At 71.0% G+C, this 41,672-nt stretch carries 39 protein-coding genes and 2 pseudogenes; 22 read left to right on the top strand and 19 right to left on the bottom strand.

What is annotated here, in order from left to right; genetic code table 11:
• Positions 1 to 319: alpha/beta hydrolase (locus ABT297_RS34420; protein WP_350556655.1), on the top strand; the 319-nt coding region annotated here is incomplete at its 5' end.
• Between the two features lie 33 nt (positions 320 to 352).
• Here ABT297_RS34420 and ABT297_RS34415 read toward each other — a convergent pair.
• Together ABT297_RS34415 and ABT297_RS34410 are read right to left on the bottom strand one after the other, a co-directional pair.
• Positions 353 to 1,306, bottom strand: a complete 954-nt coding sequence (locus ABT297_RS34415; RefSeq protein WP_350556654.1) for a GGDEF domain-containing protein — start codon at positions 1,304 to 1,306, stop codon at positions 353 to 355.
• A gap of 109 nt (positions 1,307 to 1,415) precedes the next feature.
• The gene (locus tag ABT297_RS34410) at positions 1,416 to 3,275 is read right to left on the bottom strand and encodes a sensor histidine kinase (protein ID WP_350556653.1); all 1,860 of its coding nucleotides are present in this window, start codon (positions 3,273 to 3,275) and stop codon (positions 1,416 to 1,418) included.
• A gap of 219 nt (positions 3,276 to 3,494) precedes the next feature.
• On the opposite strand from ABT297_RS34410, the gene ABT297_RS34405 reads away from it, so the two are divergent.
• The 6 genes and pseudogenes from ABT297_RS34405 (at position 3,495) to ABT297_RS34380 (ending at position 7,073) form a co-directional block, all read left to right on the top strand.
• Positions 3,495 to 3,749 (top strand): hypothetical protein, encoded by a 255-nt coding sequence (locus ABT297_RS34405; RefSeq protein WP_350556652.1) that lies wholly within the window; start codon positions 3,495 to 3,497, stop codon positions 3,747 to 3,749.
• Positions 3,750 to 3,862: 113 nt separating this feature from the next.
• On the top strand, positions 3,863 to 5,044 hold the full coding sequence (locus tag ABT297_RS34400; protein WP_350556651.1) for an ABC transporter substrate-binding protein: 1,182 nt from the start codon (positions 3,863 to 3,865) through the stop codon (positions 5,042 to 5,044).
• Between the two features lie 3 nt (positions 5,045 to 5,047).
• Positions 5,048 to 6,130: an LLM class flavin-dependent oxidoreductase gene (locus ABT297_RS34395; protein ID WP_350556650.1), complete on the top strand. Its 1,083-nt coding sequence runs from the start codon at positions 5,048 to 5,050 to the stop codon at positions 6,128 to 6,130.
• Positions 6,127 to 6,375, top strand: a pseudogene (locus ABT297_RS34390) (ABC transporter permease); the annotation flags it as partial. The gene ABT297_RS34395 and the pseudogene ABT297_RS34390, both read left to right, overlap by 4 nt.
• A gap of 20 nt (positions 6,376 to 6,395) precedes the next feature.
• Positions 6,396 to 6,563: pseudogene (locus tag ABT297_RS34385) on the top strand (hypothetical protein); the annotation flags it as partial.
• Positions 6,564 to 6,656: 93 nt separating this feature from the next.
• Complete coding sequence (locus ABT297_RS34380) at positions 6,657 to 7,073, top strand: oligopeptide/dipeptide ABC transporter ATP-binding protein (protein ID WP_350556649.1); 417 nt, start codon at positions 6,657 to 6,659, stop codon at positions 7,071 to 7,073.
• Here the strand turns inward: ABT297_RS34380 and ABT297_RS34375 are convergent.
• The 4 genes from ABT297_RS34375 to metX are packed head-to-tail and all read right to left on the bottom strand — an operon-like array spanning position 7,057 to position 10,820.
• Entirely contained in the window at positions 7,057 to 7,716 is a 660-nt protein-coding gene (locus tag ABT297_RS34375) for a 4'-phosphopantetheinyl transferase family protein (protein WP_350556648.1), read from the bottom strand. The two genes, ABT297_RS34380 and ABT297_RS34375, sit on opposite strands and share 17 nt — an antisense overlap.
• A gap of 52 nt (positions 7,717 to 7,768) precedes the next feature.
• Positions 7,769 to 8,257 (bottom strand): CoA-binding protein, encoded by a 489-nt coding sequence (locus ABT297_RS34370; protein WP_350556647.1) that lies wholly within the window; start codon positions 8,255 to 8,257, stop codon positions 7,769 to 7,771.
• A gap of 8 nt (positions 8,258 to 8,265) precedes the next feature.
• Positions 8,266 to 9,591 carry an O-acetylhomoserine aminocarboxypropyltransferase/cysteine synthase family protein gene (locus ABT297_RS34365; RefSeq protein ID WP_350556646.1) on the bottom strand — a complete coding sequence of 442 codons (1,326 nt, stop codon included), beginning with the start codon at positions 9,589 to 9,591 and terminating at the stop codon, positions 8,266 to 8,268.
• A gap of 20 nt (positions 9,592 to 9,611) precedes the next feature.
• Positions 9,612 to 10,820 carry a homoserine O-acetyltransferase MetX gene (gene metX, locus ABT297_RS34360; protein WP_350556645.1) on the bottom strand — a complete coding sequence of 403 codons (1,209 nt, stop codon included), beginning with the start codon at positions 10,818 to 10,820 and terminating at the stop codon, positions 9,612 to 9,614.
• Between the two features lie 94 nt (positions 10,821 to 10,914).
• Here metX and ABT297_RS34355 point away from each other — a divergent pair, with 94 nt between their 5' ends.
• On the top strand, positions 10,915 to 11,463 hold the full coding sequence (locus tag ABT297_RS34355; RefSeq protein ID WP_350556644.1) for an OsmC family protein: 549 nt from the start codon (positions 10,915 to 10,917) through the stop codon (positions 11,461 to 11,463).
• A complete protein-coding gene (locus tag ABT297_RS34350; RefSeq protein ID WP_350556656.1) occupies positions 11,460 to 12,725 on the top strand; it encodes an NAD(P)-binding domain-containing protein in 1,266 nt (421 codons plus the stop codon). The genes ABT297_RS34355 and ABT297_RS34350 overlap by 4 nt, the downstream gene beginning before the upstream one ends.
• Before the next feature lie 50 nt (positions 12,726 to 12,775).
• Here ABT297_RS34350 and ABT297_RS34345 read toward each other — a convergent pair whose 3' ends face one another.
• Positions 12,776 to 14,668 carry a sensor histidine kinase gene (locus tag ABT297_RS34345; RefSeq protein WP_350556643.1) on the bottom strand — a complete coding sequence of 631 codons (1,893 nt, stop codon included), beginning with the start codon at positions 14,666 to 14,668 and terminating at the stop codon, positions 12,776 to 12,778.
• 74 nt (positions 14,669 to 14,742) lie between these two features.
• Here ABT297_RS34345 and ABT297_RS34340 point away from each other — a divergent pair, with 74 nt between their 5' ends.
• The 3 genes from ABT297_RS34340 to ABT297_RS34330 all read left to right on the top strand — a co-directional run bounded on the left by ABT297_RS34340 (position 14,743) and on the right by ABT297_RS34330 (position 19,363).
• A complete protein-coding gene (locus ABT297_RS34340; RefSeq protein ID WP_350556642.1) occupies positions 14,743 to 15,984 on the top strand; it encodes a sugar efflux transporter in 1,242 nt (413 codons plus the stop codon).
• A gap of 36 nt (positions 15,985 to 16,020) precedes the next feature.
• Positions 16,021 to 18,873, top strand: a complete 2,853-nt coding sequence (locus ABT297_RS34335; RefSeq protein ID WP_350556641.1) for an FAD-binding and (Fe-S)-binding domain-containing protein — start codon at positions 16,021 to 16,023, stop codon at positions 18,871 to 18,873.
• Between the two features lie 70 nt (positions 18,874 to 18,943).
• On the top strand, positions 18,944 to 19,363 hold the full coding sequence (locus ABT297_RS34330; protein ID WP_350556640.1) for a PPOX class F420-dependent oxidoreductase: 420 nt from the start codon (positions 18,944 to 18,946) through the stop codon (positions 19,361 to 19,363).
• Between the two features lie 15 nt (positions 19,364 to 19,378).
• Here the strand turns inward: ABT297_RS34330 and crcB are convergent, their stop codons facing one another.
• Together crcB and ABT297_RS34320 are read right to left on the bottom strand one after the other, a co-directional pair.
• On the bottom strand, positions 19,379 to 19,738 hold the full coding sequence (gene crcB, locus ABT297_RS34325; RefSeq protein WP_350556639.1) for a fluoride efflux transporter CrcB: 360 nt from the start codon (positions 19,736 to 19,738) through the stop codon (positions 19,379 to 19,381).
• Positions 19,735 to 20,250 carry a FluC/FEX family fluoride channel gene (locus tag ABT297_RS34320; RefSeq protein WP_350556638.1) on the bottom strand — a complete coding sequence of 172 codons (516 nt, stop codon included), beginning with the start codon at positions 20,248 to 20,250 and terminating at the stop codon, positions 19,735 to 19,737. The genes crcB and ABT297_RS34320 overlap by 4 nt, the downstream gene beginning before the upstream one ends.
• Positions 20,251 to 20,481: 231 nt before the next feature.
• Here ABT297_RS34320 and ABT297_RS34315 point away from each other — a divergent pair, with 231 nt between their 5' ends.
• The 6 genes from ABT297_RS34315 (at position 20,482) to ABT297_RS34290 (ending at position 26,186) form a co-directional block, all read left to right on the top strand.
• Positions 20,482 to 20,985, top strand: a complete 504-nt coding sequence (locus ABT297_RS34315) for a hypothetical protein (RefSeq protein WP_350556637.1) — start codon at positions 20,482 to 20,484, stop codon at positions 20,983 to 20,985.
• Between the two features lie 153 nt (positions 20,986 to 21,138).
• Entirely contained in the window at positions 21,139 to 21,903 is a 765-nt protein-coding gene (locus ABT297_RS34310; protein WP_350556636.1) for an ATP-binding protein, read from the top strand.
• 191 nt (positions 21,904 to 22,094) lie between these two features.
• On the top strand, positions 22,095 to 23,345 hold the full coding sequence (locus ABT297_RS34305; RefSeq protein ID WP_350556635.1) for a PKD domain containing protein: 1,251 nt from the start codon (positions 22,095 to 22,097) through the stop codon (positions 23,343 to 23,345).
• A gap of 86 nt (positions 23,346 to 23,431) precedes the next feature.
• On the top strand, positions 23,432 to 23,968 hold the full coding sequence (locus tag ABT297_RS34300) for a PadR family transcriptional regulator (protein ID WP_350556634.1): 537 nt from the start codon (positions 23,432 to 23,434) through the stop codon (positions 23,966 to 23,968).
• Positions 23,965 to 24,669: an ABC transporter ATP-binding protein gene (locus ABT297_RS34295; RefSeq protein ID WP_350556633.1), complete on the top strand. Its 705-nt coding sequence runs from the start codon at positions 23,965 to 23,967 to the stop codon at positions 24,667 to 24,669. Before ABT297_RS34300 ends, ABT297_RS34295 begins: the two co-directional genes overlap by 4 nt.
• Positions 24,666 to 26,186 carry an FtsX-like permease family protein gene (locus ABT297_RS34290; RefSeq protein ID WP_350556632.1) on the top strand — a complete coding sequence of 507 codons (1,521 nt, stop codon included), beginning with the start codon at positions 24,666 to 24,668 and terminating at the stop codon, positions 26,184 to 26,186. Before ABT297_RS34295 ends, ABT297_RS34290 begins: the two co-directional genes overlap by 4 nt.
• Before the next feature lie 37 nt (positions 26,187 to 26,223).
• Here the strand turns inward: ABT297_RS34290 and ABT297_RS34285 are convergent, their stop codons facing one another.
• The 7 genes from ABT297_RS34285 to ABT297_RS34255 all read right to left on the bottom strand — a co-directional run bounded on the left by ABT297_RS34285 (position 26,224) and on the right by ABT297_RS34255 (position 34,391).
• On the bottom strand, positions 26,224 to 27,549 hold the full coding sequence (locus tag ABT297_RS34285; RefSeq protein WP_350556631.1) for an MFS transporter: 1,326 nt from the start codon (positions 27,547 to 27,549) through the stop codon (positions 26,224 to 26,226).
• Positions 27,519 to 28,865 (bottom strand): hypothetical protein, encoded by a 1,347-nt coding sequence (locus tag ABT297_RS34280; RefSeq protein WP_350556630.1) that lies wholly within the window; start codon positions 28,863 to 28,865, stop codon positions 27,519 to 27,521. Before ABT297_RS34280 ends, ABT297_RS34285 begins: the two co-directional genes overlap by 31 nt.
• Positions 28,862 to 29,740 (bottom strand): alpha/beta fold hydrolase, encoded by an 879-nt coding sequence (locus tag ABT297_RS34275; RefSeq protein WP_350556629.1) that lies wholly within the window; start codon positions 29,738 to 29,740, stop codon positions 28,862 to 28,864. Before ABT297_RS34275 ends, ABT297_RS34280 begins: the two co-directional genes overlap by 4 nt.
• Positions 29,741 to 29,778: 38 nt before the next feature.
• Positions 29,779 to 30,987 (bottom strand): cytochrome P450, encoded by a 1,209-nt coding sequence (locus ABT297_RS34270; RefSeq protein WP_350556628.1) that lies wholly within the window; start codon positions 30,985 to 30,987, stop codon positions 29,779 to 29,781.
• 185 nt (positions 30,988 to 31,172) lie between these two features.
• Positions 31,173 to 32,303, bottom strand: a complete 1,131-nt coding sequence (locus tag ABT297_RS34265; RefSeq protein ID WP_350556627.1) for an alpha-hydroxy acid oxidase — start codon at positions 32,301 to 32,303, stop codon at positions 31,173 to 31,175.
• The gene (locus tag ABT297_RS34260; RefSeq protein ID WP_350556626.1) at positions 32,300 to 33,556 is read right to left on the bottom strand and encodes a KamA family radical SAM protein; all 1,257 of its coding nucleotides are present in this window, start codon (positions 33,554 to 33,556) and stop codon (positions 32,300 to 32,302) included. Before ABT297_RS34260 ends, ABT297_RS34265 begins: the two co-directional genes overlap by 4 nt.
• 52 nt (positions 33,557 to 33,608) lie before the next feature.
• Complete coding sequence (locus tag ABT297_RS34255; RefSeq protein WP_350556625.1) at positions 33,609 to 34,391, bottom strand: TauD/TfdA family dioxygenase; 783 nt, start codon at positions 34,389 to 34,391, stop codon at positions 33,609 to 33,611.
• Between the two features lie 393 nt (positions 34,392 to 34,784).
• Between ABT297_RS34255 and ABT297_RS34250 the strand changes: the two genes are divergently transcribed.
• On the top strand, positions 34,785 to 35,354 hold the full coding sequence (locus ABT297_RS34250) for a hypothetical protein (protein WP_350556624.1): 570 nt from the start codon (positions 34,785 to 34,787) through the stop codon (positions 35,352 to 35,354).
• A 249-nt stretch (positions 35,355 to 35,603) separates the two neighbouring features.
• Positions 35,604 to 36,227: an ABC transporter permease gene (locus ABT297_RS34245; protein WP_350556623.1), complete on the top strand. Its 624-nt coding sequence runs from the start codon at positions 35,604 to 35,606 to the stop codon at positions 36,225 to 36,227.
• A 341-nt stretch (positions 36,228 to 36,568) separates the two neighbouring features.
• Here ABT297_RS34245 and ABT297_RS34240 read toward each other — a convergent pair whose 3' ends face one another.
• Positions 36,569 to 36,988, bottom strand: coding sequence for a cellulose binding domain-containing protein (locus ABT297_RS34240; protein ID WP_350556622.1), 420 nt, complete (start codon positions 36,986 to 36,988; stop codon positions 36,569 to 36,571).
• A gap of 588 nt (positions 36,989 to 37,576) precedes the next feature.
• On the opposite strand from ABT297_RS34240, the gene ABT297_RS34235 reads away from it, so the two are divergent.
• Both ABT297_RS34235 and ABT297_RS34230 read left to right on the top strand, forming a co-directional pair.
• Positions 37,577 to 38,596, top strand: a complete 1,020-nt coding sequence (locus ABT297_RS34235) for an ABC transporter substrate-binding protein (RefSeq protein WP_350556621.1) — start codon at positions 37,577 to 37,579, stop codon at positions 38,594 to 38,596.
• A 10-nt stretch (positions 38,597 to 38,606) separates the two neighbouring features.
• Complete coding sequence (locus ABT297_RS34230) at positions 38,607 to 39,317, top strand: isochorismatase family protein (RefSeq protein ID WP_350556620.1); 711 nt, start codon at positions 38,607 to 38,609, stop codon at positions 39,315 to 39,317.
• A gap of 748 nt (positions 39,318 to 40,065) precedes the next feature.
• On the opposite strand, the gene ABT297_RS34225 is transcribed toward ABT297_RS34230, so the two are convergent.
• Both ABT297_RS34225 and ABT297_RS34220 read right to left on the bottom strand, forming a co-directional pair.
• Positions 40,066 to 41,277 (bottom strand): RNA-guided endonuclease InsQ/TnpB family protein, encoded by a 1,212-nt coding sequence (locus ABT297_RS34225; protein WP_350556619.1) that lies wholly within the window; start codon positions 41,275 to 41,277, stop codon positions 40,066 to 40,068.
• On the bottom strand, positions 41,274 to 41,672 hold a 399-nt coding region (locus ABT297_RS34220; protein ID WP_350556618.1), incomplete at its 5' end, for an IS607 family transposase. The genes ABT297_RS34220 and ABT297_RS34225, both read right to left, overlap by 4 nt.

The following is a 41,672-nucleotide window of genomic DNA, read 5'->3' as shown; positions in this document are numbered from 1 at the left end:
TATCCCCGCACAGCAGGCGCACGATCCCGCGCGCCTGCTGAGCACCCGCCGGTACCCCGGCGTGACGCTGTGGTTCGGCGCCGGCGCCGATGACGCCCGCGGCATCGTCGTCGGCCGGCAGCTGGCCGACGACGCCACCCGGGCCGGGATCGTCACCCACCGGTTCGTCGACACGGGCGGGCACAACTGGCAGTTCGCCGGCGTCGGCTTCGCGCGGGTCCTGCCGCAGCTGTGCGACGAGATGGTCACCAGCGGTCCGGCACCCGCCCAGGGCCGCCCCCATCGGTCAGGTGATGCGGTGCACGGCGCCACCGGGTGACCGTGGCCGGATCGGAGTGCCGGTCCACGCTGGCTACCGCGTTCCAAGAGCCGGGCAGCCGGCGTCCGCGCGGCGCGGCGCGCTCGGCGGGCCCGCCCGCATCGCCGTCGCGGTCTCCGCCCGCACCATGCCCTTGCCGCCGAGCTTGACCAGGTACATCAGCCGGTCCGGCAGCTCCAGCACCTCGGTGCTCGACGGCGGCGGGTCGGTGAACGTCACCGCGCCGATGCTGAACGCCACGGCCGGGGTGAAGTCCCGGGTGGCGGCGTGCAGCTCGCGATGCAGCGCGCCGAGCCGGTCGAGCGCCTCCTCCCGATCGGCGCCGGGCAGCAGTACGGCGAACTCGTCGCCGCCGACGCGGGCGACCGTGTCCTGTGCGCGGACCGCCGCGGCCAGTGTCCGGCCGACCGCGGCGAGCAGCTCGTCGCCGCGGGCGTGCCCGTGCGTGTCGTTGACCGCCTTGAAGTTGTCCACGTCGATGAAGGCGGCGGTGAGCGCCGAGCGCGACCGGCGCATGCGGGCCAGCTCGCGCCCGGTCTGTTCGTGCAGCGCCCGGGCGTTCGGCAGGCCGGTGAGGAAGTCGTTGCGGGACAGGTGCCGTTCCGCCACGAACCTGGTCGCCAGCGCCGAGACCAGGGAGGCGACGAGCCAGAGCACGAGGAACCGGGCGAGCAGGTTCCACGCCAGGACTCCGGCCGGGTAGGGCTCGGTTCGCAGCAGCGCCTGCATGGTGGTGCACACCCCGGAGGACAGTGCGGCGGTCAGGACGCTCAAGCGCCGCGACGCGGCCGCGGTCACGAAGACCGGCAGCTGGTACGCCACGGTCAGCGAGATGGCCGGGCCGGTCGTGAAGTCCGCGAACGCGATCACCGCGAACAGGCCGACCGCCAGCCCCACCACGTACACCGGGCGGAGCGTGCTGAGCCAATGAATGACGGTGACCAGCGCGGGTGTGCGCTCGTCGTCGTGCCGGGCATAGCTGGCCACGTTCCACACCCCTTCTGTCCGGCAGCACTCCCCGGCGTCGTCGGCATCCCGGCGGCCACCTTGAGCGTTTCGCCCGCACGACGTCGCGCCCGGCCCGCCCTCGTGCCGTTCAGCCATCGACCGGGTGGCAGTCCATCGCCGAGATGTCGTGGATCGGGATGCTGACGAGCAGCGCCGTGCCGCGGCCGGCGGGGCTGCTGATGTCCAGGTGGCCGCCGAGCGTTTCGACGCGGTCCTGCAGGCCGATCAGCCCGGAGCCCTTGCCGACGTCGGCCCCTCCGATGCCGTTGTCCCGGATGGAGAGTTCGAGGGTCGTGTCGTCCGCCTTGACGTCGATGCGGACGAGGGTCGCCTGGGCGTGCTTGGCGGTGTTCGTGATCGCTTCCGACACGATGTAGTACGCGCCGACCGCGATCCGTTCGGGCAGCTGCCGATCGATGCTCAGCGTGAGGTCGACCGGGACGGGACTGCGCCGGGCGAGGGTCTTGATCGCCGGGCCGAGTCCGCCCTTGGACAGGATCGCGGGGTGGATGCCCCGTGAAATCTCCCGCAGGTCCTGGAAGGCGGAGTTCAAACCGTTTGCCACCTGTGAGAGCTGGCTCCTGAAGGCGCCGAGTCCGGCCGGCACCGAGGTCTCCATCATGCGGAGCTGGAGGCCGAGTGCGATGAGCCGCTGCTGTGCGCCGTCGTGGAGGTCCTGCTCGATGCGGCGGCGGGCGTTGTCGCCGGCGGCGACGATGCGGGCGCGGGAGGCGGTGAGCTGTGCATGGCTGTCGGCGTTGGCGATCGCGGTCGCGACGAGTTCGGTGAAGTCGGCCATGCGTGTCTCGGCCTCGGCCGGCAGGGGCTCGGGGTCCTTGGACAAAACGACGGTCACGCCCCAGACGCGGCCCTCAACGATGATCGGCGCGCCGACTCCCGAGTGGAAGCCCAGCTCCCGCGCGGCCTCGGCGTTGGGGCCCACGGCCTTGTCGTAGTCGTGTATCCGGGCGGCGCGGCGGGTGTGGAGGACCTGGACCATCAGGCTGTCGCCCTCGAGCCGGAACGATCGCCGTTCGCTGAGCATGTTGCGGCCGGCGAGTCTGGTGGCCGTGCCGTTCGGCTCGTAGCGCAGCAGCGCCGTGGCGCACTGGTCGAGGACCAGGCCCAGTTCCTCGATCACCGCGTCGAACACCTCGGCCGGTGCCGCGCCGTGCGCGACCAGCGTCGCCACTCGCCGCAATGCGGCCTGTTGCACGGCGAGCGTGCTGGCCTCCTGGCGGCTCGCCTTCAGCGAGTTGGTGATCGCCTCCCGGTCGTACGCCGCCCGCAGCAGCGGTTCCAGGGACGGAACCATCCGCTGCCGGAGGCGTTCCAGCGTGCGTTCGGGCAGGTCCGCCGGGACCAGCAGGGTGCCCAGGATCGTCGTGCCGTCGCGCAGCGGGAACGCCACGTGGCGCTCGTCCCCGGCTGTGGCTTCGAGTTCGATCGATGCGTCTGACAGGTCGAGCGAGTGCGCGATCCGCCGGGCGGTCAGGTCCAGCGCCGAGCGCAGATCGCCGGCCTTGAGTATGAGGCGGGCCAGTTCGGCGGCGAGGTCGGCCTCCCGGCGGCGTTCGCTCGTCTCCAGCGCGAACCCTCGGGCCAGGTCGGCAAGGCCGCTGACCAGCAGCGCGGTGACGACGAACAGCGCCAGGTCCTCCAGGTCCGCACGGGGGGAGAGGCTCAGCACCCCGTATGGCAGGACGTGGAAGTAGTTGAAGGCGATGGCGCTGGCCAGCGATGTCGCCACGCCGAGCGCGGCGCCCCACACGATCGAGACCGCCAGGACACCGAGGATGTAGACCGCGCCTCTGGAGTCCTGCGCGGCGGCCTGGAACGGGAACAACGCCACGGTCTCCACGCAGATGAGCGCCACCGCGACCGCGATCCCGAGCGCGAGTGGCGGCGTTTTCGCACGCAGCAGCAGCGACAGCAGCCGTGCCCTCATGGGCGGCCGCCCCTTCCCGCGTCGTGTCACCAGGGATGGAAGTCGCGCACTGCCGATTGGCCGTTGTCCTCGCTGTCACGACGCTACTTATGCCATCCGGTTCGATTTTACTGAGACTTCGCCGGGATGCCGTGCCGTCGAACGGCCCGCGGTGCTTGCCGCCGCAAACTGGCTGAGCAAGAGTTGGACACGGGCCCGGATGTCGGCGGGGTGATCGCTGTGGAGTTCACCGCCTTCTTGATCGCGCTGGTGGCAGTGGCGGCACTGTCGTCCGTCGGCGCGTGGATAGCCAGGTGCCGGAGCGCGGACACGGCGATCGGCGGGGTCGCGCCGCGCGGCGAGCGTGACGAGGCCGTGCTCGCCGAGTGGCTGCTCGCCGGTTATCTGTCGGCCGACCAGTACCGCCGGGACATGGCCGTCCTCGCCGCACGGGACGCGCGCCGCCATCCACTGGTCACCCCGCCCGATCGGTGACCGCGTGACCGTCAGTCGCGCCGGAACGACGAGTTCCGGCGCGAGCCGGTTTCGCACTGCGGCGGGGCTCACGTCTCCAGCGAGCGCAGGTGTGCCAGGATCTTCTCGCTCGCGTGGGTGAACGCCTCAAGCTCTTGCGGCGTCAGTGCATCCACGATGGCCTCGCGGATGTGGCCAACCTCGCCGAACCCTTCCTCGGCATCGTCTCTCCCACGGCCGTTGCGAAGGCGGGCGACCAGTTCGCCCAGCACCCCGTCGGCTCGGGGCCCTATGCGGTGGTCCAATGGGACGCGAACTCGCAGATCGTCCTCAAGCGCAACAACGACTACGCCTGGGCCCAGCCGGCGGCTCGCAACCAGGCGGCCGGCTACCTCGACCAGGTGATCTTCAAGATCGTGCCCGAGGACGCGACGCGGATCGGCGGTGTTCAGGACGGGGAGCTGCTCGCCGCCGAGAAGGTGCCCGCCCAACTCGTCGCGACCGTGCAGAAGAACAAGAACGTGCGACTGTTCAAGGAGCGGGTGACCGGGCTGCCCTACTCGCTGATCTTCAACCAGAAGCAGCAGCCCTGGGACGACGTCCGCCTGCGGCGGGCGGTACGCGCGGCGCTCGACGTCGACACCATCGTGAAGACCCTGTACCTCGGGACCTATGAGCAGGCATGGTCGGCCGTTACCCCCGGCATCCTCGGCTATGACGCGTCGTTGGAGAACGGCTACCGGCCGGACGTCGCCGAGGCGAATCGCCTGCTCGATGAGGCCGGATGGAACACCGGGCCGAACGGGGTCCGGGTCAAGGACGGCAAGGAGCTGGTCCTGCGCTATGTCGGCGGCTACCCGAACAACGACAAGAGCTACGACATCGCCCAACTCGTGCAGCAGCAGCTGAAGAAGGTGGGCATCAAGGCCGACCTGGACGTCGCCGACGACGTCACCGAGCGGCTGACGAAGACGGGAGCGTTCGACGTGTACCCGACCGGCACCTCGTCCATCGACCCCGACGCGCTGAGCGGCTTCTACTCCTCCAAGGTCCTGGCGCTGGTCAACGGTACCCAGGACCTGGCCGGCATCGCAGACCCCGACATCGACCGCTGGCTCGACCAGGGAGCCGCGACCATCGATCGGGACGAGCGAGCCGCCCTGTACGCGAAGGTCCAGCGCAAGCTGATCGAGCAGGTCGCGTTGATCCCGATCTACGTTTCCACCTACACGGTGGCCGCCTCGACGAGGGTGCGGGGGCTGACATTCGACCCACTCAACGAGCCGATCCTCAACGGCGTCTACCTGGCGGGCTGAGCGGTGAAGTTTCTCCTCTTCTCGGCCATCAACGGAGTCGACGAGCCGAACCGGGCAACGGGCGAGACCCTGACCCAGCAGGAGCGGTTCCGCCGGATCGTCAAGGAGGCCGTTCTCGCCGACAGACTGGGCTACGACGCCTACGGGGTCGGCGAGCGGCACGCGGCGGGGGTGATCAACTCCTCGCCCCCGGTCCTGCTGAGTCACATCGCCGCGCTGACCACGCGCATTCGGCTGATCACGACCGTCACCGTGCTCAGCCTCCTCGATCCGGTTCGCGTGGCGGAGGACTACGCGACCCTGGACCATCTCGCCGGCGGAAGGCTTGACCTGATGATCGGCAAGGGCGGTGACGCCGAGCAGTTCCCGATCTTCGGGCTGAACGTCACGCAGGCCCGCGAGAGCCTGGCCGAGCGCCACGACCTCCTGCACCGGCTGTGGACAGAGGACAAGGTGACCTGGCAGGGGCGGTTCCGGCCGCCGCTGCGCGAGGTCACCGTCCAGCCTCGCCCCTACCAGCGGCGCATCCGCGTCTGGCACGCGGGATCGAACCGCCTGTCGACCGCCGACACGGCCGCGAGGTACGGCGACGCGCTCTTCTCGACGGCGGGCGGGCCGAACAGAGCCCAGTACCGCGAATACTTCCAGCACTACCGGCAGCGGTGGGAATTCTACGGACGCGACCCCCGTGACGCGGCCACCGGCATCAGCGGCGGCTTCCTGTATCTGGCGGACACGACGGACGAGGCGATCAAGAGGTTCGAGCCGCACTTCTCGAACTACCTCAACACGTCGGTCGGCCTGAAGAACGGCCCCTCGCCCTACCGTGGCCTACGCGAGTACGTGGCCAGTACCCCCAATCTGATCGGCAGCCCGGCCGACGTCGTCGACCGCATACTCGGCTATCACGCCGATTACGGAAACGAGGCCATCAACCTGCTGGTCGACACGCTGGCGGAGTCGGAGCAGGGCGAGCAACTCGAACGATTCGCCACCGAGGTGGCGCCGATCGTCAAGGCGGCGGTCCCCAACCGGCTGTGGGAGGAGCAGTCGCCGTCGAGCGCGTCGACGGCGAGCCGGCAATGATCAGGACCATCGCAAGCAGGTTGACGAGCGCGTTCGTCGTCGTGCTGGGATCACTGGTGCTCGTGTTCACCATCATGTACGTCCTGCCCGGTGACCTGGTGGCGTCCATGGTCGACGTGACGCGAACACCACCGGCCGAGGTCGCGCGGCTGCGCCACCAGCTCGGTCTTGACCGGCCCTTCCTGGTCCAGCTCGCCGACTACGTCGGCGGCGTGCTCCGTGGGGACTTCGGCACGTCGCTGGCCAGCGGCCGGCCGGTCCTCCCATTGATTCTGCACAGCCTGCCGCCCACGCTCGCGTTGACGGCGGCGAGCTCACTCGTCGCCGTGACCTTCGGGGTCGCGCTCGGTGTCGCGTCGGCCATCCACCGCAACAGGATTGTCGACCTCCTGGTCCGCAGCTCTCGGGCGGCCAGCGGCAGCGGGTCGGCCTCGCTCGAGCGATCGCGCTCGAACCCACCTTCATCGTCGCCGACGAGGCCGTTTCGGCCCTTGACGTCTCCGTCCAGGCGCAGATCGTCAACCTCATGCAGGACCTGCAACGCCGGCTGGGTCTCACCTACCTGTTCATCGCCCACGGCCTGCACGCCGTGCGGCACATCTCCGACCGCGTCGCCGTCATGCACTTCGGCCGTATCGTCGAGATCGCGGCCGCCGAGGACCTGTTCGCGCATCCCGCACACCACTACACCCGGCAGCTGATCGCGGCGACCGCCTGGCCTGATCCCGAACGTCGCAGGACCGCGAGCCCGGCCGCGGCCCCGACCGCCCCGCCGGCACCGGCGGACACCGCCCACGGCGGCTGCCGCTTCTCCGCCCAGGGCCCTGCGGCCTCGGCCCGATGCACGACGCAACGACCCGACCTCGCCCCGATGGCCGACGGGCGCCTCGTCGCGTGCCATCACCCGCTCGGCCGCGTCGAGGTCTTCAGCGAGCGATCGTGATGGCCGTGACGACCAAACTGGACTGCGCAAGCCACCGGCCGGTCATCTGGGTCAGCGTTCCCCGGCCGGGTAGCACGGGCCCGGGCACCAGCAGCCGCACGTCGAACGTCCCGCGGTCCGGGTCGAACGTGATGTCGGCCTCGTCGAAGTCGAGCCAGCGACGGGCCAGCGGGTACCACGTCTTGTAGACGGACTCCTTGGCGCTGAACAGCAGCCGGTCCCAGCGCACCTCGGGCCGCTGGGCGAGCAGCTGCTCCACCCGGGCCCGCTCCCCGTCGAGGGCGATCGAGGCGAGCACGCCGGTTGGCAGGGGCCCGTTCGGCTCCGCGTCGACGCCGATCGACGCGATGTCGCGGTCCCACGCGACGACGGCCGCCCGGTAGCCGCTGCAGTGGGTGATGCTGCCGACGATCCCGGACGGCCAGAGCGGCTCACGCTTCGGGCCCGACAGCAGTGCCACCGGCGGCACCCCGAGGCCGGCGAGGGCCTGGCGGGCGCAGTGCCGGGCGGTGGTGAACTCGAGGCGCCGCTTCTCGACCGACCCGGCGACCAGGGCCTCCTCCTCCGGCCACAGCTTCGCCTCGGCCGGGTCCTCGAAGACGTCGACGCCGACCGACCGGTCCGGGAGGATCTGCTCAATCATGCTTCGTGCTCCACGATCGGAGCATGCTTGGCGACCGGCCCGATGGCAAGTCCTACTGCAGGCCGCCGCGGACGGACGTGATGCGCTGCGTGTTGAAGCCGAGCCAATGCATCCGGCCCACATAGCGGGCGTGCTCGATCTTGAGGCAGCGATCCTTGATCACTCGCAGGCCGGCTTCCTCCGCGATCCGTGCGCCCTCCGCGTTGATCACGCCGAACTGGCACCAGAGGGCGCCGGCGCGGATCGCCACGGCGTCGCGCGCGATGCCCGGCAGCGCATCCGGCGCGCGGAAGACGTTCACGACGTCCACCGGCACCGGCACGTCCAGCAGGCTCGCGTAGCAGGTCTCGCCGAGGATCTCCGTCTCGCGAGGATTCACGGGGATCACACGGTAGCCGTGCCGCTTGAGGTAGTAGCCGACGAAGTAGCTGGCCCGCAGCTCGTTGTTGGACAGGCCCACGATCGCGATGGTCCGTGCGCCGTGGAGCACCCGCTGGATCGTCAGCGGGTCCTGGTACAGCCTGAGATCGAGATCGGTCATACCCGTCGCTACCCTCTTCCCGCCGACGCGGCGACGTGGGCGAAGCCCTGCTCGAGGTCCCAGATCAGATCCTCGACGGACTCGGTGCCGACCGACAGCCGCACCGTGCCCGGTGCGACGCCGGATGCCCGGAGCTCCTCGTCGCTGAGCTGGCGATGTGTCGTGCTGGCCGGGTGGATGATCAGGCTCTTCGCGTCGCCGACGTTCGCCAGGTGGGACCAGAGCGTCACGCCGCGGATGAGGTCCTGCCCGCCGGTCCGGCCGCCGGCGCACTCGAACGAGAACACCGCGCCCGCGCCGCCGGGCAGGTACTTCTCCACCAGCGGCTGATACCTGCTCGCCGGCAGGCCGGCGTAGGTCACATTGGCCGCGAGCTCGTGCGACTCGAGGAACGCCGCGACCGCCCGCGCGTTGGCGACGTGGCGCTCCATGCGCAGCGACAACGTCTCGAGCCCCTGCAGGAACAGGAACGCGTTGAACGGCGAGAGCGCCCCGCCGAGGTCGCGCAGGGTCTCGGCCCGCAGCTTCATCAGATAGCCGTAGGTGCCGAACGTCTCGTGGAACTGCAGGCCGTGGTAGGCCGGCGACGGCTCGGCGATCACCGGGAACCGCCCGTTGGACCAGTTGAACGTGCCCGCGTCGACGACGATGCCGCCGATGCTCGTGCCGTGGCCGCCGATGAACTTGGTCGCCGAGTGGATCACGATGTCGGCGCCCCATTCGATCGGGCGGCACAGGTACGGCGTCGCGAACGTGTTGTCGACGATCAGTGGCAGCTCATGCTCGTGGGCGACGGACGCGATGGTCTCGATGTCCAGCACGTTGCCGGAGGGGTTTCCGATCGTCTCGCCGAAGAACGCCTTCGTGTTCGGGCGGACCGCCCGCCGCCATGCGTCCGGATCGTCGGGATCGACCCAGGTCAGCTCGACGCTCATCTTCCGCAGCAGGTGCTTGAGCTGGTTCACCGTCCCGCCGTACAGCGCCGAGGACGACACGACGTGATCGCCCGGTTGCAGCAGCGTGAAGAGCGCGGCCGCCTGCGCGGCGATCCCGCTGGCGAACGCCACCCCGCCACAGCCGCCCTCGAGGTTGGCCATCCGCTCCTCGAACACCGCGACGGTCGGGTTCATGATCCGTGAGTACGTGTTTCCGTACTCCTGCAGGTTGAAATACGCCGCCGCCGACTCCGGGTCTTCGAACACGTAGCTGGTGGTCTGGAAGATCGGCACGGCGCGCGCGCCCGTGTTCGGATCGGGCCGCTGCCCGGCATGCAACTGCCGGGTCTCGAACCCGAAGGCGCGGTCCTCCTCGGCCCGCGGCGGCTGTTCGGTCACGAAACCCTCATTTCTCGCCGTCACGCGCCGGCCTCGCCCTCGGCCAGGAAGCGGCGGATGATCGGCGTCTGCCGCGCCTCCTCGAGCAGGAAGCAGTCGTGGCCATACGGCGCGTCGATCACATGGCACTCGACGGGCTTGCCGAGAGCGCGCAGGGCGTCCTCGATCTCCATCGACGCGGACGGGGGATACAGCCAGTCGGAGCTGAACGCGATCAGCAGCGTGCGCGCCGAGACGCCCTGGAGCGCCCGGGCGAGCGATCCGCCGCCGTGCTGCCGCGCCAGGTCGAAGTACGTCAGCGCCCGCGAGGTGTAGAGATAGGTGTTGGCGTCGAATCGCTTGACGAACGAGTCGGCCTGATGACGCAGGTAGCTCTCGACCTGGAACTCCGGCTCCGTGATCGTGTGCCGGATGTCGTCGGCGAACTGTAAGCGCCGGCCGAACCTGTCGGTCATCCCGGGTGCGGACAGGTAGGTCACGTGGCCGACCATCCGCGCCACGCCCATGCCGGCCTCGGGGGAGCGGCCCGTGCCGTGGTAATGGCCGCCCTGCCAGGCCGGGTCGCGCATGATCGCGTCACGCGCGATCGCGTTCCAGGCCATGCCCTGCGCGTGGAGGGCGTGCGTGCTGGCGATCGCCACGACGGCATCGACCCGATCGGGATAGAGCACCGCCCACTCCAGCGCCTGCATCCCGCCGAGCGAGCCGCCGGCCACCGCCGCCAGCCGCTCGATGCCGAGAACGTCCAGGAACGCCCGTTCGGTCCGCACCATGTCCGCGACCGTGATGACGGGAAAGTCCGACCCGTACGGCATCGCGGTCGCCGGGTTGATCGAGGACGGCCCGGTCGTTCCCCGGCAGCCGCCGAGCAGGTTCGTGGAGACCACGAAGAACCGGTCAGTGTCGAAGGCCTTGCCGGGACCGATCATCCCGTCCCACCACCCGAGACCCTTGCCGGTCGCGCCGTCGCGGTCCTCCGCGCCGAACCCGTCGCGGGTGCTCTGTGCGGGCGCCGCCGACACGCCGGCCGCATGGGCGTCGCCGCTGAGCGCGTGGCACACCAGGATGACGTTGTCCCGATCCGGGGAGAGGGTGCCGTACGTCTCATAGGCCACCCTGACGTGGTGCAGCTCCCGTCCGCAGTCGAGCTGAACCGGCTCCGGCAGCTCGGCGTATCGTGTCTCGACACGCCCGACAGAGCCGGCTGCGCGTGTCGAGGAGGATCCCATGCGCATGATCATAGCCTGATGCGCTCACCCGGTGTACTGTCAACCATCCCTACCGGGTGTATATGAGAGCTGGCTGAAAGGGGTATCACGCGACATGACGACGGTCGAAAACGGGGTCAACGTCCAGGCACTGCTCGACGCGCGCGCGACGCTGAAGGACGCGCCCGAGGCCGCCCAGTTCACCTGGCGGGCGACGTCCAAGTGGCAGCAGGGCGTCCACAGCACCACGAAGATCCAGAAGTTCTTCGGGTTCGGGCAGGAGCAGAGCCACAAGTCGGAGGCCGTGTTCGACGCCGACCACCCCGAGGTCTTCGCGGCACAGGACAACGGCATCACGCCGATCGAATATCTCCTCGTCGGCCTGGCGAGCTGCCTGACAGCCGGTGTGGCGTCCGTCGCGCAGAACCGTGGCATCCAGCTGCGCTCGGTCGAGTCGATCGTCGAGGGCAACCACGACATCCGCGGAATTCTCGGCGCCGACAGCGACGTCCGCAACGGCTTCAACGACATCAAGGTGACGTTCAGCATCGACGCCGACGCCTCGAAGCAGGACATCGAAGCGTTGGTGGCCCAGTCCCAGAAGCGCTCGGCCGTGTTCGACGCTCTCACGAATCCCACGAACGTCACCGTCGAAGTCGCCTGAGCGGGGGCAGCGCCATCAAGGCCATCGAGCGGGCTACCGCGGTCGTCATCGGCGCGGGGCATGCGGGCCTCGCCGCGAGCCGCTTCCTCAGCGACCGGTCGATCGATCACGTCGTGCTTGAGCGCGGCGAGGTGGCCAACTCCTGGCGGCGCGAACGCTGGGATTCCCTGCGGCTGCTCACTCCCAACTGGCTGAGCCGCCTGCCGGGCCATCACTACGAGGGCCCGGATCCCGACGGTTACATGACGATGGGCGAAGTGGTCGAGTTCATCGAGCGCTTCGCCCTGCTGTCCCGGGCTCCCGTCCGGACCGGCATGAACGTCACGTCGGTACGCCGCACCGACGACGGGTACCACGTGACGACGAACCACGGCGAGATTCGCTGCCGGGCGGTCGTCATCGCCAGCGGCGCCTGCAACCGGCCGGCGCCGGCGCCGTTCGGCGACGCGATACCGGGATCGGTCGAACAGTTCACGCCGTTCGACTACCGTGGACCCGCCAAGCTTCCCGACGGCGGCGTGCTCGTCGTGGGGGCCTCGGCCACCGGCGTGCAGCTGGCGGCCGAGCTGCAGCGGTCCGGCCGGCCGGTGACCCTCTCGGTCGGGGAGCACGTGCGGCTGCCCCGCACGTACCGCGGACGGGACGTGCTGTGGTGGATGCATAACTCGGGCGTGTGGGACCAGCGCTACGACCAGATCGACGATCTCACCCGCGCCCGGCGGCTGCCCTCGCCCCAGCTCGTCGGCACCCCGCAGCGCACGACGCTCGACCTCAATGCCCTCACCGCGATGGGCGTCGGCCTGGTCGGCCGTCTGGCGGCCGTGCGCGACGGCCGCGCATTGTTCTCCGGCGGCCTGCGCAACGTGTTCTCGCTCGCGGACCTCAAGATGCAGCGCCTGCTGGAGACGTTCGACGCCTGGGCGCGCGCCGACGGCCGCGACGCCGAGGTCGGCGATCCGGAGCGCTTCGGCCCGACGCGGGCACCCGAACCGAACCGGCTGCAGCTCGACCTGGGAAGCGGCGAGATCCGGGCGATCGTGTGGGCGACCGGCTTCCGGCCGGACTACGGGTGGCTCGACGTGCCCGTGGTCGATGCGAAGGGCCGGCTGAACCACGAGGGTGGCGTGGTTGTCGACAGCCCGGGACTGTACGCGCTGGGCCTGCCCGTGCTGCGGCGCCGCAAGTCCACGTTCATCCACGGCATCGAGGACGACGCGCGCGAGGTGGTCGATCATCTCGCCCGGCACCTGGCCGGGCGCTGATCCGCTTCCACGAAGCGGATCACCGGAACCGGCCACGCCCGCATGTTCCGTCAGGTCATCCCGGGGACGATCGGGATGGTGGCCAGCAGCGACGTTCCGGCGCCGGGAGGGCTCGTGATCGTCATGTGTCCGCCGAGCGTCTCGACGCGGTCCTTGAGGCCGATGAGTCCGGCTCCTTGCTCGGGGTCGGCGCCCCCGACCCCGTCGTCGTGGATGGCGAGCCGCAGCGTCCGGTGCTGTGTTGTCACCTCGACGTGCACGACCGACCCGTGCGCGTGCTTGGCCGCGTTCTTCAGGGACTCCGACACGACGTGGTAGGCGGTCGTCTCGACCCCCGCGGGCAGCGGGTGGTCGGCGTGGACCTGCAGGTCGACCGGGACCGGGCACCGGCGGGCGAGGGCCTTGAGAGCCGGCTTCAGGCCGCCGGTGGTCAGCACCGCGGGATGAATGCTCTGGGCGAACTCCCGCAGGTGCTGCACGACCTCTTTGAGACCCGCCGTCGTCCGGGCCAGCTGCGCCCGCACCGGCGGGGGTATCGAGTCGGCGTCCTCGGCCGTGCCCAACGCGCCCAGCTCGAGGTAGATGGCGACGAGTTGTTGTTGTGCGCCGGCGTGCAGCTCGTGCTCGATGCGCTGGCGTTCCTCGTCCGCGGCGGTGGCGATGCGGGCGCGGGACGCGAAGAGCTGGGCGCGGTTGTCGGCGTTGGAGATCGCGGTGGCCGCGAGGTCGGTGAAGTCCCTGATGCTCGCCTCCGCATCGCGGGGCAGCGGCTCCGGCCGCATGGACGAGACGGCCACCGCACCCCACAGCCGGTCCTCGACCACGATCGGTACGCCGACCGCCGCGTGGATGCCCAGCATGCGCCCGAGGGCGCCGCTGGTACCGGGGACATCGGCGTAGTCATCGATCCGGACAGCGCCGCCGGTGTGCCACACCCGGGAAGCGACGGCGCTGTCCTCGATCGGCCGGCCACTGCCGATCAGGCCCGGCAGGCCGGGCTGGTTGGTCGCGACGATCGTGAGCCGGTCGTCGGACTCGTAGCGCACCAGTGTCGTGTGGCGATTGTCCAGCAGCCGGCTGACCTCCGTCATGACCGCGTCGAAGACCTCCGTGGGACTCGCGCCACGCGCGACGAGCGTCGCCACCCGTCGCAACGCGGTCTGCTGCCGTGCCAGCTGCTGGAACGCCTCGCCTCGGAGCTCCAGCGCGTTGAGCATGACCCCGCGTTCACGCGCGGCGCGCAGCAGCGACGCCAGCGACGGCACGACGCGCTGCCGCAAACGCCGCACCTGCCGTGCGGACACCCCGGCACGCACGTACAGGGTGCCGAGCGCGGTGCCACCGTCGCGCAGCGCGAACGTGTGCCGCGCACCGCGGGAAGCACCGCCGGGTGGAGCCTCTCCCCGGCCCGTCTCCTCGCCGGTCTTGTCGAAGAGCGTTTCGACCTCGACCGCGGCCGCCGGCAGATCGAGGGCGAGCGCGATGCGTTGTGCGACCGCGGGCAACGTCGCGGCGATGTCGTCGACGTTCAGCAGCAGACCGGCCAGCTCGGCCGTGAGATCGGACTCCTGTGCCTCGACAGCCCGCAATCGGGACATGTCCGCCAGGGCGCTGGTCAGCACGGCGACGACAAGGAAGATCGCGAGCTGGACCCAGTCCCGGCTGTCGGTGACCGTGAAACGCCCGACTGGGGAGGTGTGGAAGAACACGTACGCGAGGCTGCTGGCCACCGCCGTCGCCACGCCAAGCCAGAGCCCCCACAGCGTCGAGACCAGCAACACACCGAACAGATAGATCACGTCCACGGCGGCCGTTGTCGTGACACCGAGCAGCGGGTACACGAGCAGGGTCTCAACCACGATCAAGAAGACGGCGACCGCGATCCCCCACGCGGGGCGCGGCGGCCTCGGGCGCACCAGCAGCAACAGTGGACTCGCACCCACAATGCCATTTTATCCGTGTTCAGGCATTTCTCCGGTGCTGGCACCGGGGCATCCCGGGCCCTACTGTGCCATTCGTGATCGTCGAAAGCACCCCGCGCCCCCGCCACCTGGCGCTCGCGCTGCTCCCGCTCGGGCTGGTGTTCCTCGCCGTCGGTGTCGCCACCGCCGTCGTCTACCCGTTCCTGTCGCTGTTCCTCAGCACCGAGGTCCGCGCGGGCCCGGCGCGCGTCACCGCCTTCCTCGTCGCCGCCCCACTGGCCGGCGTGGTGGTATCCACGCTGGTCGCCCGGCTGTCGGACCGTCGCCCGATCCGCCGCGCGCTGCTCATCGCGGCGGCCGGGGCAGGGCTGCTCAGCAGCGCGCTCACCGCCGTCGTCCGCGACTACTGGGCGCTGCTCGCCCTCGCGGTCACCGCCACCGCACTGGCCGGCGTGCTGTTCCCGCAGACGTTCGCCTACGCCCGGCAGGTGCTCATGCGCGACGACCCGGCCCGCTCGGCGCTGGGCACCAGCGCGCTGCGCACGGTGTTCTCCCTCGCGTGGGTCGGCGGCCCGCCGCTGGCCGCGCTGATCCTGGCCGCCGGCGGCTTCACGGCCGTCTACGGCATGGCCGCGGTCATGTACGCGCTGGCCGGGCTGGTGGCCGTGCTCCTGCTGCGGCGCGATGAGGCGCCCGCGCCGCCGGTGAGTCACGACACCGAGACCGGTGACGGGCCCGGCCGCGGACGGCTCTGGCTCAGCGTGGCCGCCTTCACCATGCTGCAGTGCCCGCTCACGCTCGGCGCGCAGGCGCTGCCACTGTTCGTCACCGGGAACCTCGGCGGCGGCATCGCCGACGCCGGGCTCATCCTCGGCCTGTGCGCCGCACTGGAGATCCCGATCATGCTCGGGCTCGGCATGCTGAGCACCCGCGTGCGGCTGCGCGCCCTGGTGCTCGCCGGGGCCGTGTGCGGGGTGCTCTACCAGGCGCTGGCCGCCACGGCCCACAGCGTGTGGCTGCTGGCCGGCGGCCAGGTCCTCAACGCGTGCTTCATCGCCGCCGTCAGCGCCCTGGGCATGTCCTACCTGCAGGACATGCTGCCCGGGCAGCCCGGCCGGGCCAGCACCCTGTTCAGCAACACGTTCCCGATCGGCGCCATGCTGGCCGGCCCCCTGTTCGGCATCGCGCAGCAGTTCGGATTCCGGTGGGCGTACGGCATCGGCACCGCCATGTGCGCGGCGGGCCTGGCCGTGCTGATGCTGACCCGGCCGGCCGCGCGCTCCGGCCGGGACGGCGCCACCCGGCGCGGCGAGGGCGCCGCGACCGCGGCGGTATAAGATCGCCGTCGACACGGCGCGAGTGGGAAGAGGGACATGACCGGCGGCACTGGAGATGATCTCGTCGGTCGCCTCAGCCGGGCGGGCGTGGGTGACGTGCTGGCCGACGCGGCGCACCGGGCGGCGTATTCCAGCGACGCCTCGCTGTACCGGGTCGTGCCTCAGGCGGTGGTCCGGCCCCGCTCCGACGACGACGTCGCCGCCACCCTCGAGGTCTGCCGGGCCCTTGGCGTGCCGATCACGGCCCGCGGAGCCGGGACATCGGTGGCCGGCAACGCCATCGGCCGCGGCGTCGTGCTGGACTTCAGCCGGCACATGAACCGCGTGCTGGACGTCGACGCCGCCGCCCGCACCGCGCGGGTGCAGGCCGGCACCGTGCACGCCACCCTGCAGGCCGCCGCACGGCCGCTGGGCCTGCGCTTCGGCCCCGATCCCTCGACGCACACCCGCTGCACCATCGGCGGGATGATCGGCAACAACTCGTGCGGATCGCGGACCCTCGGCTACGGCCGGACCTCGGACAACGTGTTCGGCCTCGACGCACTCACCATCGACGGCGAGCGGCTGTCCACCGGGCGGGACGACCAGGGGCGACCCACCCTGGAGGGCGCCAAGGCGATCACCGAGTCCCTGCGGGCGATCACCCAGGCCAACCTGGCGGTCGCCCGCACCGAGTTCGCCTCCTTCGGCCGGCAGGTCTCCGGCTACGCCGTCGAGCACCTGCTGCCCGAGCGGGGCTTCGACCTGACCGGCCTGCTGGTCGGCAGCGAGGGCACCCTGGCGGTGGTCACCGAGGCGACGGTACGGCTCGTCGCCGACCCCGCGCACCGCCTGCTGGTCGTCCTGGGCTACCCGGACTTCGGCTCGGCCGGCGACGCCGTCCCCGCCGTCCTGGAGTTCACCCCGACGGCCTGCGAGGGCATCGACTCCCGCATCGTCGAGGTGGTCCGCAGCCGGCGCGGTCCGGATGCCGTACCGCCGCTGCCGGACGGCCGCTCGTGGCTGTTCGTCGAGATCGCCGGCGACGACCTCGGCGAGGCACGGGAGCGCGTGCGGCGGCTGGTGGCGGCGGCCGGCGCGGTCGACACGAGGGTGGTCGAGGACACCGCCGAGGCCGCGCCGCTGTGGCGCATCCGCGAGGACGGCGCCGGACTGGCCGGGCGCGCCCCCTCCGGCCTGCCCGCGCACGCCGGGTGGGAGGACGCCGCCGTACCACCCCAGCGCATCGGCGACTACCTGCGCGACTTCGACGCCCTGACCGAGCAGCACGGGCTGAGCGCCATGCCCTACGGGCACCTCGGCGACGGCTGCGTCCACGTCCGGCTCGACTTCCCGCTCGACAAGCCCGGCGGACCGGGGAAGTTCCGCGCGTTCCTGGAGGACGCCGCGGACCTCGTCGTGCGCTACGGCGGGTCGCTGTCGGGGGAGCACGGCGACGGCCGGGCTCGCAGCGAGCTGCTGCCACGGATGTACTCCCCGGCGGCGATGGACCTGTTCCGCTCGGTCAAGCAGGCCTTCGACCCGCAGAACCTGCTCAACCCCGGCGTGCTCGTCGACCCCGACCCGGTCGACGCGGACATCCGCGTCGCCGCGGCCCGCCCGGTCCGGGCGAAGCTGGCCCTGGCCTACCACAGCGACGGCGGAGACTTCAACCAGGCCGTGCACCGCTGCACGGGAGTTGGCAAGTGCCGCGCCGACACGACCGTCCTCGGCGGCGTCATGTGCCCGTCGTTCCTGGCCACCCGCGCCGAGAAGGACTCGACCCGGGGCCGCGCCCGGGTCCTGCAGGAGATGCTCGACGGCGACCTCGCCCCGGACTGGCGCGCCACCGCCGTCCACGACGCGCTGGACCTGTGCCTGTCCTGCAAGGGCTGCGCCTCGGACTGCCCGACCGGCATCGACATGGCCGCGTACAAGGCCGAGGTGCTGCACCAGAGCTACAAAGGGCGGCTGCGGCCCCGGTCGCACTACTCCCTGGGCCGGCTGCCGCGCTGGTCGCGCCTGGCCGCCCGGATGCCGCGGCTGGCCAACCGGCTCACCTCGCTGCCGGGCGTGCGCACCATCGCGCTGTACGTGGCCGGGGTCGACAAGCGCCGGTCGATCCCGGAGTTCGCCCACCAGACCTTCCGCCGGTGGTTCCGCACCAGTGCGCCGCAGCGGCCCGCCACGGGCCGGCCGGTCGTGCTGTTCGTCGACAGCTTCACCGACCACTTCGCCCCGGAGATCGCCAAGGCCGCGGTCGAGGTGCTGACCGCCGCCGGATACGCACCCGAGATCACCACCGAGTCCGCGTGCTGCGGCCTGACCTGGATCAGCACCGGCCAGCTGGACGCGGCCCGCCGCATCCTCGGCGCGACCGTCGACCAGCTGCGCGACGCGGCCGAGCGCGGCGTACCGATCGTCGGCCTGGAACCGTCGTGCACCGGCGTGCTGCGCAGCGACCTGGTCGAGCTGGTCGACACCGAGGACGCCCGCAAGGTCAGCGCGGCGACCGTGACGGTGGCCGAGCTGCTGGCGCGCACCCCGGACTGGTCGCCGCCGTCGCTGGCGGACGTGCGGGTCGTCGCCCAGCCGCACTGCCACCAGCACGCCGTCATGGGCTGGGACGCCGACGCCAAGCTGCTCAAGGCGGCCGGGGCCACCGTGCGGCGGCTCGGCGGCTGCTGCGGCCTGGCCGGAAACTTCGGCGTCGAGCGGGGCCACTACGAGGTCTCGGTGCAGGTCGCCGAGCAGCAGCTGCTGCCCGCCCTGCGGGACGCGGGGGAGGACGACGTGTTCCTCGCCGACGGGTTCTCGTGCCGCACCCAGGCCGCCGACCTCGCCGGCGTGCCCGGCAAGCACCTCGTCCAGCTGCTCGCCGAGGCCCTGCCGGAGCGCCCGCGGACGTAGCCCGGCCGGGTCACCCCGGGGCTCCTCCGGCGCCGGCCCGGCAGCGCGCCAGACTTCAGGTGTGCCAGCGATGACCGACAACGAGGCGATCACGTTCCTGTCGCAGGGGACGCACACCGGCAAGCTCGCCACGGCCGGCCCGTCCGGCGACCCGCACACGGCGCCGATCTGGTTCGTCGTCGAGGGCCGCGACCTGGTCTTCAGCACCGGCCGGGACTCGGTGAAGGGCCGCAACCTGCGGGCCAACCCGAGGGCGGCGCTCACCGTGGACGTGGAGCAGTTCCCGTACCACTTCGCCGCCGTCCGCGGCGCGGTCGAGGTCGCCGAGGACCCGCCGGATCTGGTCGGCTGGACGACCAGGATCGCCCGGCGGTACGTGCCGGAAGCAGAGGCGGTGCGCTACGGCGAGGTCAACAGCACGCCCGGCAGCCTGTTGTGCCGGCTGCACATGGACCGGGTGACCGGGGTCCGCGACATCGCGGTGCTGTAGCGGCGGCCAGGCCGGTCAGCGCACCGCCTGGGCGAGCAGCAGCCCGACCGCGCCGGCGCCGAGGCCGGCGACCACCGAGGCGAGCACGTTCATGATCGCGTAGAAGCGGGCGCCGATCTGCGCGAGCCGCAGCGTCTCGTAGCTGAACGTCGAGTACGTGGTCAGCGCACCGCAGAAGCCCGTGCCCAGCAGCGCGGTCACCGCCGGGTCGGCCGGCAGCCCGGTGACCAGGCCCAGCAGCAGCGAGCCGGCGACGTTGACCGTCAACGTGCCCCACGGGAACACCGAGTCGTGCCGGGCCTGGATCGCCCGGTCCGTCAGGTACCGCAGCGGCGCCCCGACCGCCGCGCCCGCCACGACCAGCAGTAGCATCACCGCGCGGCACCCGCCTTCGCGATCGCCCGCCCGCTCGCCCGCCCGGCCCGCCGCGACACGACCGCGCCGGTCGCCGCCGCCCCCGCCCACACCGCCAGCAGCGCACCGACGACCGTCACGGCCAGATACGCCAGCGCCGCCCAGGGCGCGCCCGCCGTCGCGGTCTGATGGATGTCCATCACGTACGTGGAGAACGTGGTGTAGCCGCCGAGCACGCCGACGCCGACGAACGGGCGCAGCAGCCGCCGGTCCGTGGCCACCTCGGTCACGATCACCATCAGCACGCCGATGAGCAGGCACCCGGACACGTTGGTCACCAGCGTCGCCCAGGGGAACCCGCCGCGCGGATGCGGCCAGGCCGTGAACAGCCCGTAACGGGCCAGCGCCCCGCACACGCCGCCGGCCGAGATCGCCGCCAGCACCGGCACCGGGCTCGGGCGCAACTCCGCTCGCTCCGCGGGCACGTGCAGGTCGACATCGGCGTCCACCGGTGCGCCGTCGCGCTCGACCATCGATTCCCTCCCTACCAGGGCATACGGCAGCTCACTGGCAGGGACCGTTGGCAGCGTCGCGGTTCACCCCCGCATCCGGGGATCGGCGGGCCCCACCGCCGGCGGCACCCGTGCGCGGCGCCTCGACCAGCGTATCGGACGCCGCCGGCACCGGCCCCGCGCCGCGGCGGCATCCGTCAACTATCCGCGCGATCTCTGGCGCTGCCGGCGCGGCTCGCGACAATCGGTGGCATGCGACGGTGGTACCCGGCGGCGGTCCTGGCCGCGGTGATGGTCATGGCGGCGGGCTGCACCACCGATCCGAAGAAGGCCACCCGCAACGTGGACGCGGCGATGGCCGCCGCGCTCGGGATCCCGGTCGCCGACGTGGGGGGCGCCGGGGTGCGCTCCGACCCCGGCTCGCTGCCGGTGCCGTGCCTCGACGTGTGCCCGTCGGCGACGCTGGACCTGCCGGCGGGCGGTGGCGAGCATCCCGAGTGGACGCCGGTGGCGGTGCTCGAGCGGCTTCTGGCGCAGCGGTACACCGTGGTCAGCGCCGACGCGCCGTACCAGCCCCCGGCCACGGGCAGCCCGGCCGGGCCGGCCGGTCCCTCGGCCGAGCCGCCGGACGCCGACCCCGCCGCCCGGTGCCGGCGGGTGCTGCCCGTCGGCGGCGCGTGCACGCTGCTCAAGCAGGTGATGCTGCGGCTGTACGTCGACGGCGACACGTTCAGCCTCCGCGCGAACGGCGGCTGACGCGGCGCTGTTCTGCCCGCCCCGGTGCGCCATTGCGGACAGTGACGGCCGTGCTGCCGAAGGTGAGGCATTGGAACCTGGCCGGTTTCCCCGCGTGCATCGCATTCCTATGGCATATTGCAAATATTTGCCGGTGCGCTGGAGGATGCTTGCATGGCCGAGTCGGCGATCGCGGTGCGCGTCGATGTCGATCTGGCGCTGGTCCAGATCGCTGCCGTCGGCGCCTGGACCTGGCGGATGCGGGTCGATCTCGTCGCGGCCGTGCGCAAGGCGCTGGCCGAGCGGCCGCGGGCGGTACTGCTCGACCTCAAGCGCCTCGCCGACGCCGACGGCGCCGTGGTCGCCGCGGTGCTGCTGGCCGAGCGGCAGGGGACGGGCCTCGACCCGCCGGTGCCGATCGTCGCGGTCGCGTCCGGCACCATCCGGTGGCGGCTGCGGACCGCGGGCGTCGCCGAGCGGGTGGCGGTCTATGCGAGCCTCACCGAGGCACTCGCCGCCCTGGCCGACGGACTGCCACCGCCGCGGCGGACCGCGCTGCGGCTGCCGCCCGACGTGCTGTCGGCATGCGCGGCGCGCAACCACGTGACCGACGCCTGCCTGGCCTGGGACCTCGCCCACCTGCTCCACCCGGCCCGCACGATCGTGTCCGAGCTGGCGACGAACGCCGTCGAGCACGCGGGCACGCCGTTCACCGTGACGGTGTCGCGCCGGGGCCACCTGCTGCACCTGGCGGTGGAGGACCGCGACCCGGCGCCGCCGCGCACGCTGCCGTGGGCCGGCGAGGGTCCGTCACTCGCGCCGCGGGGCGCCGGGCTGCGCATCGTCTCCGGCACGGCGGCGGCGTGGGGGACGGCGCCGACCGCGGCCGGCAAGGTGGTCTGGGCCACGCTGGGCACCCTGGACTCGCGCCAGCATTGAGCCTCGCCACCGGGCTCCTCGCCGGCCGGTGACCGCCCAAGGGCGGCGCGATCCCGTTCCCGGTCGCACTGCACCGCGCGGCCCCGGAGCCGATCGGGTCGCCGTTGTCACCGGGCCGGGGCGCGACCGGGGTGCGCGCGGCTCGTTGGGCCTTCCGTCGCCGCGCGGACAACGGAAGGCCTGGGTGGGAGATGCGTCGGGTGTACGCGATCGTCGGCGTGCTGATCGCCGTCCTCCTGGCCGGGCCGGCCGTCGCCGGGCAGGAGTTGCCCGGGGTGGTCAGCGAGGTGCCGGTCGCCTGGACGCCGAACGTGCTCGACGGGACGGTGGCGGCGATCGCCGTGATCGGGGACACCGTCGTGGTCGGCGGGGACTTCACCGCCGTCGCCGACGCCGCCACCGGTGTCCGGTTCCAGCGGCGGTACCTGTTCGCCTTCCAGCTCGGTACCGGCCGGATCCTCGACGCCGCCCCGGCGCTGGACGGGCCCGTCACCGCGCTGGCCGCCGGGCCGTCCGGCGGGGTCTTCGTGGCCGGGCGGTTCGCCCACGTCAACGGGGTGCCGCGGACCGGGCTGGCCGAGCTCGACGCCGTCACCGGGGCGACCGTGCCAGGCTTCACGGCCACCACCGGCAAGGGGCAGATCCGCACCCTGGCCGCGGTCGGGCCGTGGCTGTACGTCGGTGGCACCTTCACCAGCTTCGCCGGCACGCCGCGGGTCGGGCTCGCACGCGTGGACGCCGTCACCGGCGCGCTCGACCCGGCGTTCGACCTGCGGCTGGCCCGCGCCGACCGCGGCAAGGTCAAGGTCGAGGCCGTCGCGGTCAGCAACGACGGTGCCCGGCTGGCCGCGGTCGGAGCGTTCAACAGCGCCTCGGGCCGGCGCCGCGACCAGCTCGTCGTCGCCGACACTGCCGGCGCCGCGCCGGCGGTGTCGGACTGGTTCACCGATGCGTACGCCGGCCGGTGCAAGACGCTCTACGACAGCTACCTGCGCGGCGTCGACTTCGCCCCGGACGGCAGCTGGCTCGCGGTCGCCGCGACCGGCGGCATGTCCGGGCCGCAGCGGATGTGCGACAGCGCGGCCCGGTTCGACCTGACCGGGACGGGCAACCACCGGCCGGTGTGGGTCAACCGTACCGGCGGCAACACGCTGTGGTCGGTCGCGGTCACCAATGACGCCGTCTACGTCGGCGGCCACCAGCAGTGGATGGACAACCCGGCCGGCCACAAGAAGGCCGGGCCCGGCGCCGTGTACCGGCCCGGGATCGCCGCACTCGACCCGGTCACCGGCGCCGCGCTGCCGTGGAACCCGACCCACAGCCGCGGCGTCGGCGTCGGCGTGCTCGTCACCTGCCAGGCCGGGCTGCTCGTGGGCTCCGACACCGACCAGCTCGGCCGCGCCTACCACGGCCGCATCGGGCTGTTGCCGGCCGCGGGCTGACGTCGAGCCGGCTCACGGGGCCGCCGCGACCGCGCGTTGCTCGCGCAGCTTGACGGCGGCTATTCATCCGGTGAATAGTGGTTGTTGTGTCTGCGCCGTATGTGCTGCTCGGGCTGCTCGGGGGCGGGCCGAAACACGGCTACGACCTCAAGCACGCCTACGACCGCACCCTGCCCCGCGCCAAACCGCTCGGGTTCGGCCAGGTGTACGCCACCCTCGGCCGCCTGGAGCGGGACGGCCTGGTGACGCAGGCCGGCCACGACCGGGCCGGCGGGCCGGACCGCACCACGTTCGCCATCACCGACGCCGGACGCGGCGAGCTCGAGCGCTGGGTCGCCACCGTCGAGCCGCCCGCGCCGCACGTCGGCGGGACGCTGCTGGCCAAGGTCATGGTGGCGCTGATGTGGCCGGACGCCGAGCGGGCCATGGCGTACCTCACCGCCCAGCGCAAGGCGCACACCGACCGGCTGCGCGAGCTCACCGCCGCCAAGACCGACCCGGCCGCGACGATCGGCGACGTCATCGCCGCCGACTACGCGATCTCCCACCTCGACGCCGACCTGGTGTGGCTGCGCACCACCCTGGCCCGCGTCGCCGATCTCCGTTCGGGGGTGCACGAATGACACACATCCTGCAGGCCAGGGCGGTGGTCCGCGCGTACGGCACGACGCCGGCGCTGCGCGGCGTGACGCTCGACATTACCGAAGGGGAGATCCTCGCGATCACCGGGCCCAGCGGCTGCGGCAAGTCGACGCTGCTGCACTGTCTCGCCGGGATCATGCGGCCCGACTCCGGCGAGGTTGCCTACCGCGGCACCCGCATCGACACGCTGTCCGAGGCGGCCCGCTCGCGGCTGCGGCGCACCGAGTTCGGCGTGCTGTTCCAGTTCGGGCAGCTGGTCGCCGAACTGACCGCGGCGCAGAACGTGGCCCTGCCACTGCTGCTCGCCGGCGCCGGGCGGCGCGAGGCGCGCACCGCAGCGCTGGCCTGGCTGGAGCGCTTCGGCGTCGCGGACGTCGCCGACAGCCGGCCCGGTGAGATGTCTGGCGGCCAGCAGCAGCGCTGCGCGATGGCGCGGGCGCTGGTCACCGAGCCGCGGCTGATCTTCGCCGACGAGCCGACCGGCGCGCTGGACACCCTCGCCGGCGAGCAGGTCCTCGGCCAGCTCGTCCGGGTCGCGCACGAGCAGCACACCACCGTCGTGTTGGTGACGCACGACGCGCGGGTCGCCGGATACGCCGACCGCGAAATCGTGCTGCGCGACGGCGCCGTCGACGCGAGCGGCCTCGGCATCGCCCTGCCGACCGGACGGCACGGCCGGTGAGACCCGGCACGCTGCTGCGGCTCGGCCTGGCCGGAACCCGCACCGACACCATGCGGGTCGTGCTGACCGCGCTGAGCACCGCCTTGGCCGCCCTCGCCGTGCTCACCGCGGCGAACGTCGTCGCGATCGGCCAGCTCACGCTCCACGGCGCCGGATCGGATCAGTGGGCGGAGCAGTACAGCAACGCACTGCTGCGCGAGCCCGGCCTGCGTCCCGGCGTGGTCATCACGCTGCTGCTGCTCACCGTGCCGGTCTTCGCCCTGGCCGGGCAGTGCGCGCGGCTCGGCGCGCCGGCCCGCGACCGGCGCCTCGCCGCGTTCCGCCTGGCCGGGGCGACCCCGGCGCAGACCGTCGCCGTCGCCGCCGCCGAGACCGGGGTCGCGTCGCTGGCCGGGTCGCTGGGCGGGCTCGCGGTGTACCTGGCCGGACACGAACTGCTCGACCGGCGCGACGCCGAGGGGCGCCTGCCGCTGCCGACCGACGTCTTCCCGCACACCTGGTTCGTGGCGGTCGCGGTGCTCGCCATCCCGGCGCTCGCCGCGCTCGCGGCCGCGGTGGTCATGCGGCGCGTGACGGTCGGGCCGTTCGGAGTCGTACGGCGGGTGCGCCGCACCCGCGGCCCGGGGCCCTGGCCGGGCGTCTTCATCGTGCTCGGCCTGCTCGCGTTCGCGGCAGTCGGGTCGGCCTCGCCGCTACGGGTGCACCTGGGGTACCACATCCCGGTCTGGTTCGTGCCGACGATGTTGCTCGTCGGCGTCGCGTGCGCCGGGTTCGGGGTCGTCATCGGCACCGGCTGGATCGCCTACGCGACCGGGCGGCTGCTGCACCGACGCGCCCGCCGACCGTCGACCGTGCTGGCGGCGGCCCGGCTCGTGGCCGACCCGTGGAGCGGCAGCCGGACCTTGGCGGTGCTGCTGATCTGCGTGCTGTTCGGCGGGGGCACGGCGGCGGTCCGGGCGTGGATCGCCGCCGGCGCGGAAGTCCAGCGTGCGCTCGACGCGATCGAGAACCCAGGGTCCCCCACGACCAGCGGCCTTGTCGACTTGTTCTACCTGCGCACCATGGATCTCATCGACGCCGCGCTGCTGACCGCGGTGGCGCTGACCGCGATCGCGATGCTCGTCGTCGTCGCGGAGGGCGTGGTGACCCGGCGGCGGGAGTACGCGTCGCTGGTCGCCGCCGGCGTGCCCCGCGCGACGCTGGGCCGCTCGATGCTGTGGCAGGCGCTGCTGCCGGCGGTCCCGGCGATCCTTGTCGCGCTCGTCGTCGGCGTGGCGCTGGTCCGCACCATCGGCGGCGAGGTCAGCGCCGGCGGCGGCACGAGCAGGACCTGCGACGCGGCGGGCGAGCACTGCCGGAGCACCCGACACCCCAAGGTGGTCCGGGTGGTCCCGGTGCCCTGGGCGGAGCTGTCCCGCGACGGGGGCGTCGCCGTCCTGGCGGTGTTCGCCACCACCGGCGCCGGCCTGCTGTTCCTGCGCCGCAGCACCGACCTGGAGGAGATCCGGGCGACGTGAGGCCAATCCCACCAAGACCTCGGCAGCGACTCCTTCATCACGCGTGACTGCGGCGCGATGGCCGTCCCTGGCGCAGGAACGCTGCGGCGCCGACCGTGGCGGCCAGCATGAGTGCTCCGGCGACCACAATGGCCAAGCCGGGGCTCTCCACCGTGGCCAGGACGCCGCCGGCGAGCGCGCCGAGCGGGACGGCGCCGAGGCTGAGCAGCCGGTACACCGACGTGGTCCGGCCGGCGAACTCCGCAGGTGTGATCGACTGCCGGTAGGACCGGGCCACGACGGAGAACAGGACGCCGCAAAGGGCGGCGACACCCTGCAGTGCGAACACGACCACCAAGCTCCGCGTCGACCCCAGGGCGAGCGTGCACAGCGAGGCCAGCAGCGAGGTCGTGACCATCAGGACCGGCCGCGGGATTCGCCGGGCGACCACCCCGGCGACCGCCGCGCCGACCATTCCGCCGATCCCGCCGGCGGTCAGCAGTGCGCCGTACGCCGTGCCGCCGAGGTGGAGACTCTCCAGCACGAACAGTACGAACACCGCGCCGACCAGGCCGTTGCCGGCGTTCATCACGCTGGTCCACACCGCTTGCACGAGCAGGTCCCGGTTGCTGACCACAACGGCCAGTCCCTGCCTGGCCTGCCGGGGGATACCGGCGAGGGCCTCGCGCCAGTCCGGCGGGTCGGAGCGCGGGGCCGCCGGCGTCGGAGGCGTCCGTTCGGTCAATGGATGCCGGGATCCTCCGCCGAGCAGCAGCGCCGAGACGCCGTAGGCCAGCCCGACGCCGGCGAACGCCGGCCACCGGCCCAGGCTGAACAGCAAGCCGCCGGCGGGCGGACCGAGGAACTCCTCGCCCAGCATCTGTCCGGCGACGATCCGGGAGTTCGTGTACTCCAGCCGCTCATCGGCGATCATCAACTGGACGACGACCTGCGCGGCGACGTCGCCGAACACCTCCGTCGCGGCGAGGAGGGCGGCCAGCGCGTAGACAGCGGTGAGCGCCGGGCCGGTGGGGAGCAGCCCTTGGATCGTGACGGCGCCGGCCAGGAGGAGGATCAGGACCACCCGGATACGCTGGCAGGCCACCAACACGCGAAGCGGGTCCACCCGGTCGAGGATCACGCCGGCAGGCAGCGCGAGCACCAGTGGTGGCACCCGCTGGGCGATGGTCAGCCCGGCTACGTGCAACGGGTCATGGGTGATGGCCGCGATCGCCAGCGGCAGCGCGGCCAGCCGAAGCCCATCGCCGATGCTGGCGCTGCCGGCGGAGACCCAGAGCCGGGTCTCCAGGTTCGATCGGGAGTCCCGGCGGGCCGGCGCATCGGTGCTGTCGTTCAGCATGAACGTCCCGGTGCCTGCCACCACACCGGCGAGGGTGCGTAGCCGGAGCGCGGGTTGATGTTCATGGTGGCACCAGGGTTGGTCGCGTACCGGCGCAGCACCGCCGTCGGCTGGGAGCGGAGGATGAACACCCCGTCGACGCTCTCGGTGGCCACCGAGGTGACGGTGCCGTCGTCGGCGGAGAACTGGACCGGGGAGATGTCCGGCGGGTAGACCTCCTGGAGCACCGTCAGTGCCTGCTCGGAGGGGGCTTCGAGCCCCGCCCGGACCGCGGCGGACCACTCGGCCGCGCTGACCTCCGAGCCTACGGTGATGCCCAGGCCGGCATGCCCGCGCACCGGTTTGATCAGCAGCCGGTTCTGGTGTGCGAGGGCGAATTCCGGCAGCGAGATCCGATCACCGAAGTACCTCGCGTCGGTCGCCTCGATCACCCGGGTCCAGGGGACGTGCTCCCGCAGCCGGTCCGCCAAGGCCGGTGGCATCTGGGCCAGCAGCGTGTCGTCGGACAACAGGGAGAGCGAGAGCTTCGACGCGAGTATCTCGCCGCAGTACCCCGTGAAGATCCGGACCAGGCCGTCGCGCGCGCAGGCGAACACGGCGCGCAGCAGGTCCAGTTCGTCGTCCCGGCCGACGTCGGGTGCCTCGAAGTAGCGGTAGACCACCGTCACCGGGTCCCCCTGGAAGTGTAGTCCCCGACGGTCGACCCGCAGGTCCTCGAGCGGGCAGTGGAAGGCGTCGATTCCGTGACTCCGCAGCCCTTTGACGAAGGACCCGTATGACCATGCCGGCGGCGTATCCACGACCTCGTGGCGCCAGTAGCAGACGGCGACCCGATCCACGCCGGGTGTGAGCGGCAGTGTGTCGATGAGCGTCTGCAAGGCCCGCGGCGCGACGGCGTCGACCTGGATGCCGAGCTCGGCCAGAAGCTGGGCCTGGACCTCGGCCAGCGCGTCATGGAGGCTGAACAGCCCGGCCGGCGAGTCGCCGTTCACCTCCACGACCATGGGTCGGCCGCCGCTGGTCACGACGTCCGGCCGTGCGATCGTCGCCCAGTCCTGCCAGGGCTGCATGGCGACCAGCTCGTACTCGCTCGGCGCGGCCCGGCACAGCCTGGCCATCGCGTTGACATCGCCCCCGCAGATGTCGTCGCGGATGACGTTGAGGCCATCGATCACGGCGCTGGTCGCCGCACCCAGCAGGTCGAGTTTCTCGGCCGGCTCCAACGGCGGGGTGATCACGAAGCGTTCGCGAATCCTGGCCGGGGCCGAGGGGCCGAGCCACTCCAGCGCGCTGAGTACCTGCGCGGGGGAAGGAGACATGTGCAACGCGGATGCGGTCATGGCGCCACCTTCGGTCGGGGGTGTGGATCGGAAACCAGGCCCAGAGAGGCAGCGAACTCGCGCAGCAGCCGGTCGGAGCGCTCAGGCTGGTCCCACAGGACCTGGTGGCTGGCGCCTTCGACGGCGTGGACGGTCACCTCGCCGCCGGAGTACTTCCGGATCTCGGCCGCGACATCGGGTGGAGTGAGCGGATCGTCGACGCCGACCAGCACGAGCATCGGGTCCCGGACGCCGGCCAGGTCCGCGCGCAGGTCCAGCTCACCGAAGGTGGCCATGAAGTGCGCGTTGACCTCGGGTGTCTCGACCCGTTCGCCGGCAATGCGGGTCAACAGCTCATCGGGTGGTCGCAGCCGCGAGAACGGCGCGCACACGCGCGCCCAGTCCTGTTCGGCCTGCGGCGACGGTTCGCGGAGGGTCCGCTCCATCACCTGGGCGACCTCGTCCCCGCCGAGGTCACGGTACCGTTCGATGATCTCGCTCTCCGAAGCCCGGCGCGGCGACGATCCGATGACCACTCCGCCGCGGACCACTCCCGGATAGCTGGCCAGGAAGCGCTGGACCACGAATCCGCCGAACGACGTGCCGACCAGCAGGACGCGCTCGAGCCCCAGTACCTCGACGAACTGCCGGATGTCGGCGGCCCACTGGTCCAAGGTCCACGCCGGCGGCGTCGATCGATCGCTGCGTCCGTGGCCGCGCTGGTCCGGGACGACGACGGTGGCCCATTCCTGTTGCGGCTCGAGGAAATAGCGCATCTGGGAACCGTCGATGCCCGGTCCGCCGTGCAGGCCGAGCAGCACCGGTTGGTGCGGTTCCCAGGGCCGTCGGGTGGACGCGGTGAAGTAGATGTCAACGTCCGCCAGCTTGATGCGCACAGTTGTCCCTCGCTGCGGTGAAGAGCGTCTTCGGATGGTCAGTCGGCGAACCGCACTCGCAGGTCAGCCGGGAACAGCGTGCTGGTCGTCGACATCGATCGCGGAAAGCCGCCGCTCAGCCGGGTGGCCCGCCGCAGCACCTGTTGGACGAGTTCGTCGAGGCGTCGCAACGAGAGCTCGGCGGCCACACATCGACGCGCACCGGCGCCGAAGGGGAAGTACTGGGCGATGCCCGGCCGCAGGCCCGCCCATCGTTCGGGAGCGAACCGCTCCGGTTCGGGGAAGACCACGGGGTCCCGTTGGCTGACGTACGGTGAGATGACGACCTCGTCGCCGGCGCGCAGGCTCCAGCCGGCATACACGCCGTCAGCGGCGACGGTCCGGCTGATCAGCCAGGTAGGTGGGTAGAGGCGCAGTGCTTCATTGATGACCGACGTCCTGGCTTCGGGGTCGGCTCGCGACCGGTCCTGCCACGTGGGATTGGCCGCCAGTAGCGCCAGGATCCACGCTCCCGCGGCCGCCGGCACGAGTGTCCCGGCAAGGAGCATGGCCACCGCGAGGTTGGCGATGGTGGCCCGGTCGACCTCCGTGCCGGCCAGCTCGCCGACGATGCCGCCGGAGCCGGGGGCCGAGTCGGCCAGGGCGAGGACGTGGTCGCGCAGGGCCTGGTCGTCACGCCTGGCGTGCCGGTGCCGCCGGACCAGCATCGCGAACGGGCCGGGCAGCCGGGTTCCGTCGTCGACGACCGCGATCAGTCTGGGCAGCAACGCGAGTGTTCCCGTTTCGAGGCCGGGATCGGGGCCTCCCGCCACGAGCCGCACGGATGCTCGGAGGTTCAGCCGGGTGAGGTCCTCGACCACGCTGACGGGTGCGGCCGCCGCCGTCCAGGCGTCGATCTGGTGCGACAACTCGACCTGCCCCGTAGCGTCGCCGTCTGTGGCTGTACGGTGTACCGCCGACGTCGCCCGCCGGCGGGCACTCATCCAGGCCTCCAGCGCCGCGTCGCCACGGCCCGCGGCGACCGCCTCGAGGCGGCGGTTCAACGTCATCTGGAAGTCGGTGTTCGTCCCCCGAAACACCGCTTCGATCAGCGCGGGATCGGACACGAAGACCAGGTTGGCCCCCATGCGGACAACCGGCCCGATTGCCGGCAGCGCGTTCAGGAAGCCGAGCCTGTCGGCGTTGTACGCGCGGGTGAAGGTCCGCCAGCTCATGCCGGTTTCTGCCGGCCGCAGGGCAACGCTCATCGAGTTCATCGTGTCCGTTCGAGTGTCGCTTCCGCCTCGTCAACCTCGTCAGCCCGGCTGGGCCCGAGGAGGCCGGTGCACGGCACGGGCCCCGGCCTCCTCCGGCGATGTCACGGTCAGTGCCAGACGTACCGACCGGGCATGGACTTGCGTGTGAGGCGCGCGAAGATCCGCTTCATCGTGATTCACCCCCTCGTCGGGTTTCCGGATGCGAACTGTCCACCTGCCACGCCTGGCGGGCAGGAGTTCTTCGGCCCGGCGGCGGGCCACAACAGCTCGGCCGTCACGTCGGCCGGGCTGGTCACGCCGAGCAGGGCCAGCATCTGCTCGAGCTCACCGTCCAATGTGGTCAGCAGGCCCATCACGGCGTCCGCGCCGCCGGTCGCCAGGGCCCACAGCACCGGCCGTCCGATCAACACCATCGAAGCGCCGAGGGCCAGCGCGACCGCGACGTCCACGCCACTGCGGATCCCGCCGTCCACGAGCACCGGCGCTCGGCCGCCGACCGCCGCGGCGACCGCGGGCAGCGCCTCGGCGCTGGACACCGCGCGACCGCATTGGCGTCCACCGTGGTTGGACACGATGACCCCGGCCGCGCCGCCGTCCAGCGCGCGTAGTGCGTCGTCGGGCCGCAGCACACCCTTCACCAGTACCGGCAGGCCGGAGACGTCCCGCAGCTGCCGGATGTAGGAGTAGGTTGCGGCGGGGCTCTCCTCGAGGGGTGCGAAGTCGCTCTGGTCCGCGCCGGGTGCCGCCGCTACGTTCGAGAAGAACTGCTCGTCGGGCACCCGGATGCGGCGGCCGGCCACCCGGTACTTCGGCCCCACCACCGGCGTGTCGCCGGTCAGGACGATCGCCGTCGCGCCGAGGTCGCGAGCGCGGGCGGCGAGGCCGAGCGCGGGCCCTGGATCCCGGGTGGCGAACGTCTGATACCACCAGTCGCCGGAGCCTGCCTCGGCGATGTCGGCCAGTGGCATGGAACTGCGCATCGAGGCGACGAAGAGCGAACCGCGCTTGTCGAACGCCGACCGCGAGGCCACCTCGCCTTTGGCGTGCGCGAGTCCGTGGAAGGCGCACGGAGCGGCGCCGATCGGCGACGTGAACGTGCACCCGAGGATCTGCACCGATGTGTCGACGCGAGAGACGTTGCGCAGCACGCGGGGTGCGAACCGGTACCGCGACCACGCGTCGGCGGCCTCGCGGGTGGACTCCTCACCGAACGATCCGGATTCGTAGTACGCGAAAACGTCCGCCGGCAAGGACTCACGAGCCCGGCGCAACTGGTCTCGCAGCAAGGGTGCCTGCTCGATGCTCATGAGGCCAGCGCCCCGAACGACGGGTCCCGCCGGTCCGCGCCGAGCCACGGCCAGGTCGTGCCGGCTACCGGTCGCAGGTCGTCGATCCAGGTCGCGGACTCGTCGTATCGGGCGAGAAACGTCGAGCCGACGAGCTGCGGATCGCGGGCCTGCAACAGCGAGCAGATGAAGGCCCGGCCCCGCCCGATCCGCGATACACCACTGATCAGGATCTTGCCGTGGTAGGTGGACATCATCGGACCGCGTGCGGTGCGCGCGAGGCCGGAGACCTGCCGGATGGCATCGACGTAGATGCCGAACGCGCGGGCGAGCGGAAGCGCGAAGTAGCGCTTGGCGCCGGTGTCCCGCTCCACGAACATGTAGTACGGGCTGATGCCCAGATCGACCTGGCGCTGCCACAGCGCGGCCCAGACCGCCGGATCGTCGTTGACGTGAGCGACGACCGGCGCCTGCGAGCGGATCGTCACTCCCGCTCGTTGCAGAGCCCGGACCGCGGCCCGTGCGGCTGCGGTCTCCAGCTCTCGCGGATGGGAGTAGTGCGCCATGACCGCGACGTGGTGGCCGTTGTCGACCAGCCGGCACAGCTCCTGGAGGAGCTCGGCCGCGTCAGGGTCGGTCAGGAAGCGCTGCGGCCAGTAGGCAGGCGCCTTGGTGCCTATCCGGATCGTGCGAGGGTGTGGACCGTCGGCCGCCGACACCGCCCGGATCCAGCGCAGCAGCACGTGGGTGCGCATCAGGAACGGGTCGCCGCCGGTCAGCAGGACGTCGGTGACCTCGGGGTGGGCCCGCAAGTAGGCCGTCAGCATGTCCGGCGAGGCGGTCTTGATCTTCCGCTGCGGCTCCCCGGTGAACTGTGGCCAGCGGAAGCAGTAGGAGCAGTACGCGTGGCACGACTGTGCCTGTGCGGGGAAGACCAGCACCGTCTCGCGGTACTTGTGCTGCAGACCCTCCAGGGGGACCCCGTCGAGCTGCGGCACGTTGGCGTCCAGCTGCCCGGCCGGGTGCGGGTTCAGCTCGTCGCGCACCTTGGCCACCGCGTGCTCGACGCTCAGCCGGTCGCCGGAGCCGAGCGCGGACGCGACCAGGTCGAAGTGCTCCGGTTGGAGCATTCGCCGGTGCGGAAAGGTGAGGTTGAAAATCGGATCCTCCCGCGGCCGGTGCCAGTCGATCAGACTATCCACGACGTAATTGTTGACCCGGAACGGAAGCACCGAGGTCACCACGTCGAACTCGTGGAGATACGCCTGATCCAAACCTCGATCGGCCGCTATGGAACGCATCCTAGGGCCGCTGTACGACATCATTTCATGCCTCGGCGATCCAATATCTGGTCAAGTGCCGTCGTGGATCGACGTAGAGGGTGCGAGCGTGAGCCAAACGCTGGTTGTCCCATAAGAGGACAGCATTCTCCGGGATGCGTATCTTCAATGCGGTGTCATTGAAGTGCGCATGCACCTGGTGGGCCAGATCGAGCCCGAACCGTCCCCACGGCAGCCGTTCCTCCGGCACCGCACCGTCGAGCGGCGGGTCATATTCTCCACTGGTCAGCAGGTTGTAGCTGAAGCGAAGGACTTCATCACCGGATCCGTCCGGTGCCAGCATCGGGGCCACCACGCCGGCGCTTCCACGGCCGCTCATGTTGGCTCCGCCCCACGCTATGTCCCAGGAGCGCAGACGCTTGACGGTGGCGCGATCCAGACCTCGAAGATAGGATTTCACATCGGCCAGGCAGGTCTCGCCTCCGCCGCCGCGCGCCTGGACGTGACACCACAGCGCGAGATACTTCGGCGGGGGCTGCCAGCCGGGAGCCTCGGTATGGGCCCGTATCTCGTTCTGGCTTTTTGAATAAGCCCGGTCATCGAAGCCCGGCTCGGCCCGGACCTCGTAGGTCAGATTGCCGTCGTACTGCGGCATCATCCGGCCGAAGCTCTCGAGTGTCCGACCGAGGGCTTCCTGGTTTTCGACACCATTGATCACGACGAACCCGATCTGGCGGACCTGGTCCACCGCGGAGTTTCGCCAGGCGTCGGCATTCGTAGCGGAACCGGCGCGCTGCGCGCCAATTTCCGCAGCGCTCTGATCGCTCATGGATCCCCCGTTGGCATGTCGGTCGGGTCTCGAAATCATCGACACAAATCAACGCCAATTCGAACCGTAGCACCGTCGGCGGGAGCTGTCCAGTACAGCGTGCGAGTTCGTGACTTCGTTGGGTAATGGCGAGGGGTGGCTGTCCTGCGGAACCTCAGTCGGCAGGTCGGTTAATGGTCGCTCTGCTTTGGCGTCGCTTGACGCGCCATCTGGGTCCTATTCCCACTCGGCTTGCTGAGCGGCCGGGTCGTGCCATGGCGGCTGCCGAAGGTGTGCCTCTTGTGTGGTCGCGAAGTCGACGGTGATGTGGAGGCCGCCGCCGGGGCGTGGGCCGGCGGTCAGAGGGGAGCGGTTCGCGTGGGCGATCGCGGCGAAAATGGCCAGACCGATGCCGTGCCCGTCGCTCTGGTCGGTGCGGTCCGCCCCGAGGCGCGACGGGTCCGCACCACGCTCAGCGCCGGCGCGGGCCGCATCCGCGTGCTCGCCGCCAAGGCCGTCGTGATCGCCGGCGTCACGTTCGCCACCACCCTGGCCGCCGCCGCGGTCGCGGTGCCGCTGTGGACGCGGGTCGTCCGCGGCCTCGGCGTCTACGTGTTCCCGGCACCGCCCGGCGATCTGCTGCGCGCCGAGGCTGGCACCGCCGCACTTCTCGCCCTGGCTGTCGGCACCATCCTGCGGCGCAGCGCCACCGCGGTCACCGCCGTCGTCGCCGTCACGGTGCTGCCCTACTTCCTGGCGCTCATCCCGTTCATACCGCCACCCGTGGCACGGTGGCTGACCGAGGTCACCCCCGTCGCCGCGCTGGCGATGCAACAAACCCTTGTCCGGTACCCCCAGGTCGACACGATCTACACCCCCGCCAACGGCTACTACCCGCTGCCGCCGTGGGCCGGAATGGCTGTGCTGTGCGGCTACACCGCCCTCGCGATCGCCGCCGTCCTGGTGCGCCGGAGGGACGCGTGAGCGGTCCGGAGCGGAGCGGAGGTGCCGCGAACCATGTGTACAGCTTTGGCTCGCGCCGTCGCCGGAGCGAAGCGGAGGTGGCGGCGTGAGTGGTCCGGAGCGGAGCGGAGGTGCCGCGAACCATGTGTACAGTTTTGGCTCGCGCCGTCGCCGGAGCGAAGCGGAGGTGGCGGCGCGAGCACCGCATGGAACGCGACACGCGCGGAATGGACGAAACTGCGTACCACTCCCGGCCCCGCGTGGCTGCTTGTGATCACCGCGGCCGTCACCGTGGCGCTGGGCGCCGCGATATCCGCCGCGGCCGACTGCGTGCGGGACGGCTGCGGGGCCGACGCCACCCGGCTCGCCCTCAGCGGCGTGTACCTGGGGCAGGCTCCTGTCGCGGTGCTGGCCGTCCTCGCCGTCAGCGGCGAGTACAGCACGACATTGATCCGCACCACCGTGACCGCGATCCCGAGCCGCCCGGTGGTGCTGGCCGCCAAGGCGCTGGTGCTCGCCGTCACGGTCGCCGCGGCGGCGAGCCTCACCCAGCTCGCCGCCGTGCTGGTCGCCGGCACCCTCCTGCCGCGCCTCTCGCTCGTCGACGGCCCCGTCCTGCGCGCCATCGGCTCGGTCGCCTACCTGGTGCTGATCGCGCTCCTCAGCCTCGGCACCGCCGCCGCCGTGCGCGACTCCGGCGCCGCGATCGGCACAGTGCTCGGCCTGCTGTACCTCCCGCCGATCCTCGCCCAGATGGTGACCGAGCCGCAGTGGCATCGGCTGTTCGAACACATCGCGCCGATGACCGCCGGCAAGGGCGTGCTCGCCGCCTGGGCGTGCGGGACCCTGCTGATCGGCGGGCTCCTGCTGAGGTTCCGCGACGTACAAGCGTGACCGTCAATTGGGCGCTTGGCATCGCGAGAAGCCGAGTTCGGGCGGCGCGGGCTGTGCCTGCGATCTGCGTCGCCCGACCATCAGGTTCGCCGTGATCACGGAGTGAACATGCACAAAAAGCAGCACGTTCGCTCCGTGATCATGAAGAACCCCGTGCACTGTGGGCGCCGGATGCATGACCACGGAGACTTGCTCGGCGGACTGCCGCTGTCAGCCAATTGACGTCGCTCCAAGGCGTCTTTGGCGCCGTCTATCATCGCGGGCCGGAAAGGGCAGGGCCCTGCGCCGCGCGCGGAGCCCACATCCCGTCAGGCGTCAGAGATAGGTCGCGTGCCCGGCGGCTACGGGCTGAAGGTGCACGGCGTGCCGCGGGTGACGCAGTTGAGCGGCCAGCTGAGACCGACGATGAAAATGCCGGTGCTGATGGACCTACCCGGGTTCAGCACGACCGGGTTCGCGTTTTGGAGGACGAAGTGCTGGTCCGTCCGCGTGACCTTGATATCGAACGCGAACAGCCCCTGGACGAACTCACCCGGGGGCAGATCGAACTCCAGCTGCCAGCCGTTCACCGAAGCGTTCGTGTCATTGGTGATCGTAAATCTTAGGATGTACGACGCCGACCCGAGTGGCTGCCGGGTCAGGGCCGCGGTGTCCGCGGACGCCGCGCCGGGTGCGACCAGCGTCGCTCCACCGATCAGCGTGGCGACCAGCGTGGCCAGTGTGGCAAGTCGCAGTCGCCACCGCTTTGCGTTGTTGTGCAACGTCTGCCTCCTGTGAGATGGGTACGGCGATTGTTCCTGCGGACAGTTCGCGCGTGCGGCGCCATCGCGGCGCGGCTCGACGGGGCCGAGCCTTCCATGAGCGTCGATGTTACACGGAACCTGGTGCCGCTTCTGGTGGCCGTTCGTCCGATTCCTTGACGACACACGGTGGTTCTCCGTGCTCGCCCGCGAGGACTTCCCGCTGCTCCGACCGCGCCGCGATCGGCCGGTTCCTCGCCGATCACGGCCCGGCCCTGCAGTCGCCGCCGTCGCAGGGCATGGTGGCGATGTCACGCTGCCTGCGGTAGCTCGCCGGTCTAGCTTGGCGGATTCCATATAGCGGAACACTGACCCGCTTGACGCAACTGTGGCCCAGTCCTATGCTGCACACCACCACGGGTCGCCCGGCAAGCGTCCGACCGGAATGCAACCGCGCTACTGATCATGTCTTGGCCGACGATCTCGAGGCGGACTCGGCCTTGAGGAACGTCGACGGTGCGACGGCCGCGAACCCAAGTAGACAACCAGACTCGTACCGGCAACGAACCTGAGACAACTGGGGCACACACTCTTTCGGTTGGAGTGCAAATGACACAGCAAGCAGCCGTGACACAAGCCGCGCGAGGGGCGGTCGCGGTATGTACAACCGCGCTGATCGGGCTGACGCTGGAGGGCTGCGGGTCCGGCACGGAAAGCCACTCGTCGAACGCACCGAACCTCACGACTGTCCGCTATGCCTTTACGGACCCCAACTCGCCCTACACCCCCGATATGGTGATCCAGGCCAACCCGGGCATGTGCCATCAGTTCGGCGTGGATCCCAGCATTACGATCCTCAAGACTCCGGCTGCTTCGCCGGCATTGTCGGCGGGACAGATCGACATGCTCAACAGCGGCGGCGGCGCTGCGATCCAGGCCGCCTTCAAACAGCCGGGATCTGCCAAGATCGTCGCCCGAACGGACTCCGTCGCACTCGTCCTGTACGGCACGAAGGACATCAAGACGGTGCAAAACCTGAAAGGAAAGACCGTCGGCGCCTCGAGTTCCGGGTCCTTGGCCGACCTCGTCTTCCTCACCTTCCTCCCGAAGGAAGGCCTGACGTTGGGCACCGACGTCCATACGACGTACACCGGGACCGCGACCGCGCTCATCGGCCTCGCTACCGCCGGCGCGATACAGGGGTTCATTCAAAATCCGCCGTTGCCCGATGCCGCCGTTGCCGCGGGGGTCCACGAGATCAAGAAGCTCTCGGGCGACCCCGATATCGATCCGCTCGGCGCCACCGCTCTCAGTGCGAACGCGAAATTTTTGTCCAAGAACAGGGCGGCAGCCAAGGGAATGCTCGACTGCTATGCGCAGGCGCAAAAGCAGGTCCTGGCCAGCCCTGAGGCCGCGGCCCCGATCTTCGCCAAAGCCGCCAGCCTGAACGAGCAGGTGGCGCTGGCCCAGATCAAGGCGACCTCCGACGCATTCAAGCTACTGCCTTACGGAAAGCAGGACGCGGCTACCGTCATCAAGGCGCAAGAAGCCGGTGGTGTTCAGCAGTACGGCAACTTCGATCCCTCCGCGCTGATCGACAACCTTGTCGATGCAAGCAGCAGTGGCTGAGGGGGAAGGCATGACTGCGACGAAGTACCCGTGGAGTGACGTGATCAGTGACGACGATCTTGCGTCCTTCGACAAGGGCATCTCACGATTAGGGGCGCCCATCGAGGCCGGCATCCGCCCGGCGATCGTGGTCGTCGACATGACGTGGGGGTTTGTCGATTCCCGATACTCGAGCGGGTGGAGTCCGACGGGGTATCCAGCCGTGGAAGCAATCTCACGACTGCTGTCAGCCGCACGCCCACTCGACATCCCCGTCTTCTTCACGAAGTCGTTCGAGGATCCGAAGCACTATGCCAAGCCGGCCGAGCGTGGCAAATGGAAGCGGAGCATGGAGGACCTTCCGCTCGACCCCGGACCGACATCATCCGATCTCCCCCCGAGCGACCAGATCGTCGACGATCTCAAGCCGCTGGCCAACGACATAGTGGTACACAAGGCTGGGAAGCCAAGCGGATTTTTCGGGACCCCGCTGGCGTCGTATCTCATCGACGCCGGCTGCGACACCGTGATCGTCACGGGAATGTCCACAAGTGGTTGCGTTCGTGCCACGGCAATCGACGCTTTTCAGTACAACTTCAATCTCGTCATCCCGGCGGACTGCGTAGCCGACAGATGCCAGACGTCGCACAAGGTCACCCTGTTCGACATTCACATGAAGTACGGGGACGTGGCAAGCCTTGATGATGTGATTCGCTACTTGCACACCGACGCTTCCCGCTGACCGCGCGAGGCCGGTGGTAAGAGTTTGGCGCGCACGCCTGGCGAGGCGTGCGCGCCGCTGGCGTCGGAGTCAACGGTGTTCGTCCTGGTCGTGGTGCCGTACCGAGCCGGGAAACGTCGTGGTGCCGTACCGAGCCGGGAAACGTCGTGGTGCCGTACCGAGCCGGGCAACACTGACCTGGGCGTTCGTGTCGTCGGCAGCGATACCACCTCGCCCCGCAACAGCGCCGCGAACACGTGCGACTTGGCGGGCCTTCCCGGTCGCATCGGCGGCGCGGGCACTGGCGCCGCCAACGCGCGGAAGGCGGGCGTACGCTCAAGGCCGGCCGCGATCGGCCTCGCCCCGGACCCGGCCGGTGCAGGCCTGGTCGGCATGCCTGTGTGGATGTGGATCGAGGTCACCCGAACACGTGGAGCCCGATCTCCGCCTCCGCCTCTGCCTCCGACGGCGGCCTGACCCCGGCAACCCGTTCGGCCGGTAACAGCGGGCAGGCATTGCCGCCCTGCGGTCACGTCGCGGGCGCCTCCGCGCCGTCGAACTCCGGCCCCTGGCGGGCCGACGGGAAATAGAGCAGCGGACAAGTCGCGAAGGCGGCGATCATCGCGCAGGTCGGCCTGGTTCAACCGTTCGGAGAATCTCAGTGATTCTCGTTCCTGATTCATCGGCCCATGCCCTGGCTTGCGCCGGGGACTTACCGGTCCTCCACAGGCGTTTTACGTCTCCCACGGAACTGCAAGGCGACGTGCTGCTAGGAAACTGCGTGCATCGCCGCGAGGAGGTTCCTTGCGGCATTGTGGTCGCGGTCGTGTTCGGCGCCACAGGCGCAGGCCCAGGTGCGATCCGACAAGGTCAGCGCGGAGTTGATGGCTCCGCACGCCGAGCACGTCTTCGAGCTGGGATACCAACGCTCGGCGGCCCACAACTTGGAGCCGTACCAGTCGGCTTTGTAGGTGAGCTGGCGCAGGAACTCCCCGAACCCGGCATCGGAGATGGCACGGGCGAGACGGCGATTGCGGACCATCCCTGCGACGTTCAGGCTCTCCACGGCGATGGCGCGCTTGGATCTCGCGAGTCTCGTCGTGAGCTTGTGCAGGAAGTCGCCGCGCCGGTGGGCGACCTTCAGGTGGATGGCGGCGACGGCTTCACGGGCCTTGGCCCGGTTCGCGGAGCCCGGCTGCTTACGGTGCAGGGCCTTGTTCGCGCGGCGCAGCCGGCGCTGGGCGGCCTTGAGCGCGCGTGGCGCCTGAATCTCTTCGACCATGCCGGTGTCGTCCACGATGGTGGCGAACGTTTTCAGCCCGACGTCGATTCCGCACGTCGGCGCGTTCGGGTCCACGGCGCGTCTGGCGTTCACGTCGCTGCGGTCGACGTCGAGTTGGAACGTTACCCACCAGCGGCCGGCCTTCTCCCGCACGGTGGAGCCGATGATGCGGGCGCGGCCGTCGGCGAGGCGGTCGACCAGCCACGACATGTCCTCACGCACGGCGACACGGCCCGGGACGCCCGGCAGGACCACCGCGTCGGCACCGGCCGGTTTGGCGCGGTCGGCGTCGTAGCGGAACCGCGACCCGTGTTTGCGTTTACGCAGCTTCGGGAAGCCGACCCTACGGCCCTTGCGTTTCCCGGTCTTCGACTCCCACCAGTTCTTGAGCCCGGCTGCGCGCAGTCGGCACGCCTCCTTCGGGATGCGGCTGGACAGCCCGAACCCGGCGAACCACGGGGCGACCTGCGGGTGTTCGGCACGCCACAGCCTCTCTAGGTCGATCGCCGTCCACGGTGCCTTCGTGAGCTGGCCGGCTGGGACGCCGTACGACTCCTCGGCGGCACGCTGCGCGAACGCGGCCCGGATCTTGTCCAGGGCGAAGTTCTCCACGAACCGCGACAGCCCGGCATGGCGCCCCATCGCTTCCCGTTGCTCCGGTGTCGGGTTCAGCTCGACCCGGAAGCCCTGCTTGGTCACGGAGTGGCCTCGACGACGCGCATCGCGGCCTTTGCCTTCCGCGCGGCCGACCTGCGCCCGTACAAGCGCGCACAGAACGAGGTGAGGACCTCGACCATGTCCCGCACGAGATCGTCGGACACCTCGGTGTCGTCGAGGACGACGATCCGACGGCCGGTTGCGGCGAGCGCGCACGTCAGGTGCTCGACGCCGAACCGGGCGATCCGGTCACGGTGCTCGACCACGATCACGGTCGCGGCCGGGTCGCGGAGCAGCTTCGCCAGCTTCGGCCGGTTACCGTTCAGCCCCGACCCAACCTCCGACACCACCTCGGCGACCGTCAACCCTCGTGCGGTCGCGGCGGTGACAACCCGCCCGGCCTGCCGCTCCAGGTCCGCTTTCTGGTCCGCCGACGA

This window comes from Dactylosporangium sp. NPDC000555 (assembly GCF_040300025.1).
Lineage (GTDB): Bacteria > Actinomycetota > Actinomycetes > Mycobacteriales > Micromonosporaceae > Dactylosporangium.
Note: the sequence above shows the minus strand (reverse complement) of the source record. Positions and strands in the feature narration are given on the sequence as shown.

What these genes read in the sequence shown, in the direction of transcription:
- ABT297_RS34410 (WP_350556653.1), bottom strand. Translation starts at nt 3,275, where the DNA reads ATGAGGGCACGGCTGCTGTCGCTGCTGCTGCGTGCGAAAACGCCGCCA.
- ABT297_RS34380 (WP_350556649.1), top strand. Translation starts at nt 6,657, where the DNA reads ATGCAGGACCTGCAACGCCGGCTGGGTCTCACCTACCTGTTCATCGCC.
- ABT297_RS34375 (WP_350556648.1), bottom strand. Translation starts at nt 7,716, where the DNA reads ATGATTGAGCAGATCCTCCCGGACCGGTCGGTCGGCGTCGACGTCTTC.
- ABT297_RS34370 (WP_350556647.1), bottom strand. Translation starts at nt 8,257, where the DNA reads ATGACCGATCTCGATCTCAGGCTGTACCAGGACCCGCTGACGATCCAG.
- metX (WP_350556645.1), bottom strand. Translation starts at nt 10,820, where the DNA reads ATGGGATCCTCCTCGACACGCGCAGCCGGCTCTGTCGGGCGTGTCGAG.
- ABT297_RS34355 (WP_350556644.1), top strand. Translation starts at nt 10,915, where the DNA reads ATGACGACGGTCGAAAACGGGGTCAACGTCCAGGCACTGCTCGACGCG.
- ABT297_RS34335 (WP_350556641.1), top strand. Translation starts at nt 16,021, where the DNA reads ATGACCGGCGGCACTGGAGATGATCTCGTCGGTCGCCTCAGCCGGGCG.
- ABT297_RS34330 (WP_350556640.1), top strand. Translation starts at nt 18,944, where the DNA reads ATGACCGACAACGAGGCGATCACGTTCCTGTCGCAGGGGACGCACACC.
- ABT297_RS34320 (WP_350556638.1), bottom strand. Translation starts at nt 20,250, where the DNA reads ATGGTCGAGCGCGACGGCGCACCGGTGGACGCCGATGTCGACCTGCAC.
- ABT297_RS34315 (WP_350556637.1), top strand. Translation starts at nt 20,482, where the DNA reads ATGCGACGGTGGTACCCGGCGGCGGTCCTGGCCGCGGTGATGGTCATG.
- ABT297_RS34310 (WP_350556636.1), top strand. Translation starts at nt 21,139, where the DNA reads ATGGCCGAGTCGGCGATCGCGGTGCGCGTCGATGTCGATCTGGCGCTG.
- ABT297_RS34305 (WP_350556635.1), top strand. Translation starts at nt 22,095, where the DNA reads ATGCGTCGGGTGTACGCGATCGTCGGCGTGCTGATCGCCGTCCTCCTG.
- ABT297_RS34295 (WP_350556633.1), top strand. Translation starts at nt 23,965, where the DNA reads ATGACACACATCCTGCAGGCCAGGGCGGTGGTCCGCGCGTACGGCACG.
- ABT297_RS34280 (WP_350556630.1), bottom strand. Translation starts at nt 28,865, where the DNA reads ATGACCGCATCCGCGTTGCACATGTCTCCTTCCCCCGCGCAGGTACTC.
- ABT297_RS34270 (WP_350556628.1), bottom strand. Translation starts at nt 30,987, where the DNA reads ATGAGCGTTGCCCTGCGGCCGGCAGAAACCGGCATGAGCTGGCGGACC.
- ABT297_RS34265 (WP_350556627.1), bottom strand. Translation starts at nt 32,303, where the DNA reads ATGAGCATCGAGCAGGCACCCTTGCTGCGAGACCAGTTGCGCCGGGCT.
- ABT297_RS34255 (WP_350556625.1), bottom strand. Translation starts at nt 34,391, where the DNA reads ATGAGCGATCAGAGCGCTGCGGAAATTGGCGCGCAGCGCGCCGGTTCC.
- ABT297_RS34235 (WP_350556621.1), top strand. Translation starts at nt 37,577, where the DNA reads ATGACACAGCAAGCAGCCGTGACACAAGCCGCGCGAGGGGCGGTCGCG.
- ABT297_RS34230 (WP_350556620.1), top strand. Translation starts at nt 38,607, where the DNA reads ATGACTGCGACGAAGTACCCGTGGAGTGACGTGATCAGTGACGACGAT.